50 protein-coding genes (2 of these 50 only partly in view) are annotated in these 57,671 nt (G+C 71.4%); 26 read left to right on the top strand and 24 right to left on the bottom strand.

The features are described from left to right. Both NQU54_RS02710 and NQU54_RS02705 read right to left on the bottom strand, forming a co-directional pair. Positions 1-698, bottom strand: partial view of an Acg family FMN-binding oxidoreductase gene (locus tag NQU54_RS02710; RefSeq protein ID WP_257629556.1) — the 5' portion only. It extends 304 nt beyond the left edge of the window; the window shows 698 of its 1,002 coding nt (coding positions 1-698); the start codon lies at positions 696-698; its stop codon lies beyond the left edge, outside the window. Between the two features lie 132 nt (positions 699-830). Next, entirely contained in the window at positions 831-1,526 is a 696-nt protein-coding gene (locus NQU54_RS02705) for a response regulator (RefSeq protein WP_069867256.1), read from the bottom strand. Between the two features lie 148 nt (positions 1,527-1,674). On the opposite strand from NQU54_RS02705, the gene NQU54_RS02700 reads away from it, so the two are divergent. Then, on the top strand, positions 1,675-2,256 hold the full coding sequence (locus NQU54_RS02700) for an Rv1733c family protein (RefSeq protein ID WP_257629555.1): 582 nt from the start codon (positions 1,675-1,677) through the stop codon (positions 2,254-2,256). 424 nt (positions 2,257-2,680) lie between these two features. Here NQU54_RS02700 and NQU54_RS02695 read toward each other — a convergent pair whose 3' ends face one another. From NQU54_RS02695 to NQU54_RS02665, 7 genes are all read right to left on the bottom strand, one after another. Continuing rightward, a complete protein-coding gene (locus NQU54_RS02695) occupies positions 2,681-3,346 on the bottom strand; it encodes a CBS domain-containing protein (RefSeq protein WP_257629554.1) in 666 nt (221 codons plus the stop codon). A 14-nt stretch (positions 3,347-3,360) separates the two neighbouring features. After that, positions 3,361-4,719: a nicotinate phosphoribosyltransferase gene (locus tag NQU54_RS02690; protein ID WP_257629584.1), complete on the bottom strand. Its 1,359-nt coding sequence runs from the start codon at positions 4,717-4,719 to the stop codon at positions 3,361-3,363. Between the two features lie 25 nt (positions 4,720-4,744). Further along, positions 4,745-5,572, bottom strand: coding sequence for a universal stress protein (locus NQU54_RS02685; protein ID WP_257629553.1), 828 nt, complete (start codon positions 5,570-5,572; stop codon positions 4,745-4,747). Positions 5,573-5,589: 17 nt separating this feature from the next. Continuing rightward, positions 5,590-6,657, bottom strand: coding sequence for an alcohol dehydrogenase catalytic domain-containing protein (locus NQU54_RS02680; protein WP_257629552.1), 1,068 nt, complete (start codon positions 6,655-6,657; stop codon positions 5,590-5,592). Positions 6,658-6,861: 204 nt separating this feature from the next. Continuing rightward, complete coding sequence (locus NQU54_RS02675) at positions 6,862-7,716, bottom strand: universal stress protein (protein WP_257629551.1); 855 nt, start codon at positions 7,714-7,716, stop codon at positions 6,862-6,864. Positions 7,717-8,413: 697 nt separating this feature from the next. Further along, positions 8,414-9,316: a universal stress protein gene (locus tag NQU54_RS02670; RefSeq protein ID WP_257629550.1), complete on the bottom strand. Its 903-nt coding sequence runs from the start codon at positions 9,314-9,316 to the stop codon at positions 8,414-8,416. Next, positions 9,313-9,915, bottom strand: coding sequence for a CBS domain-containing protein (locus NQU54_RS02665; protein WP_257629549.1), 603 nt, complete (start codon positions 9,913-9,915; stop codon positions 9,313-9,315). The genes NQU54_RS02670 and NQU54_RS02665 overlap by 4 nt, the downstream gene beginning before the upstream one ends. 218 nt (positions 9,916-10,133) lie before the next feature. Between NQU54_RS02665 and NQU54_RS02660 the strand changes: the two genes are divergently transcribed. Together NQU54_RS02660 and NQU54_RS02655 are read left to right on the top strand one after the other, a co-directional pair. Continuing rightward, complete coding sequence (locus NQU54_RS02660; RefSeq protein WP_257629548.1) at positions 10,134-11,039, top strand: universal stress protein; 906 nt, start codon at positions 10,134-10,136, stop codon at positions 11,037-11,039. A 62-nt stretch (positions 11,040-11,101) separates the two neighbouring features. Further along, positions 11,102-13,495: a phosphoketolase family protein gene (locus NQU54_RS02655; protein WP_257629547.1), complete on the top strand. Its 2,394-nt coding sequence runs from the start codon at positions 11,102-11,104 to the stop codon at positions 13,493-13,495. Between the two features lie 46 nt (positions 13,496-13,541). Here NQU54_RS02655 and NQU54_RS02650 read toward each other — a convergent pair whose 3' ends face one another. Continuing rightward, entirely contained in the window at positions 13,542-14,813 is a 1,272-nt protein-coding gene (locus NQU54_RS02650) for an FAD-binding protein (protein ID WP_257629546.1), read from the bottom strand. Positions 14,814-14,989: 176 nt separating this feature from the next. Here NQU54_RS02650 and NQU54_RS02645 point away from each other — a divergent pair, with 176 nt between their 5' ends. The 14 genes from NQU54_RS02645 (at position 14,990) to NQU54_RS02580 (ending at position 25,227) form a co-directional block, all read left to right on the top strand. Further along, entirely contained in the window at positions 14,990-15,838 is an 849-nt protein-coding gene (locus NQU54_RS02645) for an MIP/aquaporin family protein (protein ID WP_257629545.1), read from the top strand. 125 nt (positions 15,839-15,963) lie between these two features. After that, complete coding sequence (glpK, locus tag NQU54_RS02640) at positions 15,964-17,481, top strand: glycerol kinase GlpK (RefSeq protein ID WP_102936621.1); 1,518 nt, start codon at positions 15,964-15,966, stop codon at positions 17,479-17,481. A gap of 208 nt (positions 17,482-17,689) precedes the next feature. After that, a complete protein-coding gene (locus NQU54_RS02635) occupies positions 17,690-18,835 on the top strand; it encodes a glutathione-independent formaldehyde dehydrogenase (RefSeq protein WP_257629583.1) in 1,146 nt (381 codons plus the stop codon). Between the two features lie 86 nt (positions 18,836-18,921). Then, the gene (locus tag NQU54_RS02630; RefSeq protein ID WP_257629544.1) at positions 18,922-19,401 is read left to right on the top strand and encodes a hypothetical protein; all 480 of its coding nucleotides are present in this window, start codon (positions 18,922-18,924) and stop codon (positions 19,399-19,401) included. Between the two features lie 6 nt (positions 19,402-19,407). After that, a complete protein-coding gene (locus tag NQU54_RS02625) occupies positions 19,408-20,418 on the top strand; it encodes an SRPBCC family protein (RefSeq protein WP_257629543.1) in 1,011 nt (336 codons plus the stop codon). Positions 20,419-20,448: 30 nt separating this feature from the next. Further along, positions 20,449-20,892 (top strand): gas vesicle protein GvpJ, encoded by a 444-nt coding sequence (gene gvpJ / locus NQU54_RS02620; protein WP_257629542.1) that lies wholly within the window; start codon positions 20,449-20,451, stop codon positions 20,890-20,892. Next, entirely contained in the window at positions 20,892-21,677 is a 786-nt protein-coding gene (locus NQU54_RS02615) for a GvpL/GvpF family gas vesicle protein (protein WP_257629541.1), read from the top strand. Before gvpJ ends, NQU54_RS02615 begins: the two co-directional genes overlap by 1 nt. 2 nt (positions 21,678-21,679) lie before the next feature. Then, complete coding sequence (locus tag NQU54_RS02610; protein WP_069860332.1) at positions 21,680-21,931, top strand: gas vesicle protein GvpG; 252 nt, start codon at positions 21,680-21,682, stop codon at positions 21,929-21,931. Positions 21,932-21,934: 3 nt separating this feature from the next. Further along, the gene (gene gvpO, locus NQU54_RS02605; RefSeq protein WP_257629540.1) at positions 21,935-22,333 is read left to right on the top strand and encodes a gas vesicle protein GvpO; all 399 of its coding nucleotides are present in this window, start codon (positions 21,935-21,937) and stop codon (positions 22,331-22,333) included. After that, entirely contained in the window at positions 22,330-22,713 is a 384-nt protein-coding gene (locus tag NQU54_RS02600; RefSeq protein ID WP_257629539.1) for a gas vesicle protein, read from the top strand. The genes gvpO and NQU54_RS02600 overlap by 4 nt, the downstream gene beginning before the upstream one ends. Further along, a complete protein-coding gene (locus NQU54_RS02595) occupies positions 22,710-23,516 on the top strand; it encodes a GvpL/GvpF family gas vesicle protein (RefSeq protein ID WP_257629538.1) in 807 nt (268 codons plus the stop codon). The genes NQU54_RS02600 and NQU54_RS02595 overlap by 4 nt, the downstream gene beginning before the upstream one ends. Further along, positions 23,513-23,713 (top strand): gas vesicle protein, encoded by a 201-nt coding sequence (locus NQU54_RS02590; RefSeq protein ID WP_069860336.1) that lies wholly within the window; start codon positions 23,513-23,515, stop codon positions 23,711-23,713. The genes NQU54_RS02595 and NQU54_RS02590 overlap by 4 nt, the downstream gene beginning before the upstream one ends. Then, positions 23,703-24,011 (top strand): gas vesicle protein K, encoded by a 309-nt coding sequence (locus NQU54_RS02585; protein WP_257629537.1) that lies wholly within the window; start codon positions 23,703-23,705, stop codon positions 24,009-24,011. The genes NQU54_RS02590 and NQU54_RS02585 overlap by 11 nt, the downstream gene beginning before the upstream one ends. Before the next feature lie 124 nt (positions 24,012-24,135). After that, positions 24,136-25,227, top strand: a complete 1,092-nt coding sequence (locus tag NQU54_RS02580; protein ID WP_257629536.1) for a DUF5937 family protein — start codon at positions 24,136-24,138, stop codon at positions 25,225-25,227. A gap of 21 nt (positions 25,228-25,248) precedes the next feature. On the opposite strand, the gene NQU54_RS02575 is transcribed toward NQU54_RS02580, so the two are convergent. The 7 genes from NQU54_RS02575 to NQU54_RS02545 form a co-directional block, all read right to left on the bottom strand. Continuing rightward, positions 25,249-27,150, bottom strand: a complete 1,902-nt coding sequence (locus NQU54_RS02575) for a CocE/NonD family hydrolase (protein ID WP_257629535.1) — start codon at positions 27,148-27,150, stop codon at positions 25,249-25,251. A gap of 8 nt (positions 27,151-27,158) precedes the next feature. Next, positions 27,159-28,103, bottom strand: coding sequence for a transporter substrate-binding domain-containing protein (locus NQU54_RS02570; protein ID WP_257629534.1), 945 nt, complete (start codon positions 28,101-28,103; stop codon positions 27,159-27,161). Between the two features lie 52 nt (positions 28,104-28,155). Continuing rightward, complete coding sequence (locus NQU54_RS02565) at positions 28,156-29,409, bottom strand: dipeptidase (protein ID WP_257629533.1); 1,254 nt, start codon at positions 29,407-29,409, stop codon at positions 28,156-28,158. After that, a complete protein-coding gene (locus NQU54_RS02560; RefSeq protein WP_257629532.1) occupies positions 29,406-30,194 on the bottom strand; it encodes an amino acid ABC transporter ATP-binding protein in 789 nt (262 codons plus the stop codon). The genes NQU54_RS02565 and NQU54_RS02560 overlap by 4 nt, the downstream gene beginning before the upstream one ends. Continuing rightward, positions 30,191-31,099, bottom strand: coding sequence for an amino acid ABC transporter permease (locus NQU54_RS02555; RefSeq protein WP_257629531.1), 909 nt, complete (start codon positions 31,097-31,099; stop codon positions 30,191-30,193). The genes NQU54_RS02560 and NQU54_RS02555 overlap by 4 nt, the downstream gene beginning before the upstream one ends. Before the next feature lie 177 nt (positions 31,100-31,276). After that, positions 31,277-31,831 (bottom strand): GNAT family N-acetyltransferase, encoded by a 555-nt coding sequence (locus tag NQU54_RS02550; protein WP_257629530.1) that lies wholly within the window; start codon positions 31,829-31,831, stop codon positions 31,277-31,279. 434 nt (positions 31,832-32,265) lie between these two features. After that, positions 32,266-33,750 carry an MFS transporter gene (locus NQU54_RS02545; RefSeq protein ID WP_372505758.1) on the bottom strand — a complete coding sequence of 495 codons (1,485 nt, stop codon included), beginning with the start codon at positions 33,748-33,750 and terminating at the stop codon, positions 32,266-32,268. A gap of 263 nt (positions 33,751-34,013) precedes the next feature. On the opposite strand from NQU54_RS02545, the gene NQU54_RS02540 reads away from it, so the two are divergent. Continuing rightward, positions 34,014-34,679: a TetR/AcrR family transcriptional regulator gene (locus tag NQU54_RS02540; RefSeq protein ID WP_069860344.1), complete on the top strand. Its 666-nt coding sequence runs from the start codon at positions 34,014-34,016 to the stop codon at positions 34,677-34,679. Between the two features lie 184 nt (positions 34,680-34,863). Here the strand turns inward: NQU54_RS02540 and NQU54_RS02535 are convergent, their stop codons facing one another. After that, complete coding sequence (locus tag NQU54_RS02535) at positions 34,864-37,467, bottom strand: PA14 domain-containing protein (protein WP_257629529.1); 2,604 nt, start codon at positions 37,465-37,467, stop codon at positions 34,864-34,866. 210 nt (positions 37,468-37,677) lie between these two features. Between NQU54_RS02535 and NQU54_RS02530 the strand changes: the two genes are divergently transcribed. The 3 genes from NQU54_RS02530 (at position 37,678) to NQU54_RS02520 (ending at position 41,810) form a co-directional block, all read left to right on the top strand. Further along, positions 37,678-38,421 (top strand): SDR family NAD(P)-dependent oxidoreductase, encoded by a 744-nt coding sequence (locus tag NQU54_RS02530; RefSeq protein WP_257629528.1) that lies wholly within the window; start codon positions 37,678-37,680, stop codon positions 38,419-38,421. Between the two features lie 425 nt (positions 38,422-38,846). Then, the gene (locus tag NQU54_RS02525) at positions 38,847-39,302 is read left to right on the top strand and encodes a lamin tail domain-containing protein (protein ID WP_257629527.1); all 456 of its coding nucleotides are present in this window, start codon (positions 38,847-38,849) and stop codon (positions 39,300-39,302) included. Positions 39,303-39,395: 93 nt separating this feature from the next. After that, positions 39,396-41,810: a glycoside hydrolase family 65 protein gene (locus NQU54_RS02520; RefSeq protein WP_257629526.1), complete on the top strand. Its 2,415-nt coding sequence runs from the start codon at positions 39,396-39,398 to the stop codon at positions 41,808-41,810. A 128-nt stretch (positions 41,811-41,938) separates the two neighbouring features. Here NQU54_RS02520 and NQU54_RS02515 read toward each other — a convergent pair whose 3' ends face one another. Further along, the gene (locus tag NQU54_RS02515; protein ID WP_257629525.1) at positions 41,939-43,249 is read right to left on the bottom strand and encodes an SLC13 family permease; all 1,311 of its coding nucleotides are present in this window, start codon (positions 43,247-43,249) and stop codon (positions 41,939-41,941) included. Positions 43,250-43,481: 232 nt separating this feature from the next. Between NQU54_RS02515 and NQU54_RS02510 the strand changes: the two genes are divergently transcribed. Together NQU54_RS02510 and NQU54_RS02505 are read left to right on the top strand one after the other, a co-directional pair. Then, the gene (locus NQU54_RS02510; protein ID WP_257629524.1) at positions 43,482-44,192 is read left to right on the top strand and encodes a FadR/GntR family transcriptional regulator; all 711 of its coding nucleotides are present in this window, start codon (positions 43,482-43,484) and stop codon (positions 44,190-44,192) included. A gap of 130 nt (positions 44,193-44,322) precedes the next feature. Beyond that, positions 44,323-45,516, top strand: a complete 1,194-nt coding sequence (locus tag NQU54_RS02505; RefSeq protein WP_167505216.1) for a S1 family peptidase — start codon at positions 44,323-44,325, stop codon at positions 45,514-45,516. Positions 45,517-45,575: 59 nt separating this feature from the next. Here NQU54_RS02505 and NQU54_RS02500 read toward each other — a convergent pair whose 3' ends face one another. Next, entirely contained in the window at positions 45,576-46,580 is a 1,005-nt protein-coding gene (locus NQU54_RS02500; RefSeq protein ID WP_257629523.1) for a multicopper oxidase domain-containing protein, read from the bottom strand. A gap of 201 nt (positions 46,581-46,781) precedes the next feature. Here NQU54_RS02500 and NQU54_RS02495 point away from each other — a divergent pair, with 201 nt between their 5' ends. Both NQU54_RS02495 and NQU54_RS02490 read left to right on the top strand, forming a co-directional pair. Beyond that, a complete protein-coding gene (locus NQU54_RS02495; RefSeq protein ID WP_372505757.1) occupies positions 46,782-49,280 on the top strand; it encodes a ThuA domain-containing protein in 2,499 nt (832 codons plus the stop codon). 38 nt (positions 49,281-49,318) lie between these two features. Then, on the top strand, positions 49,319-51,496 hold the full coding sequence (locus NQU54_RS02490) for an OmpL47-type beta-barrel domain-containing protein (protein WP_257629521.1): 2,178 nt from the start codon (positions 49,319-49,321) through the stop codon (positions 51,494-51,496). Positions 51,497-51,729: 233 nt separating this feature from the next. On the opposite strand, the gene recQ is transcribed toward NQU54_RS02490, so the two are convergent. After that, positions 51,730-53,625, bottom strand: coding sequence for a DNA helicase RecQ (recQ, locus tag NQU54_RS02485; RefSeq protein WP_257629520.1), 1,896 nt, complete (start codon positions 53,623-53,625; stop codon positions 51,730-51,732). Between the two features lie 159 nt (positions 53,626-53,784). Between recQ and NQU54_RS02480 the strand changes: the two genes are divergently transcribed. Next, positions 53,785-54,348 (top strand): snapalysin family zinc-dependent metalloprotease, encoded by a 564-nt coding sequence (locus NQU54_RS02480; protein ID WP_257629519.1) that lies wholly within the window; start codon positions 53,785-53,787, stop codon positions 54,346-54,348. A 60-nt stretch (positions 54,349-54,408) separates the two neighbouring features. Here the strand turns inward: NQU54_RS02480 and NQU54_RS02475 are convergent, their stop codons facing one another. The 3 genes from NQU54_RS02475 to NQU54_RS02465 form a co-directional block, all read right to left on the bottom strand. After that, positions 54,409-55,206 (bottom strand): DeoR/GlpR family DNA-binding transcription regulator, encoded by a 798-nt coding sequence (locus NQU54_RS02475; protein ID WP_257629518.1) that lies wholly within the window; start codon positions 55,204-55,206, stop codon positions 54,409-54,411. A 372-nt stretch (positions 55,207-55,578) separates the two neighbouring features. Continuing rightward, complete coding sequence (locus NQU54_RS02470; protein ID WP_257629517.1) at positions 55,579-56,949, bottom strand: NAD(P)/FAD-dependent oxidoreductase; 1,371 nt, start codon at positions 56,947-56,949, stop codon at positions 55,579-55,581. A 77-nt stretch (positions 56,950-57,026) separates the two neighbouring features. Beyond that, positions 57,027-57,671 carry the 3' portion of a zinc-dependent alcohol dehydrogenase family protein gene (locus NQU54_RS02465; protein ID WP_069860357.1) on the bottom strand. 345 nt of this gene lie beyond the right edge of the window, so 645 of the gene's 990 nt are visible here — the last part of the coding sequence; the start codon falls outside the window, past its right edge — the gene reads right to left on this strand; its stop codon occupies positions 57,027-57,029.

The following is a 57,671-nucleotide window of genomic DNA, read 5'->3' as shown; positions in this document are numbered from 1 at the left end:
TCGCCCGCCTGGCGCGCGTCCGGAAGCGAGCCCCGGAAGTCGCGCATCGGCACCCGTCCGGTGGCGTCCTGTGGGCCGAGGGCGGCCGTGGGGATTCCGTACGGCCCGGTGTCGCGGATCCAGGCGTGGCTCTCGGCCAGCCGGCGCGGATCCCCGGCGGTGCGCCGCTCCGCTTCGGCGGTCAGCCGCAGCAGCCGTGCGGTCTCCTCGGGGTCCGCCGGCCACAGCGTGGCCCCGTGCGCCCGCGCCGCCTCCGTCAGTTCGCACAGTATCCGTGGTGGCAGCCGGCGCCCGGAGAAGGGGGAGCGGCTGGTGTGCCGCCGCCAGATGACGTCGTACAGATCGGGGTGCGGATCGCCGTGGCGCCCGGCGCCGTCGCGGGACGCCACGGCCAGGCGCACCGTGGCCAGCAGATCGGGCTGTGAGCGGTACGGCAGCAGTTGGACGACCGGGTCCCAGCCGAAGTGGGCCACGGCGACCCGCAGATTGAACACGGCGGCCCCGGCCGAGACGGTCAGCGCCCGGCCCATCGGATCGGCGTACCGCAGCGCCCGATCGAGGGCGGCCCGGACCTCCAGGGTGACGGTCTCGGGGTTCAGCCGGTAGCGCCAGGGCTGGGTGTTGTGCATCGACGGAGCGGCCACGGCCGCGGAGATGAGCTTTTCCAGGATCGCCGCGTCGAGCGTTGCGGGCTGCATGGGTCCTCTCCTCGCCGGTGGGCCGTCAGCGGTGGTGTGGCGTCGGTGGTGGTGGGCCGTCGGTGGTGGGCGGTGGTCGGGCGCGTCGGTGGTACGGGCGGGGCCCCGCGGCCCCATGCGGCGGTCCCCGGCTCAGCCCGGGTGGTCGTCGGCGGGGTGCGGGGCCGAGTGGGTCGCCAGCACCGCCGCCTGGATGCGGCGCTCCACGCCCAGCTTGGCCAGCAGCCGGGAGATGTGGTTCTTGACCGTCTTCTCGGACAGGAAGAGCCGCTTGCCGATCTGCCGGTTGGTGAGCCCGTCGCCGATCAGCACCAGGATCTCCCGCTCGCGCGGGGACAGCCCGGCCAGCACCTCGTCCCTGGGCTCCTGCGGGGCGGTGTCACCGCGCAGGGTGCTCATCAGCCGTGCGGTGGTGGCCGGGTCCAGCATCGACTGGCCGGAGGCCACCGTGCGCACCGCCGAGACCAGGTCCGATCCCTTGATCTGCTTGAGCACATAGCCCGCCGCCCCGGCCATGATCGCGTCCAGCAGGGCATCGTCGTCGTCGAACGAGGTCAGCATCAGACAGGCCAGATCCGGCATACGGGAGCGCAGCTCACGGCAGACCGTGATGCCGTCCCCGTCCGGCAGCCGGACGTCCAGGATGGCCACGTCGGGCCGCAGCGCCGGGCCACGGGCCAGCGCGTGGTCGACGGTTCCGGCGTCGCCGACCACCTCGATGTCCGGTTCGGCGTCCAGCAGATCGTGCAGTCCGCGCCGGACCACCTCGTGATCGTCGAGTACGAACACCCTGATGGGCGTCGCCGGTGTCGCTCGTGTCTCGGTCATGGGCTCTCGCACTGTTCGTCCGCCGTCCGCCCGTCCCCCGGTGCAAAATCCTGGCGCAGCAGGTCAGGGCGGTACCAGGGCCGAACGGGCCCCCAATGGGGCTGCCCGGCCCTCGTCCCGCCCTCCCCGCGCGTGCGACCGTCACGGCATGGGCACGGAAGTGCGGGGGCGGCGGATGTGGCGGTGGCGGCGCAACCCGCTCAGACGCCGCTCGGATGTGATCGAGGCGTGGGTCGTGCTCGTCACCGGCCTGGTGATGGCGGTCGGCGGCCCGGCGGCCGGGGTGGCCGCGGGCACCGCCGTGGACGCGTCACTGCGGCAGGAGCGGGCGGACCGGCACCGGGTGCCCGCGGTGCTGAAGGAGAACGCCCCCGCCGCACAGCCCGCCGCCGACGGGTCCACCACCGGCCTGGTACGCGCGGTCGTGCGGTGGACCGGCCTGGACGGCACCGTCCACACCGGTACGGCGCGGGTCCACGAAAGCAGTAAGGCGGGCACCGCCACGGAGGTCTGGACCGACGGTCGGGGGCGGCTGGTCCAGCGGCCGCCCACCCCCGAGCAGATCGCCACCCGCGCGGTGCTCGCCGGGACGTCCGCCGCGGCGGGCGTGGGCGCGGTGTCGCTGGCCGGACGCGGTGTGGTGCGCTGGCGGCTGGACCGCGCCCGCACCCAGGAGTGGGGACGCGCCTGGGCCGAGGTCGGCCCGCGCTGGAGCCGCCACATCCGGTGACGCGGAGCGGTGTCCGGGGCTGGTCTTCGTGCGTGTGTGCGTGTGTGCGTGGCCCCGGTGGTGGGGTGCGTGTTGGAGTCACCGCATCCGGTGGTGCGCCGGCCGTGTCCGGTCGTGCTGTGAGTCCGTGGCCTCGGTGACTGACGTTGCCGGGGCCGTCGCGTCCGATGTCGGAGTGCCTCCCGGTGGCGGCCGGGGACATCGCCCGGCGCCCCCGGCCTCCGCCGACCGGGGGCGTCGCTCGGTGCCGCGCCGCCTGCTCGATGGGTCGCCGCCGTGGTGCTCGGGGGCGTTCGGGCCGCCTCGGGCGGTCCGACCCTGCGGCCGGGACCCCGGCCGCAGGGTCAGGACCGTGTCGTGTCGGGGACCGTGCCGTCTCGGCGTCGCCGCGCTCGGCACGGCGTGGCCCCGCCGGATGGGAGCCCTACTGCCGCTGGGCCGTATGAGGCGCGGCCGTGAGCTGGTTGTCGAAGTCCACCACGCCCTCGATCGCCCGGATCAGACGGGCCGCCGCCGGGATGAGAACGGCCTCCTTGACCCGTCCGGTCAGGGTGACCACGCCCTCGTTCACGCTCACCTGGACGATTTCCCCCTCGGCCGGGAAGAGATGGGTCACCACCTCGCGGCGCACCTCCTCCTCGATGTCGTCGTCCGGCCGCAGAAACACCTTCAGCAGATCGGCGCGGCTGACGATGCCTTCCAGCCGGCCCTCCTCGTCCACCACCGGGAGCCGCTTGACCCGCTTATGGGTCATGATCCGCGCGGCCTCGGCGAGCGTGGCGCCCGCGTGGACGGTGATGGCGGGGGACGTCATCAGCTCATCGGCCGTCACCGCGCCCGCCTTGGCGATACCGGGCAGGTCGCGCAGTTGCGCCACCCGCGCCGGGTCGCTGTCGCGGAACTCCTCCTTGGGCAGCAGATCCGCCTCGGAGACCACGCCGATGACCCGGCCCTCGCCCTCCAGCACCGGCAGGGCGCTCACCCGCCACTGCTCCAGCGTTCTGACGATCTCCTTGAACGGCGCTTCGCGGCCGACGGCGACGACGGTATGGGTCATCACATCACTCACGATGTGGGCACTCCCGGGCACGGCATCCTCCTAGGTCACGCTGCCTGTCTTCCGCCCGCCTCGCCACCGGCCGCCAGCCGGTGCTCGATCCCGCCGCGCACCCGCCCCGCCAGCCGGGCCAGCCCGGCGGAGGTGGCCGGCCGGGGCGGGACCGGGTGGCGGATCCGCCGGGCGTGCGGCGGCAGCCCCGCGAGATCGGTGTCGAACCGCCGACGCGCGCGGTCGAGGGTGTCGGGGGCTTCGGTCCGCCGGCCCCCGCGCATCACGGTCTCCAGCAGTGGCGTACCGCCGTGGGGCGGAAGTTCGTCCCGCTCGCCGATCACATCGGCGTAGCCGGCGCGGCGCCACACCTGCTTGGCCCCGGGGGCCGTGGCCTTGGCCGAGGACAGTTTCATCACCGGTTTCCCGTCGTAGGCCACCAGCTTGTACGCGGTGTCGAGGTAGGCGGCGTCGGCCGACACCCCCATCCGGGTGCCCACGGCGAAGACGTCGATCGGCGCGCCCGACCGGATCAGCCTCTCGATGGCGTACTCGTCGAGCCCGCCGCTCGCCACGATCCGCACCTCAGGCAGCCCCTCCGCGTCGAGGATCCGCCGCGCCCGCACCGCCTGTTCGCCCAGGTCGCCGCTGTCCAGCCGGATCGCGCCCCGGGGCCCGGACGCCAGCTCGCGCAGCACCCGCGCCGCGGTGGCCACTCCGGCCGCCGTGTCATAGGTGTCCACCAGGAAGGTGACCGGGCCGGGGTGGGTACGGGCGAACGCGCGGAACGCGGTCTCCTCGTCCGGGAACGCCTCGATGTACGAATGCGCCATCGTCCCGGTGGCCTCGATCCCGTAGGCGGCGGCCGCCGCCACATTGCTGGTCGCCGTGAACCCGGTCATCGCGCTCAGCCGCGCCGACTGCATCCCCGACCAGGGGCCGTGGGCGCGGCGCAGCGAGAAGTCCACCACCGGGCGCCCCGCCGCGGCGAGCACGCACCGGGCCGCCTTGGAGGCGACGGTGGTCTGATGGCTCAGCTGCCCCAGCAGATACGTCTCGATCAGCTGGGCCTGCGGCAGCGGCGCGGTCACCTCCAGCAGCGGCTCCCCGGCGAGGACGATCCGCCCCTCGGGCACCGCCCGCACCTCGCCGTCGAAGCCGAGCCCCAGCAGGGGCTCAAGGTCCTCGTACGGACGGCGCATCGCCACGGCGAACGCCTCCACGTCCTCGGGCTCCACCCGGAAGCCGGACAGACAGTCCAGCGTCGGCTCCAGGCCCGCGGCCACCAGGAAGCCCCGCTCGGGCGGCAGGTCGCGGGCGTAGAGGTCGAAGGTGGCCGGGCCGGTCATGCCCTCGCGCAGATACGACAGGGCCATCGTCGCCTCGTAGAGGTCGGTGACCATCGCCTCCGACATCGTCACTCCCGCCTCCCTCCGCACATCAGCCGCATGGGACGACCCCCACCGGACACGGCGCGTGGTGCACCGCCGCGTGGATCACCGGGCCCAGATGGGCGACCGGGCCCGGCTCGATCTTCTCCCGGCCCAGCACGAGCAGCCCGGAGCCCCGCGCGGTGTGCGGCACACCGAGCGCCGGGCGCTCCGTGGTCAGGGCCTGCGCCACCGTCACGCCGGGGTACTTCTCCCGCCAGGGGCGCAGCGCCGCGTCCAGCGCCCGCTCCGCCTCCGCCTCCGCCCTCTCGTCCCCCGTCTCGTCGTTCCCCGGCCCGCTCGCGTGTACGGCGCGCAGCACACCACCGCGCCGGGCGGCGGCGTCGAAGGCGAACCGCAGCGTCTCCTCGTTCGGCCCTCGCAGGGTCACCCCGACGGTCACATCGGCGGTCAGCGGCTTGTCGTCGGCGTGCACCATGATCATCGGCCGTTCTCCCCGTGCCAGGACATGGCGGCCGGTCGAGCCGAGGAGGAAACCGCCGGGGGTGCCCCGGCCGCGTGAGCCGAGCACCAGCATCTCGGCGTCCCGGGCCGCGCCCAGCAGCGCGGACACGGTCTCGCGCGGCACCAGCTCGGCCGAGACCCGCAGCCCCGGATGGGCGTCGCGCAACTCGCCCACCAGGTCGGTCAGCAGCCGCTGCGCCCAGTAGTTCAGATCGTCCTCGTGGGGGAGGGTCGGGGCCCCGGGCGACGGCGGGTTCCAGGCGTGGACCAGCCGCAGCCGCAGATCGCGCAGCAGCGCCTCGCGCGCCGCCCAGTGCGCGGCCGGCGGACTCTCGGCGAATCCGTCGACGCCGACCGTGATGGGCGCTGCCATACGCGTCACCTCCCCGCTCACTTCCCCCGGGCCACCAGCGGCCGGGCGCACTCGCCGACCGCGATCTTGATCGCGCCGGTGTCGGCCGCGTGGGCGAAGACGTCGTACGCCTCCTCCATCTGGTCCAGCTCGAACAGATGGGTGATCAGGGTGGACGCGGGCAGCCGCCCGGCGGCCAGCAGGGAGAGCAGAGTGGCGGTGGAGTAGGTGTCGACCAGTCCGGTGGTGATCGTCACGTTCTTGATCCACAGATCTTCGAGGTGCAGTGTGGCGGGCCGGGCGTGCACCCCGACGTTGGCGATCCGGCCGCCCGGCCGCACCATCCGGGTACAGGTCTCGAAGGACCGCGGACTCCCCACGGCCTCGATCACCACATCGGCGCCGAGCCCCTCGGTGAGATCGTCGACCAGCCGCTCCGGGTCCTCGGCGGAGTCCGCCACCGCGTCGGCACCGACCCGCTTGGCGGCGTCCAGCCGGGCCGGATCCGGGTCGACGGCGATGATCCGGCCGGGCGAGAAGAACTGCGCCGTGGCGATCGAGGCCAGCCCGATGGGCCCGGAGCCCACCACCACGACCGTATCGCCCGGCCCCACCCGGCCGTTGAGGACGCCCACCTCGTAGGCGGTGGGGAAGACATCGGCCAGCAGTACGGCGTCATGGCCCTCGGCCGTCCCCGTCAGCGGATGGGTGGACAGATCGGCGAACGGCACCCGGACGTACTCGGCCTGGGTGCCGTCGACCGTGCGCCCCAGCACCCAGCCCCCGCCGCCACGGCACTGTCCGTAGCTGCGCTCCCGGCAGAAGCGGCAGTGGCCGCAGGCCGAGACGCAGGAGATCAGCACCCGGTCGCCGGGGCGGATCCCACGGACGTCGGTACCGGTCTCGACAACCTCGCCCACCCCTTCGTGGCCGAGCACCCGGCCGGGTTCGACGTCGGGCTGCTCGCCGCGGAGGATATGGAGATCGGTGCCGCAGATGGTCGTGGTGTCGATCCGGACGATCGCGTCGGTGGTGGCCTCGAGTTCGGGGTCGGGCACCTCCTGCCAGGAGGACTGCTCCGGCCCGTGGAAGACGAGTGCTTTCATGGCCGTTTCCCTTTCCTCCGGCGGCCTCGGTCGCCTCCGGTTGTCTTCGGCTTCCGGTTGTCTTGGGCTCCCGGTCGTCTTCGGCTTCCGGTTGTCTTGGGCTCCCGGTCGTCTTCGGCTTCCGGTTGTCTTGGGCTTCCGCCGCTGCTCCCCGCCGCCTGGGCGTGTGGCGCGGCGTCCCAATTCCCGTGGCCGGACGGGGGCTCATCGCTGGGGCACCACCGCGACGGGGCAGGCGGCGTGGTGCGCCACGGCCTGGGCGACCGGCCCCAGCCGGGGGCCGAACCCCACCCGGCGCGGCCCGCGGCCCACGACCATCAGCGCCGTCCCCGCCGCCGCGCTCACCAGCCGCCGGGCCGGGCTGTCCGACGAGACCTCCTCGAAGACCCGCACATCGGAGAACTTGTCCCGCCATGGCGCCAGCACCTCGCCCAGCGAGTGCTCCGACTCCTTGCGCGCATCCCTCAGCCCCACGTCCACCACCCAGGGGGCGTCGTCCCGGATGGCGGGGACCCGGTTGGCGTACAGGGCCCGCAGCACACCGTCGCGCCGGGCCGCGGCGTCGAAGGCGAACTCCAGGATGTCGTCGCACGGCTCGCCCGGCTCCACCCCCGCCACCACATCGCCGTGCCGCTCCTCGCGCCCGTCCGCCCGCACCAGGACCACGGGGGTCACGGAGCGTGCGGCGAGCTCAAGGCCGACGGAGCCGAGGAAGAAGCCGGCGACCGCGCCGATCGAACGGGACCCCACCACCAGCATCTGGGCCCGCTCCGCCTCGGCCAGCAGTACGGGCGCGGGCATACCGGGGATCTGGTCGGTGAGGATCGCCATGCCCGGGTGGTCGGCGTCCAGCTCGGCGCGTGCCGAGCGCAGTGCGCACTCGGCCCAGTACTGCCAGGCCGCCTCCCGGCCCGGTGTCAGCTCCTTCTGATCGGGCACGGGCCACGCGTTCACCAGCCGCAGCGGCGCGTCGCGCGAACGGGCCTCATGGGCCGCCCAGCCGGCGGCGGCCAGACTCTCTGGGGAACCGTCCAGTCCGACGGTCACGGGGCGCGCCATCGCTGCCTCCTTCCCGGCAGGCCCACTCGGCACCTCGGGCACCTCGGGCTTCGGCTCGCCTGCGGGGCGTTCGGTCCGCCGTCCGCCGTCCGCCGTCCGCCGACGGCCGACCGCGCGCGGCGCCGCATGAGCGAGCGCCGCCCTGGCGGCCCGCGCGCGTGCCCTCACGACAGCCACGGCCCTTTGGGCACCGTCCCGGTCACCACCGGAAGGTGCCCGGTCCGAGGCGCGGCGCCGGGGGCGCCCACTTCTCGCGGGCCCTGATTGCGCGGTGCGCGGTGTTCGTGCGTCCGCTTCTCCGCGTCTGCCGGATGCCCCCGGTGCCCAATTCAAGCGGACCATGGCCGGGCCCCCGCCGACAGGGCCGACCGGTCCCGGGGAGGGCCCGGAGACCAGGACATACGGCCCATTCCGCGACCGGGGGGAGGGGGTCCCGGGGGTACGGTCCTGCCGTCTGTGGTCTGTGGTCCGCAGTCTGCCGGGTGCGGGTTTCGTTTCGCGCCTTCGGCGCCTTGAGCAGGGGGTGCCGGGGCGCGGCCGCGTCGCCGGGTGACGGGCCGGTGGGGTGTGGCGTCGGTGGCGGCTTCTGCGGTTGGTGGCCGGGGCCCCTCCGGAGTGCGGGCGGCGGGGGTTCGGTACCCCCTTCTCAAAAACGCTTGATCTGGCGCAACTGATACATCAAGCGATCTCCGGGACCCTATTCGACCGGCACCAGCACCACCGGGCAGTGCGCATGGTGCAGTGCCGCGTGCGTGACTGCGCCCAGCTGCATGCCGAGGCGGGGCGTTCGCCGGTGTACGGCCAGCACCAGGACGTCCGCCGCTCGTGACGCCTCCATCAGCGCCTGTGCGGGGGCGCTGTGGGTGGTGTGCTCGCGTACCGGGATCTGCCCGAACTCCTCGCGCAGTTTGGTCACCATGGCGTAGGCCACCGTCTGCTCGCGCTCGGCGCGCAGCGCCACCATCTCGCGGGCGGGCAGGGCGTGATCGCCCGCGAAGACCCGTGGCCGCGGCCAGGCGTAGAGCACCCGCAGCCGGGCCCGGCGGCGGCGCGCCTCCTCGAAGGCGAAGCGGGCCGCCGGCGCGTCCGCGCCGCTCTCCACGCCGACCAGCACCTTGCCATGGCCCTCGGGCCCGTACGCCGCCGGTGGCCCGCCGCGCACCACCAGCAGCGGGCGCCGGGTGTGGGCGGCCAGCCGCAGGCTGACCGAGCCGAGCAGCAGCCCGGTGAAGCCGCCCAAGCCCCGGGTGCCGATGACGATGAGCGAGGCGTCCTCGCCGATCCGCAGCAGTTCGGGCACCGCGTCCTGGGCCGTCAGGGTGGGCACGATCCGCAGCTGTGGATCCTGCTCCCTGGCTCGCGACACGGCCAGCCGCAGCACGGTCCTGGCGATCTCCACGGCGGGGCGCGACGGTTCGCTGTCGGTGTCGAAGGCGAGCGGGTCGGCCCGGCCCCACGGCCAGGCGTGCACGATCTCCAGCGTGGCCTCACGGCGCCGCGCCTCGGCGACCGCCCGGTCCAGCGCGGCCCAGGCGCTGTCGGAGCCGTCCAGGCCCACCACCACCCGGCCGCCCCGCACCGGCCTGGCCGGGTGGGTCATCGCCGCGCACCTCCCCGGCCCGCGGAGTCGTCGAACCGGTAGGTGAGCAGGTCGACCACGGCCACCACGCCGTCCACCTGTCCGGTCATCCGGACCGCGATGGGGATCTCGCTGTGCCGGTCCAGCTGCCCCTCCAGCCGTACGACCCCGTCGGTCACGGTGACCGCGACGGACTGCGGGCCGAGCCACAGCGAGCGGACCAGCACCTCGTCGATCACCTCGGCGCGGATCTCGTCGTCCGCGCGGAGGAAGACCCGCAGCAGGTCCCGGCGGGTGACGATGCCGATCAGCCGGTCCTCCTCGTCGACCACCGGAAGCCGCTCGACGCGATGGCGGTCCATCGCGCGGGCCGCGTCCACGATGCTGTCCTGGGGGCGCACGGTGACCGCCGGGCGCGACATCAGCTGTCCGGCCGTCGGGGCGGGTTCGCTGAGATCGGTCCCGGTGATCATGCCGACCACCTTGTCGTCCTCGTCCACCACGGGCAGCCCGCTGAACCGGTGCCGGGCGAGCAGCGCACCGACCTCGTCGAACGAGGCCAGGGAGCTCACCCGGACGACGTCGTCGGTCATCACGTTACCGATCTTGCGGTGCTTCATCCGTGCCTCCCCGATCCGCTCCCAGCGTGGGACGGCGCCCCGGCCGCCCTCTTGGGCTGCCCGGGGTGCGCTCGGGGCCGTTCGGCCCGCCCGCGCGCCTTGGGCCGAACGACCCCCGTCGGGGCCGAATCGCCCCTCGCGCCGGGTCCCGGACGGGCGCGAGGGTGAGAGGCGTCGGGACGGCGCGGGAACCGCTGTGCGGAAGGTGGTGGGAATCGGTGGAGCTTCCCCTGGTGGTGGGCGTCGACGGCTCGCACCACAGCCTTGAGGCGGTGGACTGGGCGGTGGGCGCGGCCGCCCGGCACGGGGTGCCGCTGCGGCTGGTCCACGCCTCGCTGTGGGAGCGGTACGAGGGCGCCGCACCCGCCGCCGACCCCCGGCGCCCCTGGGAGCTGGTCAGGGACGAGGAGATCGCCGCGTCCGCCGCGGAGCGCGCCTGCCGGTGCGGACCGGATGTGAAGATCTCCGCCGAGGTGCTGCCGGAGGACCCGGTGGCCGCGCTGCTGCGCGCCGGCCAGGACGCCTCGGGCCTGGTCGTCGGCTCCCGCGGCCGCGGTGAACTCGCCGCGCTGCTGCTGGGCTCGGTGAGCCTGGCGGTCGCCGCCCGTGCCACCTGCCCGGTGACCGTCGTACGCGGCGGCGAGCCCAACCGGCGCGGCGCCTTCGGCCGGATCGTGCTCGGCGTGGGCGAGCCCGGTGAGGCGGCCGGCCGGTCGGCCGCGGCGCGGTTCGCCTTCCGCGAGGCCGCGGTGGGCCACCGCACGCTGGAGGCCGTACGGGCCTGGCGCGCCCCGGCCGGTGAGGTCACGGATGATCTGCTGTTGGAGGGGGACCCGGTCCGTGCCCACTGGTCACGGGCGGAGCGGACGCTGGACGACGCCCTGCGGGCCTGCCGCCGGTACCACCCCGAGGTCAGCGTCCACGCCGAGACGGTCGAGGGGCCGGCCCGCAAGGCGCTGCTCCACGCGGCGGCCACCGCCGATCTGCTGGTCCTCGGCGCCTGCCGCGGCCACGGTCGCACCGTCGGGTTGCAGCTCGGCCGCATCACCCACGCGGCCCTGCACCACGCACCCTGTCCGGTGGTGATCGTGCCGGAGCGGGGCCGGACGCACGGCGGGGAGTGACCGGCGGGCAGGTAACCGGACACCACGAGGGGACATTCCGACACCATGAGGGAGAGAGGTCCATGCCAGACGCACCGACCACGACGGGTTCGCCGGTGAGTGGGCTCGCCGACGACCGGATCCGCGCCCTGGACGCCCACTGGCGCGCCGCCAACTACCTCGCGGCGGGCCAGATCTATCTGCTGGCCAACCCGCTGCTGACCGAGCCGCTGCGCCCGGACCACATCAAGCCCCGGCTGCTGGGCCACTGGGGCACCTCACCCGGGCTCAACCTCGTCCACACCCATCTGAACCGCGTCATCAAGGACCGCGACCTGGATGCCATCTGCGTCTGGGGCCCCGGCCACGGCGGCCCCGCGGTGCTCGCCGGCTCCTGGCTGGACGGCAGCTACTCCGAGATCTACCCGGACGTCGGCCGGGACACCGAGGGCATGGCCCGGCTCTTCCGGCAGTTCTCCTTCCCCGGCGGGGTGCCCAGCCATGTCGCCCCCGAGACCCCCGGCTCCATCCACGAGGGCGGTGAGCTGGGCTACTCCCTCGCCCACGCCTACGGGGCCGCGCTGGACAACCCCGGGCTGCTGGTCGCCTGCGTCATCGGCGACGGCGAGGCCGAGACCGGCCCGCTGGCCGCCTCCTGGCACGCGAACAAGTTCCTGGACCCGGTCCACGACGGCGCCGTGCTGCCGATCCTCCACCTCAACGGGTACAAGATCGCCAACCCCACGGTGCTCGCCCGGCTGCCCGAGCCCGAACTCGACGAACTGCTGCGGGGATACGGCCACGAACCGATCCACGTCGCCGGGGACGAACCGCTCGAGGTGCACCGGATCATGGCGCGCGCCCTGGACGAGGCGCTGGACCGGATCGCCCTGCTCCAGCGCACCGCCCGCGAGGAGGGCATCGCCGAGCGGCCGCGCTGGCCGGTCATCGTGCTCCGTACGCCCAAGGGCTGGACCGGGCCCGAGGAGGTCGACGGGCTTCCCGTGGAGGGCACCTGGCGCGCCCACCAGGTGCCTCTGCCGGGCGTCCGGGAGAACCCGGAGCATCTGCGCCAGCTGGAGCGCTGGCTGCGTTCGTACCGCCCCGAGGAGCTCTTCGACGCCGACGGGCGGCCCCGGCCGGCCGTCCTGGCCGAGGTCCCCGAGGGCGACCGCCGTCTGGGCGCCAATCCGCACGCCAACGGCGGACGGCTGCTGCGCTCGCTGCCCGTGCCCGCCCTGGAGCGGTACGCGGTCCCCGTGGACAAGCCCGGTGCGACCATGCACGAGCCGACCCGGGTCCTCGGCGGGCTGCTGGAGAAGGTCATGGAGGACACCGCCGCCCGCCGCGACTTCAGGGTGGTCGGCCCCGACGAAACCGCCTCCAACCGGCTGGAGGCCCTCTTCGGCGCCACCGGCAAGGCGTGGCAGGAGGCCGTACTCCCCACCGATGAGCACCTCAGCCGGACCGGCCGGGTCATGGAGATCCTCTCCGAGCACGTCTGCCAGGGCTGGCTGGAGGGCTATCTGCTGACCGGGCGGCACGGCCTCTTCTCCTGCTACGAGGCGTTCGTGCACATCGTCGACTCCATGGTCAACCAGCACATCAAATGGCTGAAGGTGTCCCGCTCACTGCCGTGGCGGCGCCCCGTGGCCTCCCTCAACTACCTGCTGACCTCCCATGTCTGGCGCCAGGACCACAACGGCTTCTCGCACCAGGACCCCGGCTTCGTGGACCATGTGCTCAACAAGAGCCCCGAAGTGGTGCGCGTCTATCTGCCGCCGGACACCAACACCCTGCTCAGCGTGGCCGACCACGTCCTGCGCAGCCGGGACTACGTCAATGTGGTCGTCGCGGGCAAACAGCCCTGCTTCGACTGGCTCGACCTCGACCAGGCGCGTGCCCACTGCGCCCGCGGCGCCGGGACGTGGGAATGGGCCGGTACCGAGAACGGCGCGGGGGAGCCGGATGTGGTGCTGGCCGCCGCGGGCGATGTGCCCACCCAGGAGGTCATCGCGGCCGCCGGGATCCTCCGCCGCCATCTGCCCGATGTGTCCGTGCGGGTGGTCAATGTCGTCGACATGACCCGGTTGATGCCGAAGGAAGAGCATCCGCACGGGATGACGGACCACGAGTTCGACGCCCTGTTCACCCGCGACCGGCCGGTCATCTTCGCCTACCACGGCTATCCGTGGCTGGTGCACCGGCTGTCCTACCGCCGGGCCGTCCACCCCAACCTCCATGTGCGCGGCTATGTGGAGATGGGCACCACCACCACGCCGTTCGACATGGTGGTCCGCAACGACCTCGACCGCTACCGGCTGGTCATGGACGTCATCGACCGGACCCCGGGGCTCGCGGTGCGCGCCACGGCCGTGCGGCAGCGGATGCAGGACGCCCGCACCCGCCACCACGCCTGGATCCGCGAGCACGGCACCGATATGCCCGAGGTCGCCGAATGGTCCTGGACCGGCTGAGGACCCGGCCGCCGGGGCCGCACCCGGCGGGCGGTCCCCGGCCCCGTCACCCGGTGGGGAAGTAGTTCTCCAGATAGGCGTTGCGGAACTTCCCCGCCGGGTCGTGCTCGGCCAGCAGCCGCGCGAAGTCGGCCGCCCGGTCGTACGAGGAGAGGATCCGCTCCGGCGCGGCCGTCGTCAGCTTGCCCCAGTGCGGCCGCGCCCCCAGCGGCAGCAGCGCCTCCTCCATCGCGGCCACCACCTCGATCACCGCGTCGTGATCGGGGACCCAGGTGAAGTGGAAGGCCACGCTGTCCCGGCCGTACGCGGGGCTCAGCCACAGCTCGTCCGCCGCGACCGTACGGACCTCGGACACCTGGACCACCGGCGCGATCCGGTCGCCGAGGCCGCGCAGCGCCGCGAACGCCGCCGAGGCGGCCTCGCGCGGCAGCAGCAGCTCCGACTGGAGCTCATCGCCGTTGCTGGGGGTGAAGTCCGGGCGGAAGTGGGGCAGCCGCTCATGCCACGGCCCCGGCGCGCCCAGCTGCTCGGTGCAGTGCAGCGGCGGCATCGCGGGCACCGGGTGGTGGTGGCGGTCGGCCGGGCGGGCGCCCAGCCACGGCTGCCCGGGCTCCGGGGGATCGGGCAGATCGGTGCGGCACTTCAGCCACACCACGCCCTCGCCCGAGCGCCAGTCGGTGAAGACGCTGACGCTGTAGGCGGCGCCGAAGATCTCCTCGAAGCTGTCGTCCAGCCGGTCCAGCGGAAGCCCGGTCCACAGCCACTGGGCCACGTCGAAGGTGGGCTCGATGTCCAGCGTCATGGTGGTGACGACGCCCAGTCCGCCGAGCCCGACCACGGCCCCGTTCAGCCGGTCCCGGTCCTGGTCCCGGTCGATCCGGGTCACCTCGCCCCCGGGGCCGACGATCTCCAGCCCCGCGACCGCGGCGGCCAGACAGCGCTGGGCGCTCCCCGAGCCATGGGTGGCGGTGGCGCAGGCCCCCGCGACCGTGATGTGCGGCAGCGAGGCGAGATTGGCCAGCGCGTAACCCTCCGTGTGCAGGGCCTGGGCCACATGGGCATAGCGCATGCCCGCCGCGACGGTCGCCGTGCGCTTCCCGGCGTCGATCCCGACGCGGTGCGGCAGCCGGTCCAGGTTGACCAGATCGCCCTCGGTGTCGGCGATGCGGTTGAAGGAGTGGCCCGTGCCCAGGACCCGCACCCGGTCCGCGGAGCGCACGGTCCGCCGCAGCTCGTCGACGGTGTCCGGGTGGTGCAGCCGGGCGGCGGAGAAGGTGATGTTCCCGGCCCAGTTCGTCGGGGCTTGGGTGGTCGGCATCCGTGTCGTCCTGTTTCCGGTGGTGGGCGATTTTCCGATGGTGGGCGATGGGTGATGTTGTCATGCCCTTGGTACAGGTCCACACCCTCATCCGTACAGACCCGGATTCGCCGTCCATGCCCCGGACGGCCCAGCAGGACGGGCCGCCCCACCTGGGTCGCGCCCACGATGGGCCCATGACTGCCCCGAAGCGAAACCGTGAGAGGTCGGTACTGCTCGGCGAGCTCTGCGCGGAGTTCGTGGGCACCATGGTGCTGATCCTCTTCGGCTGCGGCGTCGTGGCGCAGGTCGTGGCGGGCGGTGCGCTCACCAAACCGCCGGGCGGGCTGGGCGACCACGACTCCATCTCCTGGGCCTGGGGGCTGGGCGTCACGCTCGGCGTCTATGTGGGGGCGCGGCTCAGCGGAGCCCATATCAACCCGGCGGTCACCGTCTCGCTGGCGGCCTTCAAGGACTTCCCCTGGGCCAAGGTCGTGCCGTACGTGGTGGCCCAGACGCTCGGCGCGTTCGTCGGGGCCCTGCTGGTGCGCTGGAACTACACCGAGGCGCTGGGCCACGCCGACCCCGGGCACACCTTCAAGACCCAGTACGTGTTCTCCACCCTGCCCGGCAACGGTGTGCTCCCGGTGAGCGAATGGGGTGCGCTGCGCGACCAGATCATCGGCACCGCGATCCTGGTGCTGCTCATCTTCGCCGTCACCGATGTCCTGAACTCGGCCCCGAGGGCCAATCTGGGGCCCTTCATCACCGGTCTGATCGTGGTCGCGATCGGCATGGCGTGGGGCGCCGACGCGGGGTACGCCATCAACCCGGCCCGTGACTTCGGCCCCCGGCTGGCCAGCTACATCACCGGATACGACACCGCCTGGCGGGACCAGTACGGGAACTTCTACTTCTGGGTGCCCATCGTGGGCCCGCTGGTCGGCGGGCTCATCGGCGCCGCCCTGTACAAGGTCCTCATCAGCCGCTATCTGCCGATGCCCGCACCACCGGAGCCGGGACGCGCACCCGCCCCCGAGGGGTGATCCGGGCCGGACCCACCCACGAGAGGAGGCAGCGTGAGCGACGCGCGTGCGGCCGCCGGGCCGCGGATGGTGACGATGGCCGCGCCTCTGTGCCGTGTGGGCGGAGAAGCGAACGAGGAGGCAGCATGCCGGAATTCGTCGGTGCGGTGGACCAGGGAACCACCAGCACCCGTTTCATGATCTTCAACCATGACGGGGACGAGGTGGCGCGGTACCAGTTGGAGCACCACCAGATCCTGCCGCGCGCGGGATGGGTCGAGCACGACCCGGTGGAGATCTACGAGCGCACCAACTCCGTGATGCAGAACGCCCTCCGCGCGGGCGGGCTCTCCCCAGGCGACCTGGCCGCGATCGGCATCACCAATCAGCGCGAGACCACGGTCATCTGGGATCCGCGCGACGGCCGCCCGTACTACAACGCCATCGTCTGGCAGGACACCCGCACCGACACCATCGCAGCCGCCCTCGAACGGGACGGCCACGGCGAGGTCATCCGCCGCAAGGCGGGGCTGCCGCCCGCCACCTACTTCTCCGGCGGCAAGATCAAGTGGATCCTGGACAACGTCGACGGCGTCCGGGAGGCGGCCGAGCGCGGCCACGCCCTGTTCGGCAACACCGACGCCTGGGTGCTGTGGAACCTCACCGGCGGCCCCGGCGCCGGTATCCACGCCACCGATGTCACCAACGCCAGCCGCACCATGCTGATGGACCTGGAGACGCTGGACTGGGACGACGAGCTGCTGGAGATCTTCGGCATCCCACGGGCGATGCTGCCGACGATCAACCCCTCCTCCCACCGCGAGGCGTACGGCAAGGCCCGCACCTCCCGCCCGCTGCGCAGCGCCATCCCCATCACCGGTGTCCTCGGCGACCAGCAGGCGGCCACCGTCGGCCAGGTCTGCTTCGCCCCCGGCGAGGCCAAGAACACCTACGGCACCGGCAACTTCCTGCTGCTCAACACCGGACAGGAGCTGATCCGCTCGCCCAGCGGGCTGCTCACGACCGTGGCGTACCAGTTCGGCGACAGCCCTCCCGTCTACGCCCTGGAGGGCTCGATCGCCGTCACCGGCTCGGCCGTCCAGTGGCTGCGCGACCAGATGAGGATGATCGACGCCGCCGCCGAGAGCGAGCGGCTCGCCCTCACCGTGGAGGACAACGGCGGGGTGTACTTCGTGCCCGCGTTCTCCGGGCTCTTCGCCCCGTACTGGCGCTCCGACGCCCGGGGCGCGATCGTCGGCCTCACCCGCTTCAATACCAACGGCCATCTGGCCCGGGCCACCCTGGAGGCCATCTGCTACCAGAGCCGGGACGTGGTCGAGGCCATGGAACGGGACGCCGACATCCACCTGGACGTGCTGCGGGTGGACGGCGGGGTCACCGACAACGATCTGTGCATGCAGATCCAGGCCGATGTGCTGGGCGTACCGGTCAGCCGCCCCGCGATCGCCGAGACCACGGCGCTCGGCGCCGCCTACGCGGCGGGGCTGGCCACGGGATTCTGGCGGGACACCGATGAGCTGCGCTCGCACTGGAGCGAGTCCAGGCGGTGGGAGCCCCAGTGGGACGAGAAGGCCAGGGAGAAGGGGTACGCCGGCTGGAAGAAGGCCGTCCAGCGCACCCTGGACTGGATCACGGTCGAGTAGGCACGGCGGGCCCGGGGCCGTGCGTTCGTGATCGTCGGTCATCAGCCGCGCACGGCGGGTGCGGAGCGGTGTGACCGCGCCGCACCCGGTTGCGCCGGGCGTCCGACGGCGTTTCGCTGGAAGTACCCGGTGGTGGCCGAGCCCCCCTGGGACCGTGCTGTTCCGCCACCACCGCCGCTCGTCAGCAACCGACGCGGAGGTGATCCAGGTGAAAGCCGTCGTCTATGAAAAGCCCTATTCGGTGGCCGTGAGGGACGTCGACGACCCTCGGATCGAGCATCCCAACGATGTGATCGTGCGCATCACATCCAGCGCGATCTGCGGCTCCGATCTGCATATGTACGAGGGCCGTACGGCGGCCGAACCCGGCATCGTCTTCGGACACGAGAACCTCGGAGTGGTCGAGGAGACCGGCTCCGGTGTGGTCTCGCTGGCCAAGGGCGACCGCGTGGTCATGCCGTTCAACGTGGCCTGCGGATTCTGCAAGAACTGCCTCGCCGGCGACACCGGCTTCTGTCTGACCGTCAACCCCGGGTTCGCGGGCGGCGCCTACGGCTATGTGGCGATGGGCCCGTACAAGGGCGGCCAGGCCGATCGGCTGCGGGTGCCCTTCGCCGACTTCAACTGCCTGAAGCTGCCCCAGGGCGATGAACTCGAGACCGACTTCATCCTGCTCGCCGACATCTTCCCGACCGGCTATCACGGCTGTGAGCTGGCCCAGGTCTCCCCGGGTGAGAGCGTGGCCGTCTTCGGCGCGGGCCCGGTGGGGCTGATGTCCGCCTACTCGGCGCTGCTGCGCGGCGCCGCCACGGCGTTCGTGGTCGACCGGGTCCCCGAGCGGCTGGCGAAGGCCGAGGAGATCGGCGCCATCCCCATCGACTTCTCCAAGGCCGACCCGGTGCGGCAGATCCTGGACCGTACCGGCGGCGAGGGCACCGACAAGGGGATCGACGCGGTGGGCTACCAGGCCCAGGCGCACGACGCCGGCCATGAGGAGCCCGCGTCGGTGCTCAACTCGCTGGTCGACACGGTGCGGCCGACCGGACGGCTCGGCGTACCGGGGCTGTACGTGCCCTCCGACCCCGGCGGCCCCGATGAGCACGCCAAACACGGTCAGCTGCTGGTCTCCATCGGCCGGATGTTCGAGAAGGGCCAGCGCATGGGCACCGGCCAGTGCAATGTCAAGAGCTACAACCGCCAGCTGCGCGACCTGATCATCGCCGGGCGCGCCAGGCCCAGCTTCGTGGTCTCCCATGAACTCCCGCTGGACCAGGCCCCGCTGGCGTACGAGAAGTTCGACAAACGGGTGGAGGGCTACACCAAGGTGGTGCTGCATCCGGCGCTCGCGGCCTGACGCATCACTGAATAGGGTGATATGCACCATAATTGGTTGTATCACCCGAACGGCTGTCTCTTTCAGCTCCGGGAGGAGGAGCGATCATGAAGAACTCCCGGGTGGCGCTGGCCTTCGTCAGTGGCTATCTCTTCGGGCGCGGCCATAAGGGGACCTTGGTCCTCGGACTCGCCGGTCTCGCCGCGGGCAAGCGCCTCACCTCCGGTATCAGCCCACCGGGAGCCGAGCAGCTGAAGTCCTCCGAACTGGGCAAGCTCGGCCAGGACATCGGCAGCCGTCTGACCTCCGCGGGCCGGGAGGCGGCCATGTCGGCGGCCAGCCGCCGCATCGACGCCCTGAGCGACCGGCTGGAGCATCGCGCCTCGGCGCTGCGCCCCGGCGGCGCGGGGGACCGCGAGGCGGAGGCCGGGGAGCACGAGGAACCGGAGGAGCACGAGGAGCGCGAACGTGGGAGCGCCTCACGGCCCCGCGAGCGCACCGGAAAGCAACGCAAGCCGGCCGACCGTTCGGCGCAGGCCAGGAAGCGGACCGGCGCCGAAGGGCCCGCGCGGCGGAGCCAGAGGTGAGGGGCCATGGCTGAGGAAACCCCCAAGGGCCGGGCCGGCGGGCTCGCCCAGGAACTGCCCACCGACCGCCTGCTGAAGGAAGCGCAGAACCTGCTGATGGCGCTGGGCGAAAAAGCCCTGGAATCGGTCACCCACCTGGGCAAGAACCCGGGGACGGGCGGGCTGAAGGGCGGTCTGGAACAGGTCAAGGAGAAGGTCGTCGACACGGCCAAGGAGCAGGTCAAGGAGCAGGTCAAGGAGAAGGCCGTCGACAAGGTCAAGAGCGTGATCCCGGGCCTCGGCGGCGGCGGCGACGGCGGTGGCAAGGGCGGCAAGAAGCTCAAGGTCACCAACATCGTGGAGCAGATCGACGTGGGCGCGCCCCTCTCCCTCACCTACAACCTCTGGACGGAGTGGGAGAACTTCCCCTCGTACATGAAGAAGGTCGAAGACGTCCAGAACGAGGCCGAGGAGGACCGCGAGGACGAGGCCGGGACGGAATCCGAGTGGAAGGCCCAGGTCCTCTGGTCGCACCGCAAGTGGCGGGCCGAGGTGGTCGAGCAGGTGCCCGACAAGCGCATCATCTGGACGTCACGGGCCGACAAGGGCCATGTGGACGGCACGATCACCTTCCATGAGCTGGCCCCCGATCTCACCCGGATCCTGTTCGTCCTGGAGTACTGGCCGCAGGGCTTCATGGAGCGCACCGGCAACCTCTGGCGCGCCCAGGGCCGCCGGGTGCGCCTGGAGATGAAGCACTTCCGCCGCCATCTGATGCGCGAGGTGCTGCTCAACCCCGACGAGGTCGTGGGCTGGCGCGGTGTGGTGCACGACGGCGAGATCGTGGAGGACGACGAACGGGAGGGCCGCGGGCCCGAGGAGGAAGAGCCCGAGGAGGGCGAGGAGTACGACGAGGGCCGCGAGGAGTACGAGAACGAGGAGCCCGAAGAGCCCGAGGAGTTCGAGGACGAGGAGCCCCGGGACGAAGACGAGGAGGAGTACGAGGAGGAGCCCGTACGGCGCCGTGCGCGCCGCTGACGGACCCTGCCCCCGGAACGGGTGAGCGCGGTGACCGTAGCACGCCAGCAGCAGAGCCAGTATCTGGACCGGGCGAGCTCCAGCGCCCTGGTCGACGTGGTCGACCTCATCCTGGACAAGGGCCTGGTCATCGATGTGTATGTGCGGGTGTCCCTGGTGGGCATCGAGCTCCTGACCATCGACGCCCGTATCGTCGTCGCCAGCGTGGACACGTATCTGCGGTTCGCGGAGGCGACCAACCGACTCGACCTCGCCCGCAGCGGCACCGAGACCCATGGCCTGCCCGGCCTCATGGACGAGATCCGGGAGGGCGGTGGCAAGAGCAAGACCAAGGGCGCCCTGGAAGGCGTCAAGGAGTCGGTCTCGAATCTGCTCCAAGGCGATGAGGACGAGGACCGGGAACCCGAGGCCGAGGAGCGGGAGCGGCCCCGGCGCACGAGGGGTTCCTCCAGCCACAGGGAGCGCGAGCGGTGATGGCCGAGGACGGACGTGCCTGCTATGTCTACGGGGTCGTCATGGGCGACCGGGCCGATGAGTCGGTCAAGGACCTGCCCGCCGTCGGCGACCCGGAGGCCCCGGTGGCCCTGGTCCGCCACGGCGGCCAGGCCGCGGTGGTCAGCGAGGTGCCGGTCGACAAGCCGCTGGGCACCCCGGAGGATCTGCGCACCCATGCCAGGGTGCTGGACCATCTGGCCGCGCAGGGCTCACCGGTGCTGCCGTTCCGGTTCGGCACCGTGATGCCCGACATCGCGGCGGTGACCGACGAGCTGCTGACCGAGGGGCATGACGCCTTCGCCCGCGGCCTCGACCGGCTCCGCGGCCGGGCGCAGCTCACCGTGCGGGCACGCTATGAACAGGACGCGGTGTTGCACGAGGTGGTCACCGAACAGCCGGAGGCCAGACGGCTCCGCGAGGAGCTGCGGGGGCTGCCGGAGGAGGCGGGCTACGAGCAGCGGATCGAGCTCGGCCGGCTCGTCATGGACAGCATCGCCGCCAAGCGGAGCGTGGACGCGCTGGAGCTCGACCGGCGGCTGGCGCCGTACGCGCTGGCCTCGGTCTCCGAGGAGCCGGCGTCCTCCGAAGGGCTGGTCAACGCCTCGTTTCTGGTGGATGACGCGAAGCGGCAGGCGTTCGAGGAGGCCGCCGAGCAGCTCGCAGAGCACTGGCACGGCCGGGTCCGGATGCGGCTGCTGGGGCCCCTGGCGCCGTACGACTTCGTGGCCGACGCACTGCTCGAAGGAAAGGAAGGCGACGAGTAGCCATGGGACTGTTCACCGGCCTGGCCACGCTGCCGCTGGCCCCGGTGCGGGGTGTCGTCTGGGTCGCCGAGCGGCTCCACGACGAGGCCCATCGGCAGCTGTACGACCCCGAGGTGATCAAGGAGCGGCTGCAAGAGGTCGCCGAGGCCCGGGAGAGCGGAGAGCTCACCGAGGAGGAGGCGGCCCGCGAGGAGGACGAGCTGGTCCGCAGGCTGATGTCCCAGGGGCCGCCCGGCGGGGGCATGGAGGTATGAGCCGTGCCCCGCGAACGGCCCCGCGAGGAAGGCCACCGCGAAGAACGGCCGCGTGCCCGGACCCATGAGGCCCATGAGCCCCATGAGGCCCATGAGTCCCGTGAGGTACGGGACCGGCACGAGCGGCCCCGGCGGCGTCCCGCCCTCGACGCCCGCGACGCCGCCCGCAGCGCCGCGCGCCATGTGGCGGGGCTGACCGGACGGACCCCGGAGGGCGTCACCTCGCTGGAGCGCCGGGAGGACGGCTGGTCCATCGGCATCGAGATCGTCGAGACCCACCGGATCCCGGACTCCACCGACATCCTCGCCGAGTACCGCGTCGAACTCGACGGCCGCGGTGAGCTCGTCTCGTACCGCCGCGCCGAGCGCTACTACCGGGGCAGGGCGGAGGACCGGACATGAACCAGAGCTCCGACTGGAACGCGCCGGTCCGGCGCACCGGCGCCGCACGCGAACCGGCCCGCCGTGGCGCCGAGCCCTCCAGCCTGGCCGACATCCTGGAGCGGGTGCTCGACAAGGGCATCGTCATCGCCGGCGACATCCAGATCAACCTGCTGGACATCGAACTGCTGACGATCAAGATCCGGCTGCTGGTCGCCTCCGTGGACCGGGCCAAGGAGATGGGCATCGACTGGTGGGAGCACGATCCCACGCTCTCCTCCGGCGCCCGGGACGTCCTGGAGGAGAACGAGCGGCTGCGCCGCCGCGTCGGCGAGCTGGAGGACGGCAGCGGCGCGCGGCGGGAGGAAGACCGCGGCGCGGAGCGGGAGGACGAACGGTGACCGATACCCTCGCCACCTGGCTGTACGCGGTGACCGCCGCCCCGGAGGACGGCACTCCGCCGCAGGGGCTCACCGGTGTGGCGGACGAGCCGGTGCGCCTGGTGGAGGGCGCGGGGCTGGCCGCCGTCGTGGGCTCGGTACCGCTGGCGGACTTCGACGAGGACGCGCTGCGCGGCCATCTGGAGGACCTGGAGTGGCTGGAGCGCACGGCCCGCGCCCACCACCGGGTGATCAACGGCGCGGCCCGCCACGGCCAGGTCATCCCGCTGCGCTTCGCCACGCTCTACCACGACGACGACCGGGTCCGCGCCATGCTCCGGGAGCGCCGCGAGGACTTCACGGACACCCTGCGGCGGGTGGCGGGCCGCACCGAGTGGGGCGTCAAGGCGTATGTCGACCCCCGGTCGTTCCTGCCCGACCCCGATGAGTCCGAGGACGAGGGGAGCCCCGGAACCGCCTATCTGATGCGGCGGCGGGCCCAGCGGCAGGACCAGGAGACCGCGCATCTGCGCGCGACCGAGCGGGCGGAGGAGATCCACTCCTCCCTCGCCGCGCTGGCGGTGGCGACGGCCGCGCACCCACCGCAGGACAGCGCGCTGGCCGCGTACGAGGGGTGGATGGTGCTGAACAACTCCTATCTGGTGCCCGACGACCTCACCGAGGACTTCACCGCCCTGGTGAGGGCCCTGGGGGAGCGTTACCCCGCCGTCACCCTGGAGGTCAGCGGCCCCTGGCCGCCGTACTCCTTCACCGCTCCGCCGAAGCCCGCGGGAGACGCCCAGCCGGAGGAGAAGCCGTCGTGACCCGTGCGATCGAACGGCGGGAGGTGGCCCTGGTCGACCTGCTCGACCGGGTGCTCGCCGGAGGTGTGGTGATCGCGGGGGAGATCACCCTGAGCATCGCCGACATCGACCTGGTGCGGATCTCGCTGCGCGCCCTGATCGCCTCCGTACGGGTGGAGAACGACGAGGGATGGGAGGGCGACCGCGATGACGGCTGACCGCGCTCCCCGGCCCGGCCGGCGCATCGAGGTGGACGAGGAGTCGGTCCGCAAGAGCCTGGCCGGTCTGGTGCTCACCATCGTCGAACTGCTGCGGCAGCTCATGGAACGGCAGGCGCTGCGCCGCGTCGAACAGGGCGGCATCAGCGATGAGCAGATGGAGAAGCTCGGGCTGACGCTGATGGCCCTGGAGCGGAACATGGCCGAGCTGCGGGAGCACTTCGGGCTGACCGAGGACGACCTCAACCTGGACCTGGGCCCGCTGGGCCCCCTGCTGCCCCGCGACCGGGACCCCTGACCGGTCCCCGACCGGCCTCCGGTACACCTCCGATCAGCCTTTGCCCAGCCGCTGACCAGGGCGTCCGGTCCTGATACGCGAGACACCCCGGCCGCTCCCGGTACCCGCCGAGTACTGTGCGGGTGTGGGGATCACGCTCAACCTCCAGCGCGCACAACCGGCCGACGTGCATGTCGGCCGCTCACCGCTGGCCGAGCTCATGTCGGTGCTGCACATCATGGCCGAGCCCGACCACCACCCCGAGGCCCAGCGCTGGACACACCGGCTGGGGACGGCGATCTCCCCCTCCCTCGCCCATGAGATGAGCGCCCTGTCCCCGCTGTGGGCCCGGCTCCGCTGCCGGCTGCTGTTCCCGCTGGGACTCCCGCTCGACCAGCCCTTCGAGGACGAGCTGCGCCATCTGGAGAGGCTGCCGCTCGAAGAGTTCGTGGGCCTGTGCTCCCAAGGGGCGCTCGGCTTCCGCGAGGCCGTGCCCCCGGCCCACAGTCTGCTCACCGACCCCGAGTCCGCCGAGCGCTATGTGGCCCAGTGCGAGCGGCGGTCCTTCCGGCGCGGGGAGCTGGCCCATGATCTGGTGGCCTCGCCCGAGGCGCTGCGCGGCCGGCTGCTGTGCTTCCTGGACTCCTGCGCCGAGACGTTCTTCGCCACCGAGTGGCGTACGGTCCGCGACCGGCTGGAGTCGTCCGCCGCCCAGGTCCGCACCGACATAAGGCGGCGCGGTCTGGCCGAGGTGCTGGCCGGGCTCAGCCCCACCGCGGTGGTCTCCCGGGGCGGCTCGCGGGTGCGCTACGACAAGCTGGCCGTCGCCGAGATCGAGATCGGCCCGCGCCCGCTCTTCCTGATCCCCTCCGTCCATGTCTGGCCGCATCTGATCGTCAAGGACGAGAAGACCCACCCCGTGGTGCTCCAGTTCGCCGCCCAGGAGGACCGGACGGCCGATCAGCTCACCCAGGCCGAGCTGCGGGCCCGGATGTCCGCCCTGGCGTCCCTGGGCCGGATGGAGCTGTGCCGCCATCTGCTGGGCGAGCCCATCACCACCTCCGAACTGGCCCAGCGGCTGGGGCTCGCCGACACCCAGGTCTCCCGCACCCTGCGCCAGCTCAGGGACGCCGGGCTCATCGAGTCCGAGCGCGAGGGCAAGTACGTCTACCACCGGCTGGCCACCAGCACCCTGCTCCGGCTGGGGCAGGACGTGCTGGCGACCATCATGCGCTGACGGCCATGAGCCGACGGCCCGTCAGCCCGGCCGGGTCCACAGCAGCACCGCCGAAGGATGGTCCGCGTCCATGTGGACGCGGTTGGTCGCGACCACCTTGCGGCGGCTGGCCGCCTCCGGCACCCCGGTATTGGAGTTGACGTCGAACCGGGGGAAGTCGCTGGAGGAGATGTCCACCCGCAGCCGGTGCCCGGCCCCGAAGCGGTTGGCCGTGTCCGGCGCCGGGATCTCGATCTCATAGACCTCGCCCTGCTCCAGCGGCTCCGGGCGCTCGAACGACTTGTGGAAGCGGCAGCGGAAGATGCCCTCGGTGAGGTTCATCGCGAAGCCGTGCGGATAGTCCTCGTTCGGCGGATGCACATCCACCAGCTTCACCGTGAAGTCGGTGTCCGGCGCCGAGGAGGAGATGAACAGCCGCGCTGTGACGGGCCCGGCCACCACCAGCGGCTCCTCCAGCGGGGGAGTGGCGAGCGAGATCACATCGGGCCGGGAGTTCAGCGGCAGATACGGCGGGCGGGCACCGTAGAACCGCTCGTCCGGCACCTGGTCGAAGGCGCCGCCCACCATCACCGGCTCACCGGAGGTGACCTGGCCGCCCAGCGTCGGCACCGGGTCGTTCGGGTCGAAGTCGTACTCCACCCACGCCCGTTCGGCCTCCGGCCGCTCCGGGCCGAGCTCGCCCGAGGTGTGGCAGTAGAACGCGGTCTCCCGGGTCCCGGCCGGGGGCCACTGGGCGTCGGTGCGCCAGTGGCCGCCGTGCCGCATCCGCCCGGCCGCGTCCCGGCGGCCGTCCCCGCCGCCCATCAGGAAGTACTGGACCCGTGGGATCGACTCCGGATCACCGTCCCCCAGCACCGCGTCGAACCAGCGCTGCCGGAACGACAGATACGAGGTGTCCACATTGCCGCTGAAGGTCGCGGCGGGCCCGAAGTCCACGTCCCCGGCGAAGGTGACACAGCGCAGTCCGTGTTTCCACGGCCCCATCACCAGATACGCCGGGGAGCGCTTGAGCCGGCCCATGGCGGTGAAGTTCTCGATGGTGGAGCGCACATACGGGTCGTACCAGCTCGACATGTGCAGGGTGGGCACATCCGGGAAGCGGTCGTAGTGGCCGCGCCCGTAGATGGCCGGCTGCCGCCAGTACGCCCCGAAGGCGTCATGCCGCCACTGGTCGAGCAGATAGCGCTCGTAACTGCCCACCTGGCGCAGCGGTGAGACGCCGGTCCGCCACGGCAGCACGGTGAACCAGTCGCGCAGATCCGTCCCCGCGAACGCCTTGCGCACCAGCGGGTCCCGCTCCGCCTCCGGGCTCTCCTCACCGTGCCGGAAGGCCCAGGTGACCTGCTTGAGCTCGAAGGCGCCCCCCATCCGCATCCCGGCCTCATAGGCGCTGGCGAAGCCGCCGGAGTCCATGAACATCGCGGACAGCCCGGCGGGGGACTCGGCCGCGGCCGCCGTCTGGGCGTGTGCCGAGTAGGACACCCCCATCATGGCCACCCGGCCGTCGCACCAGGGCTGGGCGGCGATCCAGTCGATGGTGTCCGCGCCGTCCGGCCCCTCGCCCAGGTACTTCACGAAGGTGCCCTCGGAATCCCCGCGGCCCCGGCAGTCCTGCCGCACCACGTGGTACCCCGCGCGGACGAAGAACGCCGAGGTCTCCTCCGGCGTCGGCACCGGCTCGTCATGGCGGCTGCGGTCGGAGTCGCGCATCCGGCGGCGGCCGTAGGGGGTCCGCTCCAGGATGACCGGACGGGGTCCGGGCCGCTCCTGATGGGTGAACAGATCGGCGGCCAGGACGGTTCCGTCCCGCATCGGGACGCGCAGGGTGCGCCGCCACACCCGCTGCTCCAGCAGCCGGGCGGGCTCCTCCCGGGCCGTCCGCTCCCTGTCCCCGCTCGTTTCCGTCCGACTGGTTCGTGCCATGGAAGATCTCACTGGGTCTGGGATTGCTTGGAGCCGTTGAGGGCGATCTGGCCCCGGGTGACGGTGGACAGCGGCAGCCCCCACTGGCCGAAGAGCTTGGCGTAGGTGCCCGACTCGTACAGCTTCCGCAGCCCCTTGACGATCACGGGGGCGAGCCCGGAGCCCTTCTTGGCCTGGATGCCGTAGACGGCCGTCGCGGCGGGCAGGTCCAGCATGTCCTCGAGTTCGAGGGTCTCGAAGCGGTCGTGCGAGTTCTGGCTCACCGAGGTGTTGGAGGCGCTGGGCGCGGCCACCGCCTCCACGCGCTTGCTCTGGAGCGCCAGCGAGGCGGCGGGCAGATCGGTGTAGAGCTTGGCGTCCACCGACGGCTTGCCCTTCGCCGCACACCGCTTGTTCTGCGCCGCGAGCACGTTCTGCGTTCCGGCGCCCTTCTCCACGCCGACCTTGTGCCCGCAGACCTCCAGGCCGTTCTTGGGGTGGAAGGAGCCGTCCCCCCGCACCAGCAGCGTCACACTGCTCTGCGCGAAGTCGGCGAAGTCGACCTCCTTCTGACGCTCGATGAAGTCGCCGGAGGGGGCGCTGAGATCGATCCGGCCGGACTTCAGCCCCGGGATGACCGCGTCGAAGTTGGTCCGCTCCACCTTGATCTTTATGTCCAGCAGCGAGGAGAGCTGTGCGGACAGTTCCGGGACCAGCCCGGTGATCTTTCCGTCGGACTCGAAGGTGACATACGGCGCGTACTCGCTGACGCCCATGATCAGCGTCTTCTTCGCATAGGCCGGGGGGACCTCGGCGGCCAGCGCGCTGTCCCTGGGCTCGGGGGCGAGCGTGACCTCCGGATGGCTCTTGCTGTCCTTGCCGGCCGCGGGGGTGTCGTCCACCGAGCAGGCGGACAGCGTGAGCGTCAGACAGGCCAGCAGTGCGCATGCGGCGACAGGGGGACGGTTGCGCATGGTTGCTCCATTCCGGGAGGTGGGGGTGGCGGATGCGGAAGAACGGGGCCGGTCAGCGGCCCCAGACGGTCTCGGCGACGCGCCGTACGTTGCCCCCGGCCAGCTTGGCCACGTCCGCTTCGGAGTAGCCGCGGTCGAACAGCCACCGGATCATATTGCCGACGGCCTCCGCGGGATTCTCACAGCCCCGTACGTACTCGACCTCCTCGTGCGGCGGCAGTTCGGGGGCCATGCCGTCCAGCGCGTCGTCCTTGCCGAAGAGCGGGGCGAACGTCCGGTGCCAGGCCGTGTGATCGCCGAAGTTGGTGTCCGGGCCGAAGGCCACATGGTCGATGCCGACCAGGTCGATACAGCGCTCGATGTGCTCCATCACCGAGTCCAGGCCGTGCCGGGGGTGCCGCGCGGTGATGGTCGTATGCGGCGCAGCCTCGACCCCGATGAACCCGCCGGACCCGGCGCAGGCCCGGATCACATCGTCCGGCTTCATCCGCGGGGTCGGCCACAGCGCCCGGGACCCGGCATGGGTGATCACCACGGGGGCGGTGGAGCGGCGCACGGCGTCCAGGGCCGTCGCGTCCCCGCTGTGCGAGACATCGACGATGATCCCGAGGTCGTTCATCCGGCGCAGCGCCCGGCGGCCGAGCAGGGTCAGCCCGGTGTCACCGGCGTCGGCCAGCCCCGAACCCAGCTGATTGCTCTCGCTGTAGACCACGCCGAGCAGCCGCACGCCCAGACCGTAGAGCAGATCGAGCCGGTCGACGTCATTGCCGATGGGGGAGGCCGACTCCAGGGTCAGCACCACTCCCACCTGGTGGGCGGCGCGCGCCCGGTCGGCGTCCTCGAGCGTATGGACCGGCGCCACCAGCCGCTGATGGGCGAGGTCGGCCTGGCGCATCGCCAGATCGCTGACCGCGTCGTCCCAGTCCCAGGGGGCATGGGAGCGGATCATGCTCACCGCGGCCGGGCCGCCGTCGAAGAACAGGTCCACCCCCGAGTGCGCGATGCCCTCGTAGGGGATCGACTCCCGGCCCTGGCGGCGGTACGCGGCGAAGTCGCCCGGATCCGCGGGGCGCAGCGAGAGATGGTCATGGGCGGAGATCACCTGATGGCGCTCCTCGAAGTCCCGCGCGCGGACCTCGACGGCCTCGCTCCACTCCAGCGCGGCCCCGGGGACCCGGCCGAGCGCGGGCGCCAGCCCGAAGGCCCGGAAGTCCTGCCCGGCCTCCAGATACTGGTACGAGCGGTAGGAGTCCCACAGCTTCAGCCGCCGGACGGTCTTGGCGGGCAGGGGCAGTTCGGTGCTCATGGGCTGACCTTCGACAGGAACGTACGGGTACGGTCGTGTGAGGGAGCGCGCAGCAGCAGCTCCGGGGCGCCCTCCTCGACGATCCGGCCGTCGTCCATGAAGACGATCCGGTCGGCGACATCGGCGGCGAAGCGCATCTCATGGGTGACGACGACCAGTGTCATGCCCTCACGGGCCAGGTCCTTGATGACGCTGAGCACCTCCTGCACCATCTCGGGGTCGAGGGCGGAGGTCGGCTCGTCGAAGAGCATCACCTTGGGGCGCATCGCCAGGGCGCGGGCGATGGCCACCCGCTGCTGCTGGCCGCCGGAGAGCTTGTCCGGATAGCTGTCCAGCTTGTGGGCGAGCCCCACCCGGGTCATCAGCTCCACCGCCCGCGCGTCGGCCTCGGCCCTGGAGAGCCCGAGCACCCGGCGCGGGGCCTCCACGATGTTCTCGCGGGCGGTGAGGTGCGGGAACAGATTGAAGCTCTGGAACACCATGCCCATCACCGAGCGCTGGGCGGCCAGCTCCCGGGGGCCCAGCTCATCCAGGGTGCGCCCGCGCAGCTGATAGCCGATCACGCTGCCGTCGACCACCACCACGCCCTGGTCCGGCACCTCGAGATGGTTGACGCAGCGCAGCAGCGTGCTCTTCCCGGATCCGGAGGGGCCGATCAGGCAGACCGTCTCACCTCGATGGATATCCAGGGAGATGCCGTGCAGCACCTCGGTTCCGCGGAACGACTTGCGGATCCCGCGCAGGGAGACGACGGCCTGCGATTCCTTTTCCGTTGGCACGGTCATACCGAGTGCTCGATCCTCTTCACTTTCCCGGCCTTGTCGGCCGAAAGCATGGTGTGTCGTCCCAGACGTCGCTCCAGGCGCTGCTGAAGAAGAGTAATGACGCCGGTGATGATCATGTACCAAATTGCGGCAACGATCAACAGGGGAACGGTCTGGAAATTTTTGGCGTAAATCAGCTGTACCGAGTAGAGCAGGTCGGCCAACGTGATCACGCTGACCAGGGAGGTGGCCTTGAGGAGAGATATCAGCTCATTTCCCATCGGCGGGACGATCACCCGCAGCGCCTGGGGGAGGGTGACGCGGAAGAAGATCTGAGCCGGTGTCAACCCCAGTGCGGACGCCGCCTGTCGCTGTCCATCGGGCACGGCGAGCAGCCCCGAACGGATCAACTCCGCGATGTACGCGGTCTCGTGGAGGGTCAGCCCGATGATCGCGGCGGTCAGCGGACCGATGACGCTGTTCGAGTCGAAGGTGATGAAGCGCGGTCCCCAGGGGATGCCAAGGGACAGTGTGGGAAAGAGGGCGGCGAGGTTGTACCAGAAAAGCAGCTGCACCAGCATGGGAATGCTGCGGAAAACCCAGATGAAGGCCGCCGCGACCGTGGACATGAGCCGGGAGTCGCCCATTCGCATAAGAGCGACCAAAGTGCCGGACACCAGAGAAAGCGCCATGGTCACCGCGGTCATTCCGATACTGACCCCGATACCCTTCAGCACCCGGATTTCAAAGAAATATTTCGCGACCGTTTCCCACTCGAAACGTGGGTTGGTGAATATCGTGGTCACCGCCATCGCGGCCAGTACCAGCACGATCGAATTGGCCACCAGAAGTCCGGGACGCCGTCGCTTCGCGCGTTTGAGCACGGTTGGCTCGGGCAGTGCATCGACGTTCAGGACTTTGGTCATGGCAGGCCCTCGGACGGTCGGGTCGCGGCAGAATTACCGCATCCTAGAACCGCATGCGCGGATGCCCACCAACAGTTGACACAGAACGGTCAACCGTAAACGGGGGAATGTCTCCGGCCGCCCGGATCGGCCGGGCGGGCGGATGGACGGGCGTTGGCGGACGCGGCTCCGCCGGGCCTAGAGCCCCTTTTCGAAGGGGAGCGGGCCGATGGTCTCCGGGTCGGCCGAAATATCGAACAGCGCGGTGTAGCCGGTGGTCAGATACAGCCCGCGCGCCTCCGGCTGACGGGGCCCGGTGGTGAGGTAGATCCGCCGGTAGCCGCGCTCGGCGGCCGACCGCTCCAGCTCCGCCACCACCCGGCGGGCCAGCCCGCGCCGGCGGTGGCCCGAATGCGTCCAGATCCGCTTGAGCTCCGCCGTCCGTTCGTCGTACCGCCGGTACGCGCCCCCGGCGACCGGCTCACCGGCCTCCAGCAGCAGAAGCAGCTCCCCGTGCGGCGGGGCGAACTCCTCGGCCGGATAGCGGTTCAGCTCACGGTCGGCCGACCTTCCGTAGCGGGTGGAGTACTCATGCGCCAGCTCGCGCAGCAGCGGCTCGACCCGCGGATCGTCCACGGTCACGTGGACCACCGTCAGCTCGGGCGGGGGTTCGGCCGCGGTGGCCGCGCCGGAGCGCGGACCGGTCTCGGAGCCGTCGTCGGTGGCGGCGATGCCGAGGAACTCCAAGGGCATGGGGCGACCTTTCGGAAGGCGGGAACAAAGCGGGAACGCGGGCAAGCGGGACAGGAGAGGGAGGCGCCCCGGGGCCGGAGTGCGGCGCGCTGCCGGGGGCGATGGCGCGTCAGGCGCGGGGGGTGACGGGCGAGGGGCCCGGAATCGGAAGAGAGCGGCCGGTGGGACGACGGCCCGCTGCCGGGTCAGCCGTAACAGGAGGCGGACCACACCCGACCGAAGTCGATGTGGTCGCGGGTGACCAGGGGCAGCTCAGTCCTCACTCGCATCATTCAGCACCGCACGGGCCCGTTCCGTCAACCGCGGTCCACATGATGGCCCGTATGCGACCCCGTCACGACAAAGCCGCCCGTACCTCCCCCGTCGCCGCGCGGGCGGGCGGGGGGATACGGACGGCTGTGGAGCGATTTCGGCCGTCGGCCGTCGGCCCTCGGTCAGCGGCCTCCCACCGGCTGTGGTGTGCCGGGCCGCTCCGGGGTGGCGGTGAGCCGGTCCGGCCTGCGGCCCGGCAGCAGCGAGGCCACCGCGAGCGCCAGCAGCGCACCGCCGCCGCCGATCACGAAGGCGGTGCGGAAGCCGTTCAGGGACGGGAGCTCGACGGGCCCGAACGCGGTGGTCATATGGGCGAGTACGACGCCCACCACCGCACTGGCGGTCGAGGTGCCGATGGACCGCATCAGGGTGTTGAGGCCGTTGGCCGCGCCCGTCTCGGACACCGGCACCGCCGACATGATCAGCGCGGGCATGGCGGAGTACGCGAGGCCGATCCCGGCGCCGATCACACAGGAGATGACCACGATCTGCCATACGGCGTCCATCAGGAAGACGCCCATGCCGTATCCGGCGGCGATCACCCCCGCGCCGAGCATCAGCGACACCTTGGGGCCCCAGGTGCCCGTGATCCGCGCCGACACCGGGGAGATCGCCATCATCACCAGACCGGACGGGCCCAGGCACAGACCGGCGGTCATCATCGACTGGCCCAGCCCGTACCCCGTGGCCGAGGGCATCTGGAGCAACTGCGGCAGCACCAGCGACATCCCGAACATCGCGAAGCCGATGACGATGGAGGCCAGATTGGTGAGCAGCACCTGACGGCGCATGGTGGTGCGCAGATCCACCAGCGGCCCGCTCACCCGCAGCTCCCACCGGCTCCACAGGAACAGCACGACCACCGCGGCGGCGAACAGCCCGGTGGTGACACCGCTGCCCCAGCCCCAGTCGGCGCCCTTGGAGATGGCCAGCAGCAGACAGAGCAGCCCGGCCGACAGTCCGAGGGCGCCCACCAGGTCGAACCGCCCGCCGCCATGCACCGGGGACTCCGGTACCAGCGCCAGCACCAGCGCGATCACCACCGTGCCCAGGCTCGCCGAGACCCAGAACAGCACATGCCAGTCGGCGTGTTCGGCCAGCGCCGCGGCCCCGGGCAGCCCGAGGGCGCCGCCGACGCCCAGCGAGGAGCTCATCAGCGCCATCGCAGAGCCGAGCCGTTCGGCGGGCAGTTCGTCCCGCATGATGCTGATGCCCAGCGGGATCACGCCCGCGGAGAAGCCCTGGAGCGCACGGCCGACGATCATGGGGGCGAGCGTGTCGGAGAGCGCGCACACCACCGATCCGATCACCAGCATCGCCAGGCTGATCAGCAGCGTCCGCCGCTTGCCGTACATATCGCCGAGCCGGCCCAGTACGGGGGTGGCCACCGCGCCGGCGAGCAGAGTGGCGGTGATCGCCCAGGAGGCGTCCGAGGCCGAGGTGTCCAGCAGCGCCGGGAGATCCGGGATCAGCGGCACCACCAGGGTCTGCATCAGGGAGACGACGATCCCGCCGAACGCCAGGACGGCGACCACCGGACCGGAGCGCGGCGGGTGGGCGGTCATCGCCGCTTCGGGGGCATCGGGGGTCGGAGGCAAGGAAGTCACGGTGGTCCTTCGTCGTGGTCCTTCGTAGGGGCGTCGAGCCACTTCGGGCGCCGCAGCAGTGTCGCATAAATTTGTGTAACAGGTACGTCAAATATGCCCGCCGGGAGTGTCGCCCCTTGGTCCATCACCCATGTCAGGCCATGTCGTGGCAGATCTCCCGCGGTTCACGCCCGGAGGACGCGGCGGACGGCCACGAGCGGCGCCCGAGTGGACATGCGTAGCCTTGGGGACCGGCACGACGGGGGCGAGTGAAAGGACACCGGATGGCCGGGACCGCGGAGGGTACCGTCCGCAGGGGACGCGGGCGCCCGCCCCGCCTGTCGCGCGAGCAGATCGTCCGCAGCGCCGCCGAGCTCGCGGTCCGCGAGCCGGAGGCCGCGCTGACCGTCAAGAAGGTCGCCGAGGCGGTCGGCTCCGCCCCCATGGCGCTCTACCGCTACTTCCCCGACCGCGACGATCTCCTCCAGGCCGTGGCCGACCGCGTCCTGGCCGAGGCCCAGCACCGGGACCCGCCGGGCGAGACCTGGCAGGAGCGGCTGCGCGCCTGGATGCACGGCAGCCGCGAATATCTGCTGCCCTACCGTCAGCTGCTCCCCTATATGGCCGCCACCCAGCAGCCCGCCCGGATCTCCTCCCTGGTGACCCTCACCCGGATGCTGCGCCCCCTGAAGCTGAGCGATGAGGATCTCGCGCTGGCCGTGACCCTCATCGGCTCCACCGTCATCGGCCACGCGGTCTACGAGACCCACCGCGGCCCGGTCTCCGCCCGCAAACTGGACGCCCTGACCGAGGCGCTGGCCCTGTACCCCCAGGAGGAGCGGGAGGTGGTGGCCCCGCTGCTGTCGAGGCTGCCGCGGGCGCAGAGCAGGCTGTACGACGTGGTGGTGGACCGTACGGTCGCCGCCGTCGAGGCGCTGGCGGCCGAATGACCCGCCCCGGGGACGCGCACCCCGGAACGGGTCACCACCATGGGCCGAGCCGTGCGGCTAAGCAGGTCGGAGGAGGTCCGCTACGGTTCGGGCAGCGCCCCGAAGGGGCGCGGGGAACTGCGCGACCAGCCACGACGGCGCCGCAGTCGGCCGACGACGCATCGCGGCACGTCCCGCGGAGCGCTTAGCCGGTGCACTCCATGGACGCCGGGTCCGCCGCGTCGCGGATCAGTGCCTGATGGGCCTGGCGCAGCCGCTCCACATCGGGCTTGATCTCCTTGCGGTCATAGGTGAGCAGCCCGTTGAGCTCGCCCTCCACATCCGTGATCTGGGTGTAGACGGCCCCGCTGCTGCCGTTGCACGCGACCAGCCCGCGCACCTTGTCCAGCAGCTTCAGATACTCCTCGGTGTACTGCTCCTTGTCGACGCCGACATAGGTGTGCTGCACCGGCCAGGCATGCCCCGGTATGGCCAGGCCGAGGCCGCCGTACTCACCGGTGACCCCCGCCCGTGAGGCGTCGGGGCGCGGATCGCCCGGCCCCGGGTAGGCGTGGATGTCGGCGAGGTCGCCGTTGCCGGTGTCGTTCCAGCCGCTGGCGCCGTTGATCAGCCGGCTGGGGTCCCAGCCCTTGGCCAGCGTCGGCACCTTCGGGCCGCCGTACTGGCCCCAGCCCTCGTTGAAGGTCACCCAGATGGCGATCGACGGGCTGCTGATGTGCTGGTCGATCATCCGCTTCATCTCGTGCTCGTACTGCGCCTGCGCCTTCTCGGACGGGGTGACCGTGTTCATGGCGGGCATGTCCTGCCATACCATCAGGCCCAGCCGGTCGGCCCAGTAGTACCAGCGGTCGGGCTCGACCTTGATGTGCTTGCGCACCGAGTTGAAGCCCATGCGCTTGTGCATCTTCAGGTCGTACGCGAGGGCCTCGTCGGTCGGCGCGGTGTGCAGTCCATCGGGCCAGAACCCCTGGTCGAGGGTGGCCATGGAGAAGATCGGCTTGCCGTTGAGCACGGTGCGCTTCTTGCCGTCCACCTCCTTGACGGCGATGCTCCGCATGCCGAAGTAGCTCTCCACCCGGTCCGCCGAGGCGCCCCGCCCGACCGTGACCTTCAGCTGGTACAGATGCGGATCGTCGGGGGACCACAGATGCGGGGAGGGCACCGGGACGGTCAGCGGCTCACCGGTGCGCCCGGTGGCGGTGCCGACCACGCGCCGCCCGTCGTAGGCGGTCGCGGTGACCGGAACGCCGTCCCGCACCCCGCGGACCTCGGTGGTGAGGGCCTCGCCCGGGACGTCCGGGGTCAGCTTGAGGGTGTCCACATGGTCGGTGCCGACCGGCTCCATCCAGACGGTCTGCCAGATCCCGGAGGAGGGGGTGTAGAAGATGCCGCTGGGGTCGAGACGCTGCTTGCCCATCGGCGGGTTCTCGCCGTCGGCGGCGTCCGTCGGGTCGTAGACGCCGACGATCAGCTCCTGGGTGCGGCCCGGCCGCAGGGCGTCGGTGACATCGGCGCTGAACCGGTCGTAGCCGCCGCGGTGGTCGGCCACCCGGGTACCGTTGACGTACACCTCGGCCTGCCAGTCGACGGCGTCGAAATTCAGCCGCAGCCGCTTGCCCTCGCCGACCTTCCAGCCGTCCGGGACGGTGAAGGTCCGCCGGTACCACATGCGGTCCTCATGCCGCTCCACGCCGGAGAGCTTGGACTCCACCGGGTACGGCACCAGGATCCGCTCCCCCAGCCGCTGCCCGACCGGGGGCTTCTGCCCCTCCTTCGCGGCGGCGAACTCCCAGCTGCCATTGAGGTTGCGCCACTGATCGCGGGTCAGCTGGGGGCGCGGGTACTCGGGGTGGGCGTTGTCGGGACCGACATCCTTGGCCCAGGGGGTGCTCAGCTGGTACGTCGACTTGTTGCCGCCGAAGGACACATACGGGTCGATGGCGCCGTCGGTGTCCTCGAGGCCGCCCTCGCCGTCGTAGCGCACGATGGCCTCGCCGCCCTTTCCGACCACCGGCTCCTTCAGGGAGAGCAGCAGCCGGGACGGGTCGGCCGTATCCAGCCGGGCGCGCCCGAGCGGCCACTGCGCGCCGCCGATGACGGCGGTCAGATGCGAGGTCAGATCGGCCGGGGGAGCGGTCAGGGGCCGGGCGAAGTCCAGCAGCAGCGTACGGCCGTCGGGCTGGACGGCGCCGGCCACCGGCCCGTCGTAGTCGAAGTCCGCGGGCAGCCGGAAGGCGGACGCGGGCACGGGCGCCTTGGCCGCGCCCGGCGGGGTCCAGGACAGATGGAGGTTGGAGCCGCCGTTGTGCTCGAAGTACTCGACCTTGATGTCATACGCCTTGCCCGCGGTGAGCTCGACGGGCTGGGAGGTCTGCTCCTTGTCCCAGTCGTCCACCCAGTGGTCGATGACCGGTTTGCCGTCGATCCACAGCCGGAAGCCGTTGTCGCCGGTGATCGAGAAGGTGTGCGCACCGGAGCGCTCGGGGGTGATCTGGCCGGTCCAGCGGGCGCTGACGTCGTCGGACCGTCCGGTGGTGGCCTGTAGCCGCGGCTCCAGATTGTCGAAGTCGAGGGCGGAGTCGAGGCTGGTGGCCTTCAGCTCGTGGAAGTCGAAGGCCCCCGGGGCGGACTGGAGGTAGTAGTCGCCGCGGAGGCCGTGGATGACCGAGGGGTCGTCGGAGGGGGTGTCGGCCGCGGCCGGACCGGGGGCGGTCAGCAGACCGAGCGCGCCGAGCGCCAAGGCCACGGTCGCGACCACGGATCTGGCGAAAGATGAACGAAAACGCACATGTCCTCCTTGCTGGAGCAGCTCTGAGGGCTGCTGCTGGGACAAGTGGGGCGCCGCCATTGCGCCATCTCCAACAGAACCTGTCAATAGTGAACGCAAGGCAACAGGTTGGCTGTTGGGTACTGAGCCTTGACGAGAATGCGCTTTCTCCCTAGCGTGCGGTTCATAGATGTGACTGCCATTCAATGAGCTGCACTGAGGAGGCCCGTGATGGGGCGACGGATCGTGGTGTCGGGCGGCGGTACGGGCATAGGACTCGCGACCGCGGAGACCTTCGCCGCCGCGGGCGACCGGGTGGTCATCCTCGGCCGCCGCGCCGAGGTGCTGCGCGCCGCGGCGGACAAGCTCAACGCCGCCCACGGCGCCGACCTGGTCACCTGGACCGGCGCGGACCTCAGCGACCCGGAACAGACCCGGCGCGCCGCCGAGTTCATCACCGCGGACGGCGCGGTGGACGTCGTCGTGGCCAACGCCGGCGGCAATGTCGCGCCCTTCAACGACGGCACCCTCGAGGGCGTCGCCGACCAGTACCAGCGGAACTTCGCGGCCAACGTGCTGACCGCCGTACTGCTCACCGAGGCGCTGCTGCCCCACCTCACCCGGCCCGGCGGCCGGATCGTCCATCTGTCCTCGGTCGCGTCGCTGCGCGGCCCCGGATCGTACGGCGGCACCAAGGCCGCGCTGCACGCCTACACCTTCGAGCTGGCCAAGCGGCTCGGCCCGGAGGGCGTCACCGCCAACGCGGTGGCCCCCGGCTATGTCGAGGACACCGAGTTCTTCGGCGAGCGCGGCACGCCCGAGTTCATCGCCCAGCAGATCGGGGAGACGCTCACCGGACAGCCCGGGACACCCGCCGAGATCGCGGCCGCCATCCGCTATCTGGCCTCCCCGGAGGCCGCGTATGTGACCGGCCAGGTGCTGCACATCAACGGTGGCGCCCAGCTCGGCCGCTGACGCCGCCTCCATCGCCCCGGCCGGGATAGCCCCGCACCGGCTCCGCGCTAGGGCCATATGGCCCTGGGGCAGGGGCCGCGCAGCCCTGCCGCCGCGTTCAGCCGTGGTCCACTCTGGTCCTCCACACAGGTGGGGGGAAGACGGACGGACGGCCGCGCCGAAGGAGTCAGCTCGCTGACTCCAAACCATCTTCGGGCGCGGCCGCCCGTCCGTCCTGCGTTAGAGCCTGTGCCATATCCCCGGTCGGATCAGCTTGCGGCGTCTGGTGCGTGCGATCGCAAGGCGCCGGAGCGCTCTCGTGGCGGAGCCACGTGGGCGTTTCGGTAACGCGGCGAGCGCGCGTGCCAGGCGTCGCAAGCCCGGCCGGGGATATGGCACAGGCTCTTACCGCCGCTTCACCACGTACCACGCGATGGGGGGACCTCATGTCCGTACACACCGCCCGTATCGGCGCGGCGCTCGCCGCCGGCTGCGCGATAGCCCTGCTGTACCCGGCCACGCCCGCCGGGGCCGCGGGCTCCGTACACCTTTCCAAGATCTACTACGACTCTCCCGGTAGCGACAACCGGAGCAACTCCAGCCTCAACGGCGAATACGTCCAGATCAAGAACTCCACCTCGCGCGGGGTCGGCCTCAAGGGCTGGGTCCTCGTCGACGCGAGCAACCACAAGTACACCTTCCCCGCCTACACCCTCGGCGCGGGCAAGACCGTGACCGTCCGGACCGGCTCCGGCTCCGACACCTCGGCCACCAAGTACCAGGACCGCCGGGCGTACGTCTGGAACAACGACCGCGACAAGGCCACCCTCCGCAAGAGCGGCGGTTCCACGGTCGACACCTGCTCGTACAACAACAGCCGGGCCGACTACAAGATCTGCTGAGCGGTCCGCCGCGCGCGGGCGCGGCGCAGCCGGTGAAGACCTCCGGCCCGGACGACAATGGGGGAGTCGAGGGAGGAGAGCCGGTGAGCGGCCGTGTCGGACTGGGCGTGGGAGTACGAGGGCTATGAGCCCGGCGAGGAGCGGTTGCGGGAGTCGCTGTGCACACTCGGCAACGGCTACTTCGCCACCCGGGGCGCGGCCCCCGAGGCGGCCGCCGATGAGACGCACTACCCGGGCACCTATGTGGCGGGCTGCTACAACCGGCTGACCTCGGTGGCCGGCGGACGCCGGGTCGAGAACGAGGACATGGCCAACCTGCCGAACTGGCTGCCGCTGCGCTACCGCGTTCGCGACCCGGACCGGCCTCCCGGCCCCGGCGGCTGGCTCACCCCCGACGGGGACGAGCTGACCGGCTACCGGCAGACCCTCGACCTCCGGCACGGCACCCTCGTGCGGCGGCCGCGGTACACCGACCCGCACGGCCGGGTGCTGCACGTCGAGCAGCAGCGCCTCGTCCACATGGGGGACCCTCATCTGGCGGCGATGCGGACCACCTTCCGGGCCGAGGGCTGGTCCGGCACCGTCGAGCTGGAGTCGGGGCTCGACGGCGCCGTGGCCAACACCGGTGTGGCCCGCTACGACGCGCTGGCCGGCCGCCATCTCATCGACCATCGCACCGGCGCCGCGGGCCCCGACACCGTCTGGCTCAGCTGCCGCACCACCACCTCCGAGGTGCGCGTGGCCATGGCCGCGCGCACCCGGGCCGTCCGCGGCGAGCCCAGCGGCACCGGGCAGCGGCTGACCCGCAGCGCGGCGATGCGCACCCTGGCCGTGCCGGTCGCGCCGGACGCCCCGGTCACCGTCGAGAAGACCGTGGCGCTCTACACCTCCAAGGACCCCGCGATCAGCGATCCGGTCCAGGCCGCGCTCGACGGGGTGGCGCGGGCGCCGGAGTTCGGGAAGCTGCTCGCCTCCCACCGCACCGCATGGGAACACCTGTGGCGCGAGGCGGCGTTGGAGGTCCCCGGCGAGGCGGGCCACATCCTGCGGCTGCACCTGTTCCACATCCTCCAGACGCTCTCCCCGCACACCGCGGAGCTGGACGTGGGCGTCCCGGCCCGCGGCCTCCACGGCGAGGCGTACCGCGGACATGTCTTCTGGGACGAGCTGTTCGTGCTGCCGTATCTGAACCTCCACTTCCCCGAGGTGTCCCGGGCCCTGCTGCACTACCGCCACCGGCGGCTGCGCCAGGCGTGCCGCGCCGCCGAGGACGCCGGGCGGGCCGGGGCGATGTACCCGTGGCAGAGCGGCAGCGACGGGCGCGAGGAGACCCAGACACTGCATCTGAACCCGCGCTCCGGCCGCTGGCTGCCGGACCACTCCCGGCTCCAGCACCATGTGGGCTCGGCGGTGGCGTACAACGTGTGGCAGTACTGCCAGGCCAGCGGCGACACCGACTTCCTGCACACCAAGGGCGCGGAGATGCTGCTCCAGATCGCCCGCTTCTGGGCCGACACCGCCGTACCGGACCCGGACGGCGGGCGGTACCGCATCCGTGGAGTGGTCGGGCCCGACGAGTACCACGACGGCTACCCCGGCGCCGACCGCCCCGGGATCGACGACAACGCGTACACCAACGTCACCGCCGCCTGGGTGCTCGACCGGGCCCTGGAACTGGCCCGCACCCTGCCCGAGCCGCGCCGCCGAGCCCTGTTCGAGCGGGTGGGCCTGGACCGCGCGGAGCCGGAGCGCTGGGAGGACGTCTCACGGCGGCTGCTGGTCCCCTTCCACCGGGGCGTCATCAGCCAGTTCGAGGGCTACGGGGAGCTGGCCGAACTCGACTGGGACGGCTATCGCGCCCGCTACGGCGACATCCGCCGGATGGACCGGATCCTGGAGTCCGAGGGCGACTCCGTCAACCGCTACCAGGTCTCCAAACAGGCCGACGCGCTGATGCTCGGCTATCTCTTCGGCCCCGCCGAGCTGTCGGCCCTCTTCCGGCGGCTCGGCTACCCCCTGGACGACGACATCTGGCGCGCCACCGTGGAGTACTACCTGTCCCGGACCAGCCACGGCTCGACCCTCAGTGCGCTGGTGCACGGCTGGGTGCTGGCGCGGGCGCGCCGGGCCGAGGCGTGGCGGCACTGCCAGGAGGCGCTGCTCGGCGATGTGGCGGACGTCCAGGGCGGCACCACGGGCGAGGGCATCCACCTCGGCGCCATGGGCGGCACCCTCGATCTGGTGCAGCGCGGTCTGACCGGTCTTGAGACCCGTGAGGACGCCCTGTGGCTGGACCCGGTGCCGCTCCCCGAGCCGTCCGGGCTCTCGGAGTATCACTTCTCGATGCGCTACCGAGGCCACTGGGGCGTGGCCCTGCGGGTGCGGGCCGGGAGGCTGTGGATCAGCGTGCCGGATTCGGAGGAGCGCCCGATCGAGGTGCGGCTGGCGGACCGCTCGCTGACCGTCGCCCCCGGCGAATCCCACTGGCTTCCGCTGCCACCCGGCTGAACGGCGGTCCGCGCTTCCGGGACCGGCTCTTACGGTCCGCCCGCCGGGCCGACTCCCGCTCGGCCGCCCGGCCGCCCGGCCGATCGCCCGTCCGCCGCCCGGCCCCGGCCGATTCCCCGTCGGCCCGCTCAGCCGAGGCCGGGGACCACCATCGTCAGCCAGACGACCGGGGGGACCGCCACCACCATGATCCCGCCGTAGACCATCAGCTGCCGGAAGAACCGGTCCCGGTCCACATCCGGCGCGTTGGCCAGCACCAGCGCCCCGTTGGTCGAGAAGGGGCTGACGTCGACGACGGTCGCCGACACCGCGAGGGCCGCGATCATCCCCACCGCGCCGATGTCGCCCTGGGCCAGGAAGGGAACGGCGAGCGGGATCAGCGCGCCCATGATGCCCACCGAGGAGGCGAAGGCGGAGACGATCCCGCCGATGTAGCAGAGCAGCAGCGCGGCGAGCAGGGGAATCCCGATGTCGCTCACCGCCTTGCCCGCGTAGTCGATGGTGCCCATCTCGTCCAGCACCCCGACATAGGTGAGCACACCGCAGATCAGCAGCACGGTGGGCCAGGTGACCTCGTTCACGGCCTTCTTGCCGTGGTCCGGCCAGAAGACGCTGAGGGCCACGGCGAGTGTGATCGAGGTGAGCCCGGCGTCCAGGTCGAAGGCGAGCACCGCGACCACCAGCGCCACCAGCGCGGCCAGTGTGGCGATACGGGCCGGGGTGAGACGGCTCTCCGTGTCGGCCGGCGCGTCCACCGCCGCCCCCTCCTCGCCGTCCTCGCCTTCCTTCCCGTCCTTCTTGTCCTGCCGGATCTCCCCGGCGGCGACGGCGGTCCTGGGGAGCTTCAGCCCGCCGCAGACGACGAAGACGACGGCGGCGATGATGAGGTTGACCACCAGGCTCGCGAGGAACAGCGTGACCTCGTTGCCGGGGAGCTTCTCCCGGTCCACGATGCCGTTGACGATCGATCCGTAGATGCTGATCGGGGAGAAGCCGCCGCCCTGGGCGCCGTGCACCACCATGGCACCCATCAGCAGCGGGCTGATGTGGTAGCGCGCGGCGAAGGAGAGCGCGAGAGGCGCGACGATCGCGACCGCCGCCGGGCTCACCGCCCCGATCGCGGTCAGCACCCCGCTGATCGCGAACATCACCCATGGGATCAGCGCGACCCGCCCGCCCACCAGCCGGACCGAGGCGTGCACCAGCCAGTCCGTGGTGCCGTTGGCCCGGGCGAGGGCGAAGAGGTACGTCACCCCCACCAGCACCACGAACAGATCGCCCGGGAACCCGGCGAAGATGTGGTCCGCGCTGAAGTCGGCGACCAGCTCGCCCACGCCGAAGGCGGCGGCGAAGGACAGGGCGCCCATGTTGATCGACCGGGTGGTGGCGATGACGAAGACCACCACCAGCACGAGTATCGAGATCAATTCGTCGGACATCGAGCGCTCCCGTCACTGGGACCCGGTCGGCGCACCGGGGACGGTCGGGCCAAGTGGCCTGCTGGCTCAGCCACGTTGAGGGCCGGACGGCTCGGCAGTCAAGACATCGGTGGCAGATTGGCTCAGCCAATTGGCCAGTGCTCCACAGGGCCGCAAGACCGCCGCGCCATCCATCCACCCGGTGCTACGCTGCGAATCGGGGCCATCACAAACCGCGATGGGGGGAGCTCGTATGGCCGGGGACGCGCTGCGCCCGATGAACCGTCAGCGCCTGTACGAGCAGGTGCTGGAGAGGCTGCGCGCCTATGTGGAGGAGGGCGGGCTGCGCGCGGGCGACCGGCTGCCGACCGAGCGCGAGTTGGCCCAGCGGCTCGGGATCAGCCGCGCCTCCGTCAAACAGGCCATCGTCGTCCTCGAGGTGCAGGGGCTGGTCGAGGTGCGCCAGGGCGGCGGAATGTGCCTGCTGCGCGACAGCCTCGACACCGAGCCCGTCGAGCGGCTGGTGGAGCGCCGCCGTCGGCTGCCCGATGTGCTCGACGCCCGCGAGGCGTTGGAGACCAAGCTGGCCGAGCTCGCCGCCGAGCGCCGCACCGACGACGACCTCATGGCCCTCCAGCAGGCCCTGCACTGGATGGAGGACGAGATCGAGGGCGGGCGCTACGGCATCGAGGGCGACCGCCGCTTCCACGCCGCCGTCACCGCGGCCGCCCACAGCCCGCTGCTCGCCGAGTTCATGCGCTCGATCGCCGACCAGATCGCCGAGAGCCGCGAGGAGTCGCTGCACCAGCCCGGCCGTCCCAGGCGTTCCCTCGCCCAGCACCAGCGCATCCTGGACGCCATCGCCGAGCGCCGCCCCAAGGCCGCCGCCGCGGCCATGCGCCGCCATGTCCGCACCGTCGCCCAGGTGCGCCTGCTCAACTGGAATCCGGACGAAGCCCCTTGAGTCCGCCGCGGCGTCGTGCCCGAGTGTGACCGATCACCATCTTGGTCTGGACTTTCCCCCCTGACTCGCTAGGCTCTGCGCGATCGACACGTGAAAGCGCTCTCACCTGCTGAGCAGAAGGGGAACTTCCATGAGACGGAAGCCCGTTGTCCGTGCCGGACTGTCCGCACTCCTCGTCCTCGGTGCCCTCTCGGGCGCCGGCGGGGCATTCTCCACCGCCGCCGCGGCATCCGGCGCCGACGCCCCCGCGGCCAAGCCCGCCGCCGCGTCGGCGCCGTCCGCCGGCCTCGTCCGCGCACTCGGCCGGGACCTCGGCCTGACCGCGGACCAGGCGCGCGAGCGGCTGGGCCAGGAAGCCGCCGCCATGAAGCTGGAGCCCAAGGCCAAGCGCGCCGCGGGCACCTCCTACGGCGGCTCGTGGTACGACGCGGGCAGCGGAAAGCTGGTCGTCGGCGTCACCAGCGCCGAGCGGGCCGCATCGGTACGGGCCACGGGCGCCACCACCCGGATCGTCGAGCACAGCGCCGACGCGCTCGACGCGGCCAAGGCGCGCCTGGACGAGCGGTCCCGGAAGAAGGCCGCCCCGGCCGGGGTGAGCAGTTGGAGCACCGACCCCCGGGCCGGTGCCGTCGTGGTCCGGGTCCGTGCGGGGCACGAGGGCGACGCCGCCGTCCGCGCGTTCCTCCGCGAGGCCGACCGCTCGTCCTCGGTCCCGGTCACCGTGGAGAAGGCGCCCGCCCAGGCGCCGACCACCTTCGCCGCCGGAACGGTCGGCGGCGACCCGTACTACACCGGCAACGTCCGCTGCTCCATAGGCTTCTCGGTCCAGGGCGGCTTCGTCACCGCCGGGCACTGCGGCCAGGCGGGGGGCTCCGTCAGCGGCTGGGACGGTTCGTACATCGGCAACTTCCAGGGCTCCTCCTTCCCCGGCAACGACTACGCCTATGTCAGCGTCGGCAGCGGCTGGTGGACCGTGCCGGTGGTGCTCGGCTGGGGCACCGTGCCCGACCAGCTGGTCCGCGGCTCCGCCGAGGCCCCGATCGGCGCCTCCATCTGCCGTTCCGGCTCCACCACCCACTGGCACTGCGGCACGGTCCTGGCCAAGAACGAGACGGTGAACTACAGCCAGGGCGCAGTGCACCAGATGACCAAGACCAGCGTATGCGCCGAGGGCGGTGACTCCGGGGGCTCGTTCATCAGCGGTGACCAGGCCCAGGGCGTGACCTCCGGCGGCTGGGGCAACTGCTCCAGCGGCGGCGAGACCTGGTACCAGCCGGTCAACGAGATCCTGTCGGTGTACGGCCTGCGGCTGCACACCGCCTGACCGGGCGACACGGCGACGGGGCGGGCCGGTGGCCCGCCCCGTCGTTTCCGTACCGGCGGCTAATCGGAGTGGTGCGCGGACATCGGGTGCGGGTCGTAGCCGGGGATGGTGCCGTCGGACTTGGCGACCAGGAACAGCCCGGCCATGCCCATGTCGGAGTGGCTCTGGACATGGCAGTGATACATCCAGGCGCCCGCACCGACGTTCTCCCCGGCGATCACCTGGAAGCCGAAGGAGTCGGCGGGCCCGGTGATCTTGTTGTCGATGATCCGGCTCACATCACCCGGGCCTTCCAGAAGCCCGGTGCGGTTGTCCGCCCAGCGGTGCCCGTGCATATGGAAGGTGTGGTAGTACTCACCGTGGGTGATCATGATGATCTCGACGCGGTCGCCCACCGTCGCCCGGAACTCGGGGGCGTCATGGCCCGCCTTGTTGTTGATCGTCATGTCGTTGAAGACGATCGTGAACTGCTTGTCCGGCAGGATGTCGCCCGCCCGCCGCACCACCACCGGGCCGTACAGCCCCTTGCGGAGGCCACCGGTGCCGTGCGGGGTGCCCACCGCGTGGTCGTGGTAGTGCCAGTAGCCCGCGCTGCCCGGCCGCCAGGTGCCGTCGGCGCGCTTGCCCGGGGCGTGGGTGCGCCAGGTGTAGGTGCGGGTGCCGCCCGGCTCCACCGCGCTGCGATTGAGCTCGGTGCCGTCGCTGGCGACGTCGTAGTCCAGGCCGTGCACATGGAGGCTGGCCGTGACGTCCATGGTGTTCTCGAACTCGATGTGCAGGGTGTCGCCCTCGGTCAGCTCGATCAGCGGACCGGGGATGCTGGCCTTGCCCTTCTCGAGCCCGTATCCCATCTGGCCGTCCGGCAGCTTCTCGGCGTAGAGCTTGAGATGGCGGACGGTCCCGCCGGCGGTCGCCGTCCGGATGCCGCCACGTTGGGCTGTCGGCGCCTTCGCGGCGGCGGAGGTGGTGAGGGCCAGCGGTCCTACGGCCGCGGCGGCCGCGCCGCCGGTGAAGAGCCGTCTGCTGAGACCGCGTCTGGATGTGAAGGCGGGTGCGTCGCTCATCGTTCTCCCAAATAGCTGTGGATCCCCTGCCATTGACGATGCGCAGATGCCCCGGGGTGCTCTCACGGTAGCCGGGCGATCCTCGTTCATCCACACTCAGGACAAAGTTCGTTGAGTTGCGGTCATAGCTATTGGCGACTCGCGAAAAGCCGTCTAGCTTCCTTCGCGGTGCTTCCGGTACGTGAGAGGGATGGGTGACCAATGCGGGATATGCCGTATCAAATGCCCTCGAAAAGTAGAGGGCTGACAGCCGGTCGGCTGCGAAAGAGACGCGCGGGGGTGGCGGCACTGCTCTTCGGCGCCCTCACCGCGGCCCTGCTGGGCGGGACCCCCGCCAGCGCCCGGCCCGAGGATCGTGCGCCACTCACGCTGCCGTCGCCGCCCGGCGGTGACAATGTCCGGGTCCTGGTGTTCCACGGCTCGGCGGGGGACGAGCCGGCCACCGTGAACGCGGGCATCGAGGCCATCGAGCGGATCGGCAACCAGGGCCCCGCGGCGACCCGGTTCACCGTCGACGCCACCGCCGACGCCTCGGTCTTCACCAAGCCCAAGCTGGGCAAGTACAACGCCGTGGTCTTCCTGACCGGCGGCGGGGATGTGCTCGACCCCGAGCAGGAGGCGGGGCTCGAGTCGTACATGGAGGCGGGCGGCGGCTTCCTCGGCATCCATGACGCGGCCCGCAACGAGCCGTACTCCGACTGGTATTCCGGGCTGATCGGCGCCCGCCCGGCCGCCACGAACCCGGCCACCGCCCAGCGGGCCGTGGTGGAGGTGGGCGACCGCGTCCACCCGGCCACCAAGGAGCTGCCGCTGGAGTGGAAGCGCACGGACACCTGGCTGAACTGGAAGGACAACCCCTCCGGCGCGGTGCACACGGTGGCCCGGGTCCGGGAGTCCAGCTACCAGCCGGGCACCGGCGCCAACGGCTGGGACCACCCGATCTCCTGGTGCCGTGACTACGACGGCGGCCGCTCCTTCTACACCGGAATGGGCGGTACGGTCGCCACCTTCCAGGAGACCGACTTCCGGGCCCATCTGCGGGGCGCGCTGCTGTGGACCACCCGTCTCTCCAGCGCCGACTGCAAGGCCACCATCAACGCGAACTACAAGGCCGAGCGCGTCACCAAGCCCAACCAGCCCGGCCAGTCCGACCAGATCGGCGAGCCGCACGGCCTCGTCGTCGCCAAGGACGGCCGGGTGCTCTACATCGGCCGCGGCGGCGGTGACAACAGCGCGCCGGTGGTCACCGACTGGAACGACCCGGAGATCGGCAAGGGCCAGGGCCAGATCCATGTCTACGACCCGGCCACCGGCAAGGTGACGCTCGCGGGCGCCCTGACCGTCTTCGGCAACAAGGGCGGCGGCGATGAGCTGATCAAGGTCGAGGAGGGGCTGCTCGGCATCGAGCTGGACCCGGACTTCCTCGACAACGGCTGGGTGTATCTCCACTACACCCCGCACTCCCGGATCAACCGGGACACCCAGATGGCCGAGCGCCGCGTCTCCCGGTTCACCCTGGACCTGAAGACCGACAAGCTGGACCTGGCCTCGGAGAAGGTCCTGCTCTCCTGGCCGGTCCAGATCCACAGCTGCTGCCACGCGGGCGGCGGGATGAGCTGGGACTCCAAGGGCAATCTCTACATCGCCACCGGGGACAACAACTCCTCGCAGTTCAGCGACGGCTACTCCGGTAACAACCCGGAGCCGAACTACAAGGGCGTCTCCTTCGCCGACGCGCGCCGCACCGCGGGCAACACCAACAACCTCAACGGCAAGATCCTGCGCATCCACCCCGAGGACGACGGCACCTACACCCTCCCCGAGGGCAATCTCTTCACCGGAAAGGAGCCCGACGAGGGCGGTGGCAAGACCCGTGGCGAGATCTATGTGATGGGTGTGCGCAACCCGGCCCGGATCTTCGTGGACCAGAAGACCGACATCCTCTACGCGGGCTGGGTCGGCCCCGACGCGGGGGAGCCCAGCACCACCTGGGGCCCGGCCAAGTACGACACCTTCGCCGCCATCACCAAGGCGGGCAACCACGGCTGGCCGTTCTGCATGGGCAACAAGCAGCCCTACCGGGACCGCAATCTGCCCGACCCCAGCAAGCCCCTGGGCTGGTACGACTGCGACCACCCCAAGAACGAGTCGCCCAACAACAACGGTCTGGTGAACCTGCCGCCCATCACCGGGAACACCATCTGGTATTCGCCGCAGGGCGGCGCCCCCGACTATCCGCGGGACGCCAACGGCATCCCCAGCTACAAGGCGTCGGAGGCCAAGTTCCTGCTGCCGTGGCTCAAGGGCGGCGGTCAGGCCACCATGAACGGCCCGGTCTACCGCTATGACGCCGACAGCGACTCCACCACCAAGTGGCCCGCCTACTGGGACGGCAAGTGGTTCGTCGGCGACTTCTACGACGCCGACCAGCCGCGCCACGCGGTGGTGACCGACCCGAAGACCGTCGGCAAGGGCGGGCTGCCGGTGCACGCCGAATCCCTGAAGAAGATCATCCCGGTGGGCGCCGACGGCATCCGCAACCTCATGGACTGGAAGTTCGCCCCGGACGGCTCGCTCTACGTCCTCGACTACGGGCGCGGCTTCTTCACCTCCGACTCCAAGTCGGCGCTGTGGCACATCACCTACACCGGCGGCGAGCCCACTCCGCTCGCCAAGGACCTGGCCAGGAAGGCGGAGTGACCGTGAAACGAAGGCGCCAGAAACCCATCAGACCCTGGATGGCCCTCTTCGCCGCGCTGCTCATGATTCTCGGACTGAGCTCGGCCACGGCGACGGCGGCCAACGGGCAGGACAACACCCGGCAGGCCGCGGAGCAGGTCCTCACCTGGACCGCGGGTGACGACATCACCAAGTACGGCTCGGCGCCCACCACCGCGGTCGCCGGGAAGGCCACCATCGTCTTCGAGAACAGCACGGCCACCGGCAACACGATGGGGATGCCGCACACCCTGACCTTCGATGTCTCCGACCCCGAGTACAACAACGACGTCCCGCTGAACATCCTGGCCAACCCCTCGGACGACAGCGGCGGCAAGCACACCGCCGAGGTCACCCTCAGCCCCGGCCGCTACCGCTACCACTGCACCATCCCCGGCCACGGCCAGATGCAGGGGATCCTGGTGGTCACCGGCGGCGGCGGTGGCGAGGACACCACCGCGCCCGACGCGTCGGCGAAGGTCGAGGGCGAGAAGAACGCGGACGGCGCCTACATCGGGATGGCCACCGTCACCGTGTCCGCCACCGACGAGGGCTCGGGCGTGGACCGGATCGAGTTCGCGGAAGGGGACGGGGCGTTCCAGCCGTACACCGCCCCGGTGATGGTCCACCAGGTGGGCGCGCACACCATCCGCTACCGGGCCGTGGACAAGGCCGGAAACGTATCGGAGGTGAAGTCGGTGGACTTCACGGTGGTGGCGCCGCCGACGGACGACACCACACCGCCCGAGACCTCCGCCACCGTCTCCGGTGAGAAGGACCCGTCCGGCGCCTACATCGGCATGGCCACCGTGACCGTCACCGCCTCGGACACCGGCTCCGGGGTCAACCGGATCGACTACGCCCTGGACGACGGGGAGTTCCAGCCCTACACCGGTCCGGTGATGGTCCATGACGCGGGCGCGCACACCGTCCGCTACCGGGCGGCGGACAAGGCGGGCAATGTGTCCGAGGTGAAGTCGGTGGACTTCACCGTCGTGGCCCCGCCGGCCGAGGACACCATGCCCCCGGTGGTCTCCGCGAAGGTCGACGGTACGAAGAACTCCGACGGTGCCTATGTGGGCAGCGCCAAGGTCGCGCTCACCGCGGCGGACGACGACTCCGGGGTGGAGAAGGTCGAGTACTCCCTGGACAGCGGTCCGTATCTCGCCTACACCACCCCCGTGGTGGTGGACCGGGTGGGCCGCCACACCGTCGCGTACCGCGCCACCGACAAGGCGGGCAACACCTCCGAGGCCCAGCAGATCGCGTTCAGCGTGGCCGAGGGCGGCGGGGTGCCCGCACCCGCGTGTCCCGAGTGGGACGAGCGCCTCACGGTGATCGTCGGCACGGTGGACACCGGCGTCCCCAACCGCATCACCCGCAGCCGCTGCACCATCAATGAGCTGATCGAGGACGAGAAGGACTGGTCCTCCCACGCCCTGTTCCTCAAGCACGTCACCTCCGTCACCGACAAGCTGCTCGGCGACGGCGTCATCGACCAGCGCGAATACCGGGCGATCAACAAGGCGGCCAAGCAGTCCGGGATCGGCAAGCCCGGTCAGGACGAGGGCTACCGCCCGCTGTTCGACGGCACCAAGAAGTCCTTCGACAAGTGGCAGCACGTGGGCGGCGGGGCCTTCGGTCTCAACGACGACGGCAGCATGACCAGCGACACCTCGGTCGAGGGCATGGGCATGCTGTGGTTCCCGCAGCGGACGTACGACGACTTCTCGCTGAAGCTCCAGTTCCGCGATGACGCACCCGGGACGGGCAATGCCAACGGCGGTGTCTTCGTGCGCTTCCCCTATGTGCACGACCACCCCGAGGAGTCCCGTCCGGAGTGGGTCGCCATCAAATACGGGCACGAGGTGCAGATCCTCGACCGCCCCGACGGCGATATGTACAAGACCGGATCGATCTACGGTTTCGACCGGGTCGGGCTCAGCGGCGCCGGGGTCACCCCCAAGGGCAGCTGGAACGACTATGAGATCCGGGTGGTCGGCCAGCACTACTCGATCTACCGCAACGGTGTGCTGCTCAATGAGTTCGACAACACCGGCGGCCAGGAGTTCACCCCGCCGCGCTCGGACGACCCCGGCACGGACGGCCGCCGGTACTCCTCCGGGTACATCGGTCTCCAGGTCCACAGCACCGACGATGTGATCTCGTACCGCGACATCCGCATCAAGGAGCTGTAGGGACCGCCGCGTACGGCATGAGGAAAGGCGCGAGGGTGAGTGGCCGCCGGAGCACCCCAGTCCCCGGCGGCCACCGCCTCTGACGGGCGGGGTCTGACGTTACCTCAGGTAACATTCATCGGTAACCCCTGTGCTCCCGACCTGCCGAACCCCCGCTTCCGGCTCCCGGAAGCGGGGGTTCGACGTACGTCGGGCGGAGTTGGGCGGGTGCGTATCGGCGTGTGTGGATGACCTCAGGACGCCAGGGTGTCCAGAATCCCCTGTCCGTACTTCACCAGCTTGTTCTCTCCGACCCCGTTCACCGTGCCGAGCTCATCGAGCGTGGCCGGGAGACTCGTCGCGATCTCGCGCAGGGTGGCGTCGTGGAAGACCACATACGCGGGGACACCCTGCTCCTTCGCGGTCGCCGCCCGCCAGGCGCGCAGCCGCTCGAAGACCGGCACGGCCTCCTCCGCCAGATCCACCGGGGCCTTCTTGGCCTTCCCCGAGGTGCCCGTCTTCCCCTTCGCGGCCCGCGTGACCTTCTCCGGTTCGCGCCGCAGCCTGACCTCGTGCCGCCCGTTCAGCACCTCCGCGCTCGCGTCGGTGAGCACCAGCGTGCCGTAGTCCCCCTCGACCCCGAGCAGCCCCTGGGCCAGCAACTGCCGTACCGCGCCGCGCCATTCGGCCTCGCGCAGCTCCGTGCCGATGCCGAACACCGACAGGGCGTCATGGTCGAACTGGATGACCTTGGCGGTCTTCTTGCCGAGCAGGATGTCGATGATCTGGCCGGCGCCGAACTTCTGGTTGCGCTCCCGCTTGAGCCGCACCACCGTGGACAGCAGCTTCTGCGCGGGGACGGTGCCGTCCCGGACTTCCGGCGGTGTGAGGCAGGTGTCGCAGTTGCCGCAGGGGGTGGACTCCTGGCCGAAGTAGGCCAGCAGTCCCACCCGGCGGCACTCAACCGTCTCGCACAGCGCCAGCATCGCGTCGAGATGGGCGCCCAGGCGCCGCCGATGGGTGTCGTCGCCCTCGGAGGTGTCGATCATCTTCCGCTGCTGGACGATGTCCTGGAGCCCGTACGCCAGCCATGCGGTGGAGGGCAGCCCGTCCCGCCCGGCGCGGCCGGTCTCCTGGTAGTAGCCCTCGACGGACTTGGGCAGGTCCAGATGGGCCACGAACCGCACATCGGGCTTGTCGATACCCATGCCGAACGCGATCGTGGCCACCACGACCAGACCGTCCTCGCGCAGGAAGCGCGCCTGGTGCTCGGCGCGGATCCGCGCGTCCAGCCCCGCGTGGTACGGCACCGCGTCGATGCCCTGGGCGACCAGGAACTCGGCCGTCTTCTCCACCGAGGCGCGGGACAGGCAGTAGACGATCCCCGCGTCGCCCGCGTGCTCGGTGCGCAACAGCTCCAGCAGCTGCTTCTTGGGCTCGTTCTTGGGGGCGATCCGGTACTGGATGTTCGGGCGGTCGAAGCTGGCCACGAAGTGCAGCGCGTCCTGGAGCTTCAGCCGGGACGCGATCTCGGAGTGGGTGGCCTCGGTGGCGGTGGCGGTCAGCGCGATCCGGGGCACGGTGGGCCAGCGCTCATGCAGCTCGGACAGGGCCAGATAGTCGGGCCGGAAGTCGTGCCCCCACTGGGCCACACAGTGCGCCTCGTCGATGGCGAACAGCGAGACCGTGCCCCGGTCCAGCAGCCGCAGTGTGGACTCGACCCGCAGCCGCTCCGGTGCGAGATAGAGCAGATCCAGCTCGCCCGCGAGGAACTCGGCCTCGACCAGCCGCCGCTCGTCCAGGTCCTGGGTGGAGTTGAGGAACCCGGCCCGCACCCCGAGGTTCCGCAGGGCGTCGACCTGGTCCTGCATCAGCGCGATCAGCGGGGAGATGACGACGCCGACGCCCTTCCGGACCAGCGCCGGGATCTGGTAGCACAGCGATTTGCCACCGCCGGTCGGCATGAGGACGAGCGCGTCACCACCGGCCACCACATGGTCGATGATCTCCTGCTGCCCTCCCCGGAACGCGTCGTAACCGAAGACGCGGTGCAGGACGTCGAGCGCGGCGCTCGTGCCGGGTCCTGGTGCGTCGCCGTTGTCGGGGTCGGGCGCGTCGCTCGTTTCGGGGCCGGTGTCGGGAAGAGCCATCCGGTGATTCTAGGGGGCCGGGAGGTGCCCATGGTGACCACCTGTGGACAACCGGCCGGATACGAGAAGGTGTGTGGGCACAGTGGCCGATGAGCCGGCATGCATGCCATGCTCATGCTCACTTGCTCCGTCCATCCTTCCCCCACGAGGAGGCCGATCGTGAGATCCAGCAAGTTCGTACGCGCCTTACCCGCCGCGGTGACCGCGGTCCTCGCCCTGACGGCCGGACAGGCCGTGGCCGCTCCCGCCTCCGCCGCCCCGGCGGAGCACACCGCCGCCGCGCGGGTCGTGACGTACGACGCCAGCGGGGCCGCCGAGTTCAAGGACGCCGTGGCCAAGGGCGCGGCGGTCTGGAACGAGAGCGTGGTCAACGTCCAGCTGAAGCCGGCCACATCCGGTCAGCGGGCCGATGTCCGGATCATCGCGGACGACGGCTGGCCCCGCACCCTCTCCACCGGACTGGGCAGCGGCACCATCTACTTCGGCCGCGAGGCCGTCGACGAGGGCTACAACACGGTGCGGATCTCCTCGCACGAGCTCGGTCACATCCTCGGGCTGCCGGATATGAAGCCGGGGCCGTGTTCGAGCCTGATGTCCGGCTCCACCGCCGGGGTCTCCTGCACCAACCCCAACCCGAACGCCGCCGAGAAGGCCGAGGTCGAGGACAGCTTCGGCCTGGTGGGCGCGGGCGCCACGGCCGCGCCGCGGCTGTACCGGGACTGATCCGGGCGGGCCGGGGGCCCGGCTCCCGGCCCCTCGCCCCGGCACCGCGGTGGTGTGCCGTCAGACGGTGATCACCTCGGTGTCGGGCAGCGCCCGAAAGGGGCCGAGCTGGTCATCGGTGGCGCCGCTGTCGGTGACCAGCGTCCACGGCCGGTCCAGCGGGGCCCAGGCGGTGAACGGGGACTCGCCCAGCTTGCTGCTGTCGGCGAGGACGTACACCTCCCTGCCGCGGTCGGCCATCATCTCCTTGAGCGCGGTCTGGTGCAGACTCGCCTCGCAGATCCCCAGCCGGGCGTCCAGCCCGTCGGCCCCCAGGAAGACCTTGTCCGCGGTCAGCCGGGACAGGGTCAGCTCGGCGAGCGGTCCGACGAAGCCCTGGCTGACATGGCGCAGGGTCCCGGCGAGGGTGATCAGCTCCACGCCGTCCGCCTCGGCCAGTTCGCGCAGCGCGGTGAGCCCGCTGGTGATCACGGTCAGATCGGTACGGGCGCGCAGATGGTGGGCGAGCCGACCGGTGGTGGTGCCGGCGTCGAGGATCACGGTGTCGCCCGGCCCGATCCGCGCGGCCGCCCAGCGCCCGATGCGGTCCTTCTCGGCGACCGCGAGCCCGCTGCGCTGCCCGAGAGTGGGCTCGGCGGTGTGACCCGCGCTCATCGCGCCGCCGTAGGTGCGGGCGATGGCGCCCTGTTCGGTGAGGAGCGCCAGATCCCGGCGGATGGTGGAGGGAGTCACCTCCAGCGAGCGGGCCAGCTCCTCGACGACGACCGTGCCGTCGGTCTGGATCGTTCGCGCGATCAGTTCCCGGCGGTCCACCGCGCGCAGCCGCCTGCGCTCTTCCGCCCCGGTCTCCTGACTCATGGCGGCCCCCATCCTTCCGTAACCCTGCGCGACTCCGCGCAGCCCTGAGCAACATTATCAGTCTGCGCATTCCGCGCTGTTTCGCTGCGGATGCTGCGCAGAGTCTTGCGTGTTACGTGCGGTCGTGCGAGTGTTCCGCTCACAACGCGCATGGAGCGGGGAGGTCGTAGGACGGGGGAGAGTGTGCCGACGCAGGTCGGAACGGGGGACGAGGCACCGTCCGACACCCTCGGCCTCGCGGCAGCCCCGTGCCGAACGGCGCGCCGGTGCTCAGCAGTAGGGCCATCGGTGCCGACCTGATGTGCCGGGCCGGGGCGGGGCGGGGGAGGAGCCCATAGGACGGGGGTCCGGGGGCTCCTGCTCGACCGGAGGTCAGCTCTCCACGCGCATCGGCGGGTCCGTCAGCCCCCGGGCCCGCGGCAGCAGCACGGTCCGCAGGGTGACCCCGGGGGACAGCAGACGGGACGGGCCCGCCGCCAGATAGATGACATCACGGAACGCCGCGCCGACCACCCGGTCGATCGCCGCCCGGCCCGCCAGCCGTCCGAAGTACCAGCTCCGCAGCCGCTCGGCCGCCCCCGGCGGGGTGGCGTCCGCGTCCGTGGCGTACGGGCGGTCCGCGCCGACGGCGGTCAGCCAGGCGGTGTCGCTCGCCCGGGCCACCGCGCGCTGCGCCGTGGCCGCGAAGCCGGGCCGCAGACCCCCCTCGGCCAGGCAGCGGCGCAGGGCCAGCCCGCTGAGGGCGGCCACCGCCATGCCCTGGCCGTAGATCGGGTTGAAGGTGCAGGCGGCGTCCGAGACCGCGAGGAAGCCCTCGGGCACCCCGCCCGGGGCGTCGTAGTGGCGGCGGCGGTTGGAGGTGTCGCGGAAGCCGTACGGCGGGGAGACCGGTTCACAGGTCAGCAGGTGTTCGTACAGCGCCGGTTCGCCCAGGGACTTGACGAAGCCGGGCACCTCCGAGCTCTCGGTCGGCGGATGCTGACCGCGCACCCCCGACAGCGTCAGCAGCCAGTGGCCGCCCTCGACCGGGGACCATGCCGCGCCGCGCGGAAGGTCCGGGCGCGGCTGGATGACCATCACCATGTCCAGCGGTTCGGCGGGCCGGAACATCTGGGTGCAGTAGCCGATCCCGGCGTCCACGACCTCCTCGCGCGGTGCCGGGGCGCCCAGTTCGGCCAGCCACTTGGGGGCGCGCGAGCCGCGCCCCGAGGCGTCCACGACCAGATCGGCGGACAGCTCCCGCCCGGCGCGCCCGGCGTCCCGGCTCCGCACCCGTACGCCGGTGACCCGGTCCGCGTCGCCGAGCAGCCCGACGGCCTCGGTGCCCTGGAGCACCTCCACCCGGGTCCCGGACCCCTCGGCCTCGGCCAGCACCCGCGTCCGTACGGTGGCGTCGAACAGCGCCCGGGTGCAGCTGGTGGTGGCGTGTCTGCCCTCGTGGAAGCGGCGCTGCCAGCCGTTGGGGGCCTTGGTGATCACATCGCGCGGCGCCTCCAGACGGTGTGCGCCGGCCGCCTCCAGTTCGCCGTTCAGCCCGGGTAACAGCTCTTCCAGGGCGCGCCGCCCGCCGCTGAGGAAGACGTGCAGATGGCGGCCCTGGGGCACGCCCTTGCGGAATACGGGCTGCTCCGGGTAGCGGTCGCGCTCCACCAGGGTGACCGTGTCGACGTGGCCGATGAGCGCACCGGCCGCCAGCGTGCCCGCGAGCCCGCCGCCCACCACCACCGCGTCGCCCTTGCCCATCTGCCCGCCCTCCGCCGATCGTGATCATTGACGGCCCAAGCCTGGTGTCCCGGGCTTGGGCCGTCAACCACGCACGGTTACGGGACCACCACGATCTTGCGGCCCTGCCCCGCCTTGAACTGGTCGAGCGCCTTGGGGTACTCCTCCAGCGGCAGCCGGTGGCTGATGAAGATCTTCGGGTCCAGCACCCCGCTCGCGAACAGCCCGGCGGCACGCTCATAGCTGTGCAGCACGGCCATCGAGCCGGTGATGGTGATCTCCTGGTTGTAGATCTTGTACGGCTCGATGGTGGCCCGCGTCGCGTAGTCGGAGACACCGAATTGCAGGAACGTCCCGGCCTTGGCCACCCGGCCCAGACCGTCCTGAATGGCGGCCTGGTTGCCGGTGGCGTCGATGACCACGTCCCAGCCCCGCGGCTGATCCAGCTCGTCCGCCGAGCCGGCGGCCCGGGAGCAGCCGAGGGTGGTGGCGGTGGACAGCCGCTCGGAGTTGACATCGAGCATGTCCACGCTGGTGGCGCCGGTCCGCTTGGCCAGCTCCAGCATCATCAGCCCCATGGTGCCGGAGCCGTAGATGAGCACCTCGGCGCCCAGGTTGCCGTGGAGCACGTCATAGCCGCGCACCGCGCAGGACAGCGGCTCGATCAGGGCCGCGTCGGCCACGTCCACATGCTCGGGCAGCTTGACGCAGTTGGCCACCGGGGCCACCGCGAACTCGGCGGC

Source organism: Streptomyces malaysiensis subsp. samsunensis, assembly GCF_024519315.1.
Taxonomy (GTDB): Bacteria; Actinomycetota; Actinomycetes; order Streptomycetales; family Streptomycetaceae; genus Streptomyces; species Streptomyces malaysiensis.
This window is presented reverse-complemented; position numbering and strand designations above follow the sequence as displayed.

Coding starts and splice junctions, on each gene's coding strand:
- NQU54_RS02705 (WP_069867256.1), bottom strand. CDS start 1,526: ATGACCGAGACACGAGCGACACCGGCGACGCCCATCAGGGTGTTCGTA.
- NQU54_RS02700 (WP_257629555.1), top strand. CDS start 1,675: ATGGGCACGGAAGTGCGGGGGCGGCGGATGTGGCGGTGGCGGCGCAAC.
- NQU54_RS02690 (WP_257629584.1), bottom strand. CDS start 4,719: ATGTCGGAGGCGATGGTCACCGACCTCTACGAGGCGACGATGGCCCTG.
- NQU54_RS02685 (WP_257629553.1), bottom strand. CDS start 5,572: ATGGCAGCGCCCATCACGGTCGGCGTCGACGGATTCGCCGAGAGTCCG.
- NQU54_RS02680 (WP_257629552.1), bottom strand. CDS start 6,657: ATGAAAGCACTCGTCTTCCACGGGCCGGAGCAGTCCTCCTGGCAGGAG.
- NQU54_RS02675 (WP_257629551.1), bottom strand. CDS start 7,716: ATGGCGCGCCCCGTGACCGTCGGACTGGACGGTTCCCCAGAGAGTCTG.
- NQU54_RS02670 (WP_257629550.1), bottom strand. CDS start 9,316: ATGACCCACCCGGCCAGGCCGGTGCGGGGCGGCCGGGTGGTGGTGGGC.
- NQU54_RS02665 (WP_257629549.1), bottom strand. CDS start 9,915: ATGAAGCACCGCAAGATCGGTAACGTGATGACCGACGACGTCGTCCGG.
- NQU54_RS02655 (WP_257629547.1), top strand. CDS start 11,102: ATGCCAGACGCACCGACCACGACGGGTTCGCCGGTGAGTGGGCTCGCC.
- NQU54_RS02650 (WP_257629546.1), bottom strand. CDS start 14,813: ATGCCGACCACCCAAGCCCCGACGAACTGGGCCGGGAACATCACCTTC.
- NQU54_RS02645 (WP_257629545.1), top strand. CDS start 14,990: ATGACTGCCCCGAAGCGAAACCGTGAGAGGTCGGTACTGCTCGGCGAG.
- glpK (WP_102936621.1), top strand. CDS start 15,964: ATGCCGGAATTCGTCGGTGCGGTGGACCAGGGAACCACCAGCACCCGT.
- NQU54_RS02630 (WP_257629544.1), top strand. CDS start 18,922: ATGAAGAACTCCCGGGTGGCGCTGGCCTTCGTCAGTGGCTATCTCTTC.
- NQU54_RS02625 (WP_257629543.1), top strand. CDS start 19,408: ATGGCTGAGGAAACCCCCAAGGGCCGGGCCGGCGGGCTCGCCCAGGAA.
- NQU54_RS02615 (WP_257629541.1), top strand. CDS start 20,892: ATGGCCGAGGACGGACGTGCCTGCTATGTCTACGGGGTCGTCATGGGC.
- NQU54_RS02610 (WP_069860332.1), top strand. CDS start 21,680: ATGGGACTGTTCACCGGCCTGGCCACGCTGCCGCTGGCCCCGGTGCGG.
- NQU54_RS02600 (WP_257629539.1), top strand. CDS start 22,330: ATGAACCAGAGCTCCGACTGGAACGCGCCGGTCCGGCGCACCGGCGCC.
- NQU54_RS02585 (WP_257629537.1), top strand. CDS start 23,703: ATGACGGCTGACCGCGCTCCCCGGCCCGGCCGGCGCATCGAGGTGGAC.
- NQU54_RS02575 (WP_257629535.1), bottom strand. CDS start 27,150: ATGGCACGAACCAGTCGGACGGAAACGAGCGGGGACAGGGAGCGGACG.
- NQU54_RS02570 (WP_257629534.1), bottom strand. CDS start 28,103: ATGCGCAACCGTCCCCCTGTCGCCGCATGCGCACTGCTGGCCTGTCTG.
- NQU54_RS02565 (WP_257629533.1), bottom strand. CDS start 29,409: ATGAGCACCGAACTGCCCCTGCCCGCCAAGACCGTCCGGCGGCTGAAG.
- NQU54_RS02560 (WP_257629532.1), bottom strand. CDS start 30,194: ATGACCGTGCCAACGGAAAAGGAATCGCAGGCCGTCGTCTCCCTGCGC.
- NQU54_RS02555 (WP_257629531.1), bottom strand. CDS start 31,099: ATGACCAAAGTCCTGAACGTCGATGCACTGCCCGAGCCAACCGTGCTC.
- NQU54_RS02550 (WP_257629530.1), bottom strand. CDS start 31,831: ATGCCCTTGGAGTTCCTCGGCATCGCCGCCACCGACGACGGCTCCGAG.
- NQU54_RS02540 (WP_069860344.1), top strand. CDS start 34,014: ATGGCCGGGACCGCGGAGGGTACCGTCCGCAGGGGACGCGGGCGCCCG.
- NQU54_RS02530 (WP_257629528.1), top strand. CDS start 37,678: ATGGGGCGACGGATCGTGGTGTCGGGCGGCGGTACGGGCATAGGACTC.
- NQU54_RS02525 (WP_257629527.1), top strand. CDS start 38,847: ATGTCCGTACACACCGCCCGTATCGGCGCGGCGCTCGCCGCCGGCTGC.
- NQU54_RS02515 (WP_257629525.1), bottom strand. CDS start 43,249: ATGTCCGACGAATTGATCTCGATACTCGTGCTGGTGGTGGTCTTCGTC.
- NQU54_RS02510 (WP_257629524.1), top strand. CDS start 43,482: ATGGCCGGGGACGCGCTGCGCCCGATGAACCGTCAGCGCCTGTACGAG.
- NQU54_RS02505 (WP_167505216.1), top strand. CDS start 44,323: ATGAGACGGAAGCCCGTTGTCCGTGCCGGACTGTCCGCACTCCTCGTC.
- NQU54_RS02500 (WP_257629523.1), bottom strand. CDS start 46,580: ATGAGCGACGCACCCGCCTTCACATCCAGACGCGGTCTCAGCAGACGG.
- NQU54_RS02495 (WP_372505757.1), top strand. CDS start 46,782: ATGCGGGATATGCCGTATCAAATGCCCTCGAAAAGTAGAGGGCTGACA.
- NQU54_RS02490 (WP_257629521.1), top strand. CDS start 49,319: ATGGCCCTCTTCGCCGCGCTGCTCATGATTCTCGGACTGAGCTCGGCC.
- recQ (WP_257629520.1), bottom strand. CDS start 53,625: ATGGCTCTTCCCGACACCGGCCCCGAAACGAGCGACGCGCCCGACCCC.
- NQU54_RS02475 (WP_257629518.1), bottom strand. CDS start 55,206: ATGAGTCAGGAGACCGGGGCGGAAGAGCGCAGGCGGCTGCGCGCGGTG.
- NQU54_RS02470 (WP_257629517.1), bottom strand. CDS start 56,949: ATGGGCAAGGGCGACGCGGTGGTGGTGGGCGGCGGGCTCGCGGGCACG.